At 69.6% G+C, this 55,917-nt stretch carries 59 protein-coding genes and 2 pseudogenes (2 of these 61 cut by a window edge); 48 read left to right on the forward strand and 13 right to left on the reverse strand.

Translation table 11 applies throughout. The features are described from left to right. From HNR16_RS01200 to HNR16_RS01385, 38 genes and pseudogenes are all read left to right on the forward strand, one after another. Positions 1 to 27: the final stretch of a TetR/AcrR family transcriptional regulator gene (locus HNR16_RS01200; RefSeq protein ID WP_158039194.1), read on the forward strand. It extends 570 nt beyond the left edge of the window; 27 of the gene's 597 nt are visible here — the last part of the coding sequence; the start codon falls outside the window, past its left edge; its stop codon occupies positions 25 to 27. Further along, entirely contained in the window at positions 24 to 416 is a 393-nt protein-coding gene (locus HNR16_RS01205) for a DoxX family protein (protein ID WP_158039195.1), read from the forward strand. Before HNR16_RS01200 ends, HNR16_RS01205 begins: the two co-directional genes overlap by 4 nt. Positions 417 to 659: 243 nt before the next feature. Then, positions 660 to 2,483 (forward strand): HNH endonuclease signature motif containing protein, encoded by a 1,824-nt coding sequence (locus HNR16_RS01210; protein ID WP_158039196.1) that lies wholly within the window; start codon positions 660 to 662, stop codon positions 2,481 to 2,483. A 464-nt stretch (positions 2,484 to 2,947) separates the two neighbouring features. Then, a complete protein-coding gene (gene rpoB / locus HNR16_RS01215; protein WP_158039197.1) occupies positions 2,948 to 6,439 on the forward strand; it encodes a DNA-directed RNA polymerase subunit beta in 3,492 nt (1,163 codons plus the stop codon). Between the two features lie 48 nt (positions 6,440 to 6,487). Then, complete coding sequence (gene rpoC / locus HNR16_RS01220) at positions 6,488 to 10,366, forward strand: DNA-directed RNA polymerase subunit beta' (RefSeq protein WP_158039198.1); 3,879 nt, start codon at positions 6,488 to 6,490, stop codon at positions 10,364 to 10,366. Between the two features lie 144 nt (positions 10,367 to 10,510). After that, on the forward strand, positions 10,511 to 12,532 hold the full coding sequence (locus HNR16_RS01225; protein WP_158039199.1) for a hypothetical protein: 2,022 nt from the start codon (positions 10,511 to 10,513) through the stop codon (positions 12,530 to 12,532). Continuing rightward, a complete protein-coding gene (locus HNR16_RS01230; RefSeq protein ID WP_158039200.1) occupies positions 12,529 to 13,020 on the forward strand; it encodes a hypothetical protein in 492 nt (163 codons plus the stop codon). The genes HNR16_RS01225 and HNR16_RS01230 overlap by 4 nt, the downstream gene beginning before the upstream one ends. Before the next feature lie 17 nt (positions 13,021 to 13,037). Continuing rightward, the gene (locus HNR16_RS01235) at positions 13,038 to 13,487 is read left to right on the forward strand and encodes a hypothetical protein (protein ID WP_158039201.1); all 450 of its coding nucleotides are present in this window, start codon (positions 13,038 to 13,040) and stop codon (positions 13,485 to 13,487) included. Between the two features lie 281 nt (positions 13,488 to 13,768). Next, positions 13,769 to 14,143 (forward strand): 30S ribosomal protein S12, encoded by a 375-nt coding sequence (gene rpsL / locus HNR16_RS01240; RefSeq protein ID WP_158039202.1) that lies wholly within the window; start codon positions 13,769 to 13,771, stop codon positions 14,141 to 14,143. After that, entirely contained in the window at positions 14,143 to 14,613 is a 471-nt protein-coding gene (gene rpsG / locus HNR16_RS01245; protein ID WP_158039203.1) for a 30S ribosomal protein S7, read from the forward strand. The genes rpsL and rpsG overlap by 1 nt, the downstream gene beginning before the upstream one ends. A gap of 53 nt (positions 14,614 to 14,666) precedes the next feature. Beyond that, a complete protein-coding gene (gene fusA / locus HNR16_RS01250; protein ID WP_158039204.1) occupies positions 14,667 to 16,781 on the forward strand; it encodes an elongation factor G in 2,115 nt (704 codons plus the stop codon). A gap of 91 nt (positions 16,782 to 16,872) precedes the next feature. Continuing rightward, positions 16,873 to 18,066: an elongation factor Tu gene (gene tuf / locus HNR16_RS01255; protein WP_158039205.1), complete on the forward strand. Its 1,194-nt coding sequence runs from the start codon at positions 16,873 to 16,875 to the stop codon at positions 18,064 to 18,066. Positions 18,067 to 18,329: 263 nt separating this feature from the next. Continuing rightward, the gene (locus HNR16_RS01260; RefSeq protein ID WP_179558042.1) at positions 18,330 to 20,468 is read left to right on the forward strand and encodes an acyltransferase family protein; all 2,139 of its coding nucleotides are present in this window, start codon (positions 18,330 to 18,332) and stop codon (positions 20,466 to 20,468) included. Positions 20,469 to 20,587: 119 nt separating this feature from the next. After that, positions 20,588 to 20,785 (forward strand): antitoxin, encoded by a 198-nt coding sequence (locus tag HNR16_RS01265; RefSeq protein WP_158039207.1) that lies wholly within the window; start codon positions 20,588 to 20,590, stop codon positions 20,783 to 20,785. 433 nt (positions 20,786 to 21,218) lie between these two features. Further along, the gene (rpsJ, locus tag HNR16_RS01270) at positions 21,219 to 21,527 is read left to right on the forward strand and encodes a 30S ribosomal protein S10 (protein WP_158039208.1); all 309 of its coding nucleotides are present in this window, start codon (positions 21,219 to 21,221) and stop codon (positions 21,525 to 21,527) included. A gap of 8 nt (positions 21,528 to 21,535) precedes the next feature. Next, the gene (gene rplC, locus HNR16_RS01275) at positions 21,536 to 22,189 is read left to right on the forward strand and encodes a 50S ribosomal protein L3 (protein ID WP_158039209.1); all 654 of its coding nucleotides are present in this window, start codon (positions 21,536 to 21,538) and stop codon (positions 22,187 to 22,189) included. A gap of 4 nt (positions 22,190 to 22,193) precedes the next feature. After that, a complete protein-coding gene (gene rplD, locus HNR16_RS01280; RefSeq protein WP_158039210.1) occupies positions 22,194 to 23,102 on the forward strand; it encodes a 50S ribosomal protein L4, sunset domain variant in 909 nt (302 codons plus the stop codon). Next, the gene (gene rplW / locus HNR16_RS01285) at positions 23,102 to 23,401 is read left to right on the forward strand and encodes a 50S ribosomal protein L23 (protein ID WP_158039211.1); all 300 of its coding nucleotides are present in this window, start codon (positions 23,102 to 23,104) and stop codon (positions 23,399 to 23,401) included. Before rplD ends, rplW begins: the two co-directional genes overlap by 1 nt. 25 nt (positions 23,402 to 23,426) lie before the next feature. After that, positions 23,427 to 24,266 carry a 50S ribosomal protein L2 gene (rplB, locus tag HNR16_RS01290; protein WP_158039212.1) on the forward strand — a complete coding sequence of 280 codons (840 nt, stop codon included), beginning with the start codon at positions 23,427 to 23,429 and terminating at the stop codon, positions 24,264 to 24,266. 12 nt (positions 24,267 to 24,278) lie between these two features. Continuing rightward, positions 24,279 to 24,560 carry a 30S ribosomal protein S19 gene (rpsS, locus tag HNR16_RS01295; RefSeq protein WP_158039213.1) on the forward strand — a complete coding sequence of 94 codons (282 nt, stop codon included), beginning with the start codon at positions 24,279 to 24,281 and terminating at the stop codon, positions 24,558 to 24,560. A 26-nt stretch (positions 24,561 to 24,586) separates the two neighbouring features. Next, a complete protein-coding gene (rplV, locus tag HNR16_RS01300) occupies positions 24,587 to 24,964 on the forward strand; it encodes a 50S ribosomal protein L22 (RefSeq protein ID WP_158039214.1) in 378 nt (125 codons plus the stop codon). Beyond that, positions 24,964 to 25,716 carry a 30S ribosomal protein S3 gene (gene rpsC / locus HNR16_RS01305; protein ID WP_158039215.1) on the forward strand — a complete coding sequence of 251 codons (753 nt, stop codon included), beginning with the start codon at positions 24,964 to 24,966 and terminating at the stop codon, positions 25,714 to 25,716. Before rplV ends, rpsC begins: the two co-directional genes overlap by 1 nt. 2 nt (positions 25,717 to 25,718) lie before the next feature. Then, positions 25,719 to 26,135: a 50S ribosomal protein L16 gene (gene rplP, locus HNR16_RS01310; protein ID WP_158039216.1), complete on the forward strand. Its 417-nt coding sequence runs from the start codon at positions 25,719 to 25,721 to the stop codon at positions 26,133 to 26,135. A gap of 2 nt (positions 26,136 to 26,137) precedes the next feature. Beyond that, a complete protein-coding gene (gene rpmC, locus HNR16_RS01315) occupies positions 26,138 to 26,440 on the forward strand; it encodes a 50S ribosomal protein L29 (RefSeq protein ID WP_158039217.1) in 303 nt (100 codons plus the stop codon). Then, the gene (rpsQ, locus tag HNR16_RS01320) at positions 26,440 to 26,733 is read left to right on the forward strand and encodes a 30S ribosomal protein S17 (protein ID WP_158039218.1); all 294 of its coding nucleotides are present in this window, start codon (positions 26,440 to 26,442) and stop codon (positions 26,731 to 26,733) included. Before rpmC ends, rpsQ begins: the two co-directional genes overlap by 1 nt. 3 nt (positions 26,734 to 26,736) lie before the next feature. Next, positions 26,737 to 27,105 (forward strand): 50S ribosomal protein L14, encoded by a 369-nt coding sequence (rplN, locus tag HNR16_RS01325; protein ID WP_158039219.1) that lies wholly within the window; start codon positions 26,737 to 26,739, stop codon positions 27,103 to 27,105. A gap of 2 nt (positions 27,106 to 27,107) precedes the next feature. Beyond that, positions 27,108 to 27,452: pseudogene (gene rplX / locus HNR16_RS17975) on the forward strand (50S ribosomal protein L24); the annotation flags it as partial. 209 nt (positions 27,453 to 27,661) lie between these two features. Next, on the forward strand, positions 27,662 to 28,249 hold the full coding sequence (gene rplE / locus HNR16_RS01335) for a 50S ribosomal protein L5 (protein WP_158039221.1): 588 nt from the start codon (positions 27,662 to 27,664) through the stop codon (positions 28,247 to 28,249). 87 nt (positions 28,250 to 28,336) lie between these two features. After that, positions 28,337 to 28,735 (forward strand): 30S ribosomal protein S8, encoded by a 399-nt coding sequence (gene rpsH, locus HNR16_RS01340; RefSeq protein WP_158039222.1) that lies wholly within the window; start codon positions 28,337 to 28,339, stop codon positions 28,733 to 28,735. Positions 28,736 to 28,741: 6 nt separating this feature from the next. Then, a complete protein-coding gene (gene rplF / locus HNR16_RS01345; RefSeq protein WP_158039223.1) occupies positions 28,742 to 29,278 on the forward strand; it encodes a 50S ribosomal protein L6 in 537 nt (178 codons plus the stop codon). Positions 29,279 to 29,280: 2 nt separating this feature from the next. Next, positions 29,281 to 29,652, forward strand: a complete 372-nt coding sequence (gene rplR, locus HNR16_RS01350; protein WP_158039224.1) for a 50S ribosomal protein L18 — start codon at positions 29,281 to 29,283, stop codon at positions 29,650 to 29,652. Between the two features lie 41 nt (positions 29,653 to 29,693). Continuing rightward, positions 29,694 to 30,392: a 30S ribosomal protein S5 gene (rpsE, locus tag HNR16_RS01355; protein WP_158039324.1), complete on the forward strand. Its 699-nt coding sequence runs from the start codon at positions 29,694 to 29,696 to the stop codon at positions 30,390 to 30,392. Then, positions 30,392 to 30,577 (forward strand): 50S ribosomal protein L30, encoded by a 186-nt coding sequence (gene rpmD / locus HNR16_RS01360; protein ID WP_179558348.1) that lies wholly within the window; start codon positions 30,392 to 30,394, stop codon positions 30,575 to 30,577. Before rpsE ends, rpmD begins: the two co-directional genes overlap by 1 nt. Then, entirely contained in the window at positions 30,574 to 31,047 is a 474-nt protein-coding gene (gene rplO / locus HNR16_RS01365; RefSeq protein ID WP_158039226.1) for a 50S ribosomal protein L15, read from the forward strand. The genes rpmD and rplO overlap by 4 nt, the downstream gene beginning before the upstream one ends. A 69-nt stretch (positions 31,048 to 31,116) precedes the next feature. Next, positions 31,117 to 32,481 (forward strand): preprotein translocase subunit SecY, encoded by a 1,365-nt coding sequence (secY, locus tag HNR16_RS01370; RefSeq protein ID WP_158039227.1) that lies wholly within the window; start codon positions 31,117 to 31,119, stop codon positions 32,479 to 32,481. Beyond that, entirely contained in the window at positions 32,478 to 33,086 is a 609-nt protein-coding gene (locus HNR16_RS01375) for an adenylate kinase (protein WP_158039228.1), read from the forward strand. Before secY ends, HNR16_RS01375 begins: the two co-directional genes overlap by 4 nt. A 102-nt stretch (positions 33,087 to 33,188) precedes the next feature. Then, positions 33,189 to 33,641, forward strand: a complete 453-nt coding sequence (locus HNR16_RS01380; protein WP_158039229.1) for a VOC family protein — start codon at positions 33,189 to 33,191, stop codon at positions 33,639 to 33,641. A gap of 162 nt (positions 33,642 to 33,803) precedes the next feature. Beyond that, entirely contained in the window at positions 33,804 to 34,334 is a 531-nt protein-coding gene (locus HNR16_RS01385) for a lipoprotein LpqH (protein ID WP_179558043.1), read from the forward strand. A 51-nt stretch (positions 34,335 to 34,385) separates the two neighbouring features. On the opposite strand, the gene HNR16_RS01390 is transcribed toward HNR16_RS01385, so the two are convergent. The 3 genes from HNR16_RS01390 to HNR16_RS01400 form a co-directional block, all read right to left on the reverse strand. Further along, positions 34,386 to 35,684 carry an acyltransferase family protein gene (locus HNR16_RS01390; protein ID WP_158039231.1) on the reverse strand — a complete coding sequence of 433 codons (1,299 nt, stop codon included), beginning with the start codon at positions 35,682 to 35,684 and terminating at the stop codon, positions 34,386 to 34,388. 158 nt (positions 35,685 to 35,842) lie between these two features. Next, on the reverse strand, positions 35,843 to 36,463 hold the full coding sequence (locus HNR16_RS01395) for a hypothetical protein (protein WP_158039232.1): 621 nt from the start codon (positions 36,461 to 36,463) through the stop codon (positions 35,843 to 35,845). A gap of 14 nt (positions 36,464 to 36,477) precedes the next feature. Then, the gene (locus HNR16_RS01400) at positions 36,478 to 36,756 is read right to left on the reverse strand and encodes a helix-turn-helix domain-containing protein (RefSeq protein ID WP_158039233.1); all 279 of its coding nucleotides are present in this window, start codon (positions 36,754 to 36,756) and stop codon (positions 36,478 to 36,480) included. Positions 36,757 to 36,776: 20 nt separating this feature from the next. On the opposite strand from HNR16_RS01400, the pseudogene HNR16_RS18695 reads away from it, so the two are divergent. Further along, a pseudogene (locus tag HNR16_RS18695) lies at positions 36,777 to 37,019 on the forward strand (VOC family protein); the annotation flags it as partial. 76 nt (positions 37,020 to 37,095) lie between these two features. Here HNR16_RS18695 and HNR16_RS01410 read toward each other — a convergent pair. The 3 genes from HNR16_RS01410 to HNR16_RS01420 all read right to left on the reverse strand — a co-directional run bounded on the left by HNR16_RS01410 (position 37,096) and on the right by HNR16_RS01420 (position 40,287). After that, on the reverse strand, positions 37,096 to 38,256 hold the full coding sequence (locus tag HNR16_RS01410; RefSeq protein ID WP_158039235.1) for an acyl-CoA dehydrogenase family protein: 1,161 nt from the start codon (positions 38,254 to 38,256) through the stop codon (positions 37,096 to 37,098). A 60-nt stretch (positions 38,257 to 38,316) separates the two neighbouring features. Then, positions 38,317 to 39,504 carry a CaiB/BaiF CoA transferase family protein gene (locus HNR16_RS01415; protein WP_158039236.1) on the reverse strand — a complete coding sequence of 396 codons (1,188 nt, stop codon included), beginning with the start codon at positions 39,502 to 39,504 and terminating at the stop codon, positions 38,317 to 38,319. Positions 39,505 to 39,621: 117 nt separating this feature from the next. Further along, the gene (locus HNR16_RS01420) at positions 39,622 to 40,287 is read right to left on the reverse strand and encodes a TetR/AcrR family transcriptional regulator (RefSeq protein ID WP_179558044.1); all 666 of its coding nucleotides are present in this window, start codon (positions 40,285 to 40,287) and stop codon (positions 39,622 to 39,624) included. A 302-nt stretch (positions 40,288 to 40,589) separates the two neighbouring features. Here HNR16_RS01420 and HNR16_RS01425 point away from each other — a divergent pair, with 302 nt between their 5' ends. Beyond that, positions 40,590 to 41,966: an NAD-dependent succinate-semialdehyde dehydrogenase gene (locus HNR16_RS01425; RefSeq protein WP_158039238.1), complete on the forward strand. Its 1,377-nt coding sequence runs from the start codon at positions 40,590 to 40,592 to the stop codon at positions 41,964 to 41,966. A 247-nt stretch (positions 41,967 to 42,213) separates the two neighbouring features. Here HNR16_RS01425 and HNR16_RS01430 read toward each other — a convergent pair whose 3' ends face one another. From HNR16_RS01430 to HNR16_RS01440, 3 genes are all read right to left on the reverse strand, one after another. Next, on the reverse strand, positions 42,214 to 42,651 hold the full coding sequence (locus tag HNR16_RS01430; protein ID WP_225737737.1) for a YciI family protein: 438 nt from the start codon (positions 42,649 to 42,651) through the stop codon (positions 42,214 to 42,216). A gap of 158 nt (positions 42,652 to 42,809) precedes the next feature. Further along, positions 42,810 to 43,349 carry an O-acetyl-ADP-ribose deacetylase gene (locus HNR16_RS01435; protein ID WP_158039239.1) on the reverse strand — a complete coding sequence of 180 codons (540 nt, stop codon included), beginning with the start codon at positions 43,347 to 43,349 and terminating at the stop codon, positions 42,810 to 42,812. A 5-nt stretch (positions 43,350 to 43,354) separates the two neighbouring features. Then, positions 43,355 to 43,765 (reverse strand): hypothetical protein, encoded by a 411-nt coding sequence (locus HNR16_RS01440; RefSeq protein WP_158039240.1) that lies wholly within the window; start codon positions 43,763 to 43,765, stop codon positions 43,355 to 43,357. Between the two features lie 239 nt (positions 43,766 to 44,004). On the opposite strand from HNR16_RS01440, the gene poxB reads away from it, so the two are divergent. Next, on the forward strand, positions 44,005 to 45,735 hold the full coding sequence (poxB, locus tag HNR16_RS01445) for a ubiquinone-dependent pyruvate dehydrogenase (protein WP_158039241.1): 1,731 nt from the start codon (positions 44,005 to 44,007) through the stop codon (positions 45,733 to 45,735). A gap of 124 nt (positions 45,736 to 45,859) precedes the next feature. Here poxB and HNR16_RS01450 read toward each other — a convergent pair whose 3' ends face one another. The 4 genes from HNR16_RS01450 to HNR16_RS01465 are packed head-to-tail and all read right to left on the reverse strand — an operon-like array spanning position 45,860 to position 51,786. Further along, positions 45,860 to 47,107: a M20 family metallo-hydrolase gene (locus tag HNR16_RS01450; RefSeq protein WP_158039242.1), complete on the reverse strand. Its 1,248-nt coding sequence runs from the start codon at positions 47,105 to 47,107 to the stop codon at positions 45,860 to 45,862. After that, positions 47,104 to 48,780 (reverse strand): amidohydrolase, encoded by a 1,677-nt coding sequence (locus HNR16_RS01455; RefSeq protein WP_158039243.1) that lies wholly within the window; start codon positions 48,778 to 48,780, stop codon positions 47,104 to 47,106. Before HNR16_RS01455 ends, HNR16_RS01450 begins: the two co-directional genes overlap by 4 nt. Positions 48,781 to 48,782: 2 nt before the next feature. Continuing rightward, entirely contained in the window at positions 48,783 to 50,432 is a 1,650-nt protein-coding gene (locus tag HNR16_RS01460; RefSeq protein ID WP_158039244.1) for a thiamine pyrophosphate-dependent enzyme, read from the reverse strand. Between the two features lie 31 nt (positions 50,433 to 50,463). Further along, entirely contained in the window at positions 50,464 to 51,786 is a 1,323-nt protein-coding gene (locus tag HNR16_RS01465; RefSeq protein WP_158039245.1) for an MFS transporter, read from the reverse strand. Between the two features lie 116 nt (positions 51,787 to 51,902). Here HNR16_RS01465 and HNR16_RS01470 point away from each other — a divergent pair, with 116 nt between their 5' ends. The 7 genes from HNR16_RS01470 to rpsK all read left to right on the forward strand — a co-directional run. Continuing rightward, complete coding sequence (locus tag HNR16_RS01470) at positions 51,903 to 53,102, forward strand: PucR family transcriptional regulator (protein ID WP_158039246.1); 1,200 nt, start codon at positions 51,903 to 51,905, stop codon at positions 53,100 to 53,102. Between the two features lie 131 nt (positions 53,103 to 53,233). Further along, positions 53,234 to 53,431, forward strand: a complete 198-nt coding sequence (locus tag HNR16_RS01475) for a hypothetical protein (protein ID WP_158039247.1) — start codon at positions 53,234 to 53,236, stop codon at positions 53,429 to 53,431. Positions 53,432 to 53,524: 93 nt separating this feature from the next. After that, complete coding sequence (gene map, locus HNR16_RS01480) at positions 53,525 to 54,349, forward strand: type I methionyl aminopeptidase (protein WP_158039248.1); 825 nt, start codon at positions 53,525 to 53,527, stop codon at positions 54,347 to 54,349. Positions 54,350 to 54,660: 311 nt separating this feature from the next. Then, entirely contained in the window at positions 54,661 to 54,882 is a 222-nt protein-coding gene (gene infA / locus HNR16_RS01485; protein ID WP_158039249.1) for a translation initiation factor IF-1, read from the forward strand. Positions 54,883 to 54,952: 70 nt separating this feature from the next. Further along, entirely contained in the window at positions 54,953 to 55,069 is a 117-nt protein-coding gene (gene rpmJ / locus HNR16_RS01490) for a 50S ribosomal protein L36 (protein WP_158039250.1), read from the forward strand. A gap of 156 nt (positions 55,070 to 55,225) precedes the next feature. Beyond that, the gene (gene rpsM / locus HNR16_RS01495; protein WP_158039251.1) at positions 55,226 to 55,600 is read left to right on the forward strand and encodes a 30S ribosomal protein S13; all 375 of its coding nucleotides are present in this window, start codon (positions 55,226 to 55,228) and stop codon (positions 55,598 to 55,600) included. A 47-nt stretch (positions 55,601 to 55,647) separates the two neighbouring features. Beyond that, on the forward strand, positions 55,648 to 55,917 hold the 5' portion of the coding sequence (rpsK, locus tag HNR16_RS01500; RefSeq protein WP_158039252.1) for a 30S ribosomal protein S11. The gene runs 129 nt beyond the window's last position; only the first 270 of its 399 coding nucleotides appear in the window; its start codon is at positions 55,648 to 55,650; the stop codon falls past the right edge of the window.

The following is a 55,917-nucleotide window of genomic DNA, read 5'->3' on the forward strand; positions in this document are numbered from 1 at the left end:
TGCCGAGCGATCGCGGTGGACCGATGATCGCGTTGCTCGTCGCGCCCGGGGCCGCGCCGGTGTTCGCCCCCGATCCGGTCTGGTTGCCGCTCGTGCTCGCGGCCGTCCTGTTCGCGGACGCGCTCTTCTCGCTCCGCCCGCCACGTTTCATCCGCGATTGCCTCGACGGCGTCCGGTTCCCTCGCGAATGGTGGTGGGTGCTCGTCGTCGTGAAGCTCCTCGCGACGGTCGGGCTCGTCGTGGGCACGTGGGTGCCGGGCATCGGGGCGGCCGCGAGTGTCGGTGTCGTGGCGTACTTCCTGTGTGCGGTGGTCGCGCACCTGCGTGCGCGGTTCCTGGGTTCGGCGTTCTGGCTGAACTGCCTCGGGATGCTCGCGCTCTCGATCGTGGTGCTCGTGGTCGCCTACCTCCGCTGAGTGCGGGCGGGGCGGGACATGGTGTCCGTCGTCGCCGGGCCCCGCCGACAGGGGACGTCGCGGGGGACGCGGATCGTTCTGTGCGGCCGTCGCACCGATCGGCAACGGCCGCTCGATGCGAGTGTCCGAGCTGCCCGGCGGCGATGTCCGTGGGTGGTGATGTGATGCGTCCATGAACGAACTCGATGCGTCGGAGCACCCGACACCGGCCCGCGGCGGCGACGCGGCTGCCGGTGCCGAGTCGTGCGCCGAGATCGGTTCGGCGGCGGGGGGGCAAGGGACGAACGCGGGAACGGGAACGAGAACGGGAACGGGCACGGTCGCGGACACGAACGCGAGCACGGCCGCGAGCAGGGCCGCGAGCACGGCCGCGGGCACGCGCCTGCCGCCGACGACTACTCGGCGTCGGCGACCGCCGCGCGGCGGCGCGCGGCGCTGGACGTCGAGCTGGCGCGCACCCGTCAGGAGCACGATGCGCTGTTGTTCGAGCTCGGGTTGCTCGAGGTGACGGGCCGGCACGACGAGACGTTCCGGATCGCGGTGGACGAGATCCGCGCGCAGGAGCGCCTCGTCGCGGCGGCACAGGCCAAACGGGCCGAGTTGCTCGCCTTCGTGCACGACGCGACAGCGGGCCACGCCCGCTCCCGGTATCCCGGCGACGACGACGCACTCGTGTGGGCGATGCGCGAGCGCACGAGCGAGCTCGCGGTCGCGACCGCGCAGCCCGAGGCGCGCCTCAGCTCGGAGCTCGCCGAAGCGGTCGTGTTGCACGAATCGTTCCCCGAGACGGCGAACGCGTTCCACCGCGGCAGCCTGTCGCTCGCGCACGTCCGCGCGATCACGGGCCCGGGCGCGCGCATCCCCACGCGCCGGGCACGCACCGAGTACCAGCGCACCCTGCTCGGCCCCGCTCACCACCTGACCCCCGCGCGACTCCGTGCACGTGCAGCGAGGCTCGCCGAGGAGCACCTGCCCGAGAGCATGGACGAGCGTCACGCCCACGCCGCCGGGGCCCGTGGCGTGCACGTGCGGCACGAGCACGACGGCATGAGCCGCCTGGAGGCCGACCTCCCCACGGTGCTCGCCGCCGCGATCCACAACCGCCTCACCGCGCAGGCCCGCGCGCTCACCGGCCCGGACGAATCCCGCACCCTCCACCAGCTCCGCGCCGACGTGTTCAGCGAGCTGCTCCTCACGAGCGACCTCACCGGCACCGGCTCGCCCCACGCCGCTGCCTCGGGCATCTCGGCCCGCATCGCGATCACCGTCCCGGTGCTGTCCCTGCTCGACCACACCACCACCCCGGCACTGCTCGACGGCCTCACGCCCGTCCCGCTCAAGCAGGCTCGCGCGCTCACGGCACACGCACCGTCCTGGCTGCGCGTGCTGACGGATCCCATCACCGGCACGACGCGCGAGGTCGACACCCGACACCCGACGGCGGCGCAGCGCGCGCTGCTGCACGCACGCGACCACCACTGCCGCTTCCCCGGCTGCACCCGCCCGGCACCCCGCTGCGACATCGACCACACCGTCGCCGTCGTCGACGGGGGAGCGACCCACATCGACAACATGGAACACCTCTGCAGGCCCCACCACACGCTCAAACACCACACGCGCTGGCGCGTCCGCCAGCACCCCGGCGGTCACCTCGACTGGACCAGCCCCACGGGCCACACCTACACCGACGACCCAAGGCCCACCACCACGCACATCAGGCGAACGAACGCCGGAAGCGACGAACCACCCCCGGCGTCGCCGCGCGGGCCGCGGTCCGGCGAGGCAGCCGTGGCCACGCAGACGCTCCGCACCATCGAACGGGTAGCGGATCCCGGCCGCGGCGTGGAACGAGAGCGCGAACGCATGCAACCGCGGGGATACGTTCCGGAGCTCGGATCGCCCCCGGGGCACGCATTCGGTGTGCGGCCGCGGCCGGTGCTCGATCCGGCTGATCTCGGTGACGCTCGCGGCAGCACCGGGGCAGCTCTGCGTGACGGCGCACAGGGGAGCCGGGCGCGACGGGCCGGACCTCGATTCGAGCCGAGCGACGATCCTCCGCCGTTCTGATCGTCCGCTCCGGTTGTCAGTCGGGAATCGTCCGCAGCGCGGTGAGACGACCCGATCGACGAGAGGGGGCCGCGATGGTCACATCGATCGACCACGGTTCGCTCGTGGCGGACGGCACCGTCGTGACCCACGCGGCGGGGCCGGATGCACGTGGAGCGAGGCCTGAGGTCGTCCCCCGAACGGACTCGAGCCAGCTTATACCGGAGATTTTCAGCTTCGGCAAGCATCGGGGGTGGACAGGCGCGTCACGAGCGCATACAGTGGTTCCTTGCGCTTCGTCTCCCCATGCCTTCATATTGCGGTCGGCACGGTGGTCGCTCCTCGGTGTTCCGGACTCCCCGCCTGATGCAGGCGACGGGGCTCGTCGATCCCTCCGAGTGCCCGCCGGCTGGAGCCGTGGCGGATTCCTCACCGACGACACTACTGGCACCCGGTTCTTCGCCGGGTCCGCGGAGGTAATTTCCTTGGCTGCTGCGCGCAACGCATCTCCTACGCCCAAGACCGGTCGGAACGCACACCGACTCTCGTTCGCCAAGATCAGCGACACCCTCGAGGTCCCAGACCTCCTCGCCCTCCAGACCGAGTCCTTCGACTGGCTGGTCGGCAACGATGCCTGGAAGGCACGCCTCGCCGAGGCGGAGGCCGCCGGGCGCACCGACGTCGCGACCCAGTCCGGACTCGAGGAGATCTTCGAGGAGATCTCCCCGATCGAGGACCTCGGGGAGACGATGCAGCTCAGCTTCACGCACCCGTACCTCGAGCCGGAGAAGTACTCGATCGACGAGTGCAAGGAGCGCGGCAAGACGTACTCGGCCCCCCTCTACGTCGAGGCCGAGTTCATGAACCACCAGACGCTCGAGATCAAGACGCAGACGGTCTTCATGGGCGACTTCCCGCTCATGACCGACAAGGGCACGTTTATCATCAACGGCACCGAGCGCGTCGTCGTGTCGCAGCTCGTCCGTTCGCCCGGCGTCTACTTCGAGCGCACGCCCGAGAAGACGAGCGACAAGGACGTGTACTCGGCTCGCGTCATCCCCTCGCGCGGTGCCTGGCTCGAGTTCGAGATCGACAAGCGCGACCAGGTCGCCGTCCGCATCGACCGCAAGCGCAAGCAGTCCGTCACGGTCTTCCTCAAGGCCCTCGGCCTCTCGCAGGAGGAGATCCAGGAGGAGTTCGCCGGCTACGAGTCGATCGCGCTCACCCTCGAGAAGGACGACATCCGCACCAAGGAAGACGCCCTCAAGGACATCTACCGCAAGCTGCGCCCGGGCGAGCAGGTCGCGACGGAGTCGGCCCGCGCCCTCCTCGACAACCTGTACTTCAACGCGAAGCGCTACGACCTCGCGAAGGTCGGCCGCTACAAGATCGACCGCAAGCTCGGCCTCGACACGCCCATCGGCGAGTCGACGCTGTCCGTGCAGGACATCGTCGCGACCATCAAGTACCTCGTCGCGCTGCACGCGAACCAGGAGACGCTGCCCGGCGTCCGCGACGGCAAGGAGATCGAGGTCCGCCTCGACGTCGACGACATCGACCACTTCGGCAACCGTCGTATCCGCGCCGTCGGCGAGCTCATCCAGAACCAGGTCCGCACTGGCCTGTCGCGCATGGAGCGCGTCGTGCGCGAGCGCATGACGACGCAGGACATCGAGGCGATCACCCCGCAGACCCTGATCAACGTGCGTCCCGTCGTGGCCGCGATCAAGGAGTTCTTCGGCACCTCGCAGCTGTCGCAGTTCATGGACCAGAACAACCCGCTCGCGGGTCTCACGCACAAGCGCCGCCTCTCGGCCCTCGGGCCCGGCGGTCTGTCTCGTGAGCGCGCGGGCGTCGAGGTCCGCGACGTCCACCCCTCGCACTACGGCCGCATGTGCCCGATCGAGACGCCGGAAGGCCCGAACATCGGCCTCATCGGCTCGCTCGCGACGTTCGCGCGCATCAACGCGTTCGGCTTCATCGAGACCCCCTACCGTCGCGTCGTCGACGGCAGGGTCTCGAACGAGACGATCGACTACCTCACCGCCTCCGAGGAGGACGACCACGTCGTCGCACAGGCCAACGCGCCGCTGAACGCCGACGGTTCGTTCGCCGAGGCCGACGTCCTCGTCCGCCGCAAGGGTGGCGAGGTCGAGCTCGTCCCCGCCGACGAGGTCAACTACATGGACGTCTCGCCGCGCCAGATGGTGTCGGTCGCGACGTCGCTCATCCCGTTCCTCGAGCACGACGACGCGAACCGCGCCCTCATGGGTGCGAACATGCAGCGTCAGGCGGTGCCGCTGCTGCGCAGCGAGTCGCCGCTCATCGGTACGGGTATGGAGGGCTACGCCGCGATCGACGCGGGCGACGTCATCACCGCACGCGGTGCGGGCGTCATCGAGTCGGTCTCGGCCGACCAGGTCACCGTGCAGCTCGACGAGGGCGGCACCGACTCGTACTTCCTCCGCAAGTTCGACCGCTCGAACCACGGCACGTGCTACAACCACCGCGTCGTCGTGAACGCGGGCGACCGCATCGAGGTCGGCGAGGTCATCGCCGACGGTCCGTCGACCGAAGAGGGCGAGCTCGCGCTCGGCAAGAACCTGCTCGTCGGGTTCATGCCGTGGGAGGGCCACAACTTCGAGGACGCGATCATCCTCAGCCAGAACCTCGTCAAGAACGACACGCTCTCCTCGATCCACATCGAGGAGTACGAGGTCGACGCCCGCGACACGAAGCTCGGCAAGGAGGAGATCACGCGCGACCTGCCCAACGTCTCCGTCGAGCTCCTCAAGGACCTCGACGAGCGCGGCATCATCCGCATCGGTGCCGAGGTCCAGCCCGGCGACATCCTCGTCGGCAAGGTCACGCCGAAGGGCGAGACCGAGCTGAGCGCCGAGGAGCGCCTGCTCCGTGCGATCTTCAACGAGAAGAGCCGCGAGGTGCGCGACACGTCGCTCAAGGTGCCCCACGGTGAGGCCGGCACGGTCATCGCCGTCAAGGTGTTCGACGCGGAGGAGGGCGACGACGAGCTCGGCTCGGGCGTCAACCAGCGCGTCGTCGTGTTCATCGCGCAGAAGCGCAAGATCACCGAGGGCGACAAGCTCGCGGGCCGCCACGGCAACAAGGGCGTCATCGCGAAGATCCTGCCCGAGGAGGACATGCCCTTCCTCGCCGACGGCACGCCGCTCGACATCATCCTCAACCCGCTCGGTATCCCGAAGCGCATGAACTTCGGTCAGGTGCTCGAGACGCACCTCGGCTGGGTCGCGAAGCAGGGCTGGTCCGTCGAGGGCACGCCCGAGTGGGCCGACGAGCTTGCCGAGGACGCGCGCGACGTGGCACCCGGCACGAAGCTCGCGACGCCCGTGTTCGACGGTGCGACCGAGGACGAGATCGCGGGCCTGCTCGAGTCGACGACGCTCACGCGCGACGGCGACCGCCTCATCGGCGCGAGCGGCAAGGCGCAGCTGTTCGACGGACGTTCCGGCGAGCCGTACCCGGACCCGATCTCCGTCGGGTACATGTACATCCTCAAGCTGCACCACCTCGTCGACGACAAGATCCACGCGCGCTCGACGGGTCCGTACTCGATGATCACGCAGCAGCCCCTCGGTGGAAAGGCGCAGTTCGGTGGACAGCGCTTCGGTGAGATGGAGGTGTGGGCCCTCGAGGCCTACGGCGCCGCCTACACGCTGCAGGAGCTGCTCACGATCAAGTCCGACGACATCGTCGGTCGCGTCAAGGCGTACGAGTCCATCGTCAAGGGCGAGAACATCCAGGAGCCCGGCATCCCCGAGTCCTTCAAGGTGCTCATGAAGGAGATGCAGTCGCTCTGCCTGAACGTCGAGGTCCTCTCGGCCGACGGTTCGGCCGTCAGCCTCAAGGACACCGACGACGACGCCTACCGGGCAGCGGAAGAGCTCGGCATCAACATCTCCGCCCGCTTCGAGTCCTCGTCGGTCGACGAGATCTGAATCGGTCAGCACAGGACGACGAAGCTTTCCAACGAGGAGAATTAAGAATTGCTGGACGCAACAACGTTTGATCAGCTGCAGATCGGGCTCGCGACGGCCGACGACATCCGCCGGTGGTCGTACGGCGAGGTCAAGAAGCCCGAGACCATCAACTACCGCACCCTGAAGCCCGAGAAGGACGGTCTGTTCGGCGAGCAGATCTTCGGCCCCTCGCGCGACTGGGAGTGCGCGTGCGGGAAGTACAAGCGCGTGCGCTTCAAGGGCATCGTGTGCGAGCGCTGCGGCGTCGAGGTCACGAAGTCCTCGGTGCGCCGCGAGCGCATGGGCCACATCGAGCTCGCCGCGCCCGTCACGCACATCTGGTACTTCAAGGGCGTGCCCTCGCGCCTCGGGTACCTGCTCGACATGGCGCCGAAGGACCTCGAGAAGGTCATCTACTTCGCGGCCTACATGGTCATCGACGTCGACGAGGAGGGCCGCCGCGACGACCTCCCCGGTCTCGAGCAGGAGGTCCGCCTCGAGATCAAGACCATGAACGACCAGAAGGACGCGGCGATCGCGGGACGCATGAAGCGTCTCGAGGACGAGCTCGCGGCCCTCGAGGCCGAGGGCGCCAAGTCCGACCAGAAGCGCAAGGTCAAGGACGCCGGCGAGAAGGAGATGGGACAGCTCCGCAAGGGCTTCGAGGAGGACATCGCCCGCCTCGAGCGCGTGTGGGAGTCGTTCAAGAACCTCAAGGTCGGCGAGCTCAAGCCCGAGGACACCGACTTCCACGAGCTGCTCGACCGCTACGGCGACTACTTCGAGGCGTACATGGGCGCCGAGGCGATCCAGAAGCGCCTCCAGTCCTTCGACCTCGAGGCCGAGGGTGAGCTCCTGCGCCAGCAGATCGCCGAGGGCAAGGGTCAGAAGAAGATCCGCGCCATCAAGCGGCTCAAGGTCGTGAGCTCCTTCCTGCAGACGGGCAACAGCCCGGCCGCGATGGTGCTCGACGTCGTCCCCGTGATCCCGCCGGAGCTGCGCCCCATGGTGCAGCTCGACGGTGGCCGCTTCGCGACGAGCGACCTCAACGACCTGTACCGACGCGTGATCAACCGCAACAACCGCCTCCGTCGACTCCTCGACCTCGGCGCGCCGGAGATCATCGTCAACAACGAGAAGCGCATGCTGCAGGAGGCCGTCGACGCGCTGTTCGACAACGGCCGCCGCGGTCGCCCTGTCACGGGCACCGGCAACCGTGCGCTCAAGTCGCTGAGCGACATGCTCAAGGGCAAGCAGGGCCGGTTCCGTCAGAACCTGCTCGGCAAGCGCGTCGACTACTCGGGCCGTTCGGTCATCATCGTCGGTCCGCAGCTGCGCATGCACCAGTGCGGTCTGCCGAAGCAGATGGCGCTCGAGCTGTTCAAGCCGTACGTCATCAAGCGCCTCATCGACCTCGGTCACGCCTCGAACATCAAGGCGGCGAAGCGTTCGGTGGAGCGTGCGAAGCCCGAGGTGTGGGACGTCCTCGAAGAGGTCATCCGCGAACGCCCCGTGCTGCTCAACCGCGCCCCGACGCTGCACCGTCTCGGGATCCAGGCGTTCGAGCCCCTGCTCGTCGAGGGCAAGGCGATCCAGCTGCACCCGCTCGTGTGCGCGGCGTTCAACGCCGACTTCGACGGTGACCAGATGGCCGTGCACCTGCCGCTCTCGGTCGAGGCACAGGCCGAGGCGCGCGTGCTCATGCTCGCGTCGAACAACATCCTCAAGCCGTCGGACGGTCGCCCCGTGACCCTGCCCTCGCAGGACATGGTCGCCGGGCTCTACCACCTGACGACGCGTCGTGACGACGTCGAGGGTGCGGGTCGCGCGTTCGGCTCGGTCGCCGAGGCGATCATGGCGATGGACGAGGGCACGCTGCACCTCAACGCGCCCGTCCGGATCCGCCTGCGCGACATCACGTTCGCGCCGGGCGAGGGCCCCGCGAACCTCGAGCCCGGTGAGACCGCGCTCGTGGAGACGACCCTCGGGCGCGCCCTGTTCAACGAGCTGCTGCCCCTCGACTACCCGTACGCCGAGGACACGATGACGAAGGGCCGCCTGTCGGGCGTCGTCAACTTCCTCGCCGAGCGGTACTCGAAGGACGAGGTCTCCTCGACCCTCGACCGCATCAAGGACGCCGGCTTCTACTGGGCCACGCGTTCGGGTATCTCGATCGCGCTGAGCGACATCGTCACCCCCGACTCGAAGGCGAAGATCGTCGCCGAGACGGAGGCCGAGGTCGCCGACATCCGCGCCGAGTGGCAGTCCGGTCTGCTCACCGAGCAGGAGTACCGCGCCGACGTGATCCGCAAGTGGGAGGCCGCGACCAACCGCGTCGCCGACGAGATGCAGGAGGAGTTCCCCACCACGAACTCGATCCACCGCATGGTCACCGCGGGCGCGAACGGTAACTGGCTGCAGGTCCGTCAGATCGCCGGTATGCGTGGTCTCGTCGCGAACCCGAAGGGTGAGACGATCCCGCGTCCGATCGTGCACTCGTACCGTGAGGGCCTCACCGTGGCCGAGTACTTCATCTCGACCCACGGTGCCCGCAAGGGTCTCGCCGACACGGCACTCCGCACGGCCGACTCGGGCTACCTGACGCGTCGACTCGTCGACGTCTCGCAGGACGTCATCATCCGTGAAGAGGACTGCGGCACGTCGCGCGGTCTCGACCTCGTGATCGGCCGCGTGAACGCGGACGGCGAGCTCGAGCGCGACGAGAACGTCGAGAACTCCGTCTACGCGCGGAACCTCGCGGTCGACGCGGTCGCCGCCGACGGGACGGTCGTCGCGACGGCCGGCACCGACGTGGGCGACGTCGTCATCGACGAGCTCATCGCGGCGGGTGTGAACGAGGTCAAGGTCCGCTCGGTGCTCACGTGCGAGTCCGCGGTCGGTGTGTGCGCCATGTGCTACGGCCGCTCACTCGCCTCGGGCAAGCTCGTCGACATCGGCGAGGCCGTCGGCATCATCGCGGCCCAGTCGATCGGTGAGCCCGGAACGCAGCTCACGATGCGTACCTTCCACTCGGGTGGTGTGTCCTCGGCCGGCGACATCACGCAGGGTCTTCCCCGCGTGCAGGAGCTGTTCGAGGCGCGTACCCCGAAGGGTGCGTCGCCGCTCGCCGAGGCCGACGGGGTCATCGAGATCCAGGAGACCGAGAAGTCGCGCAAGGTGATCCTCACGCCCGACAACGGCGACGAGCAGTTCATCTACCCGGTGCTCAAGCGTGCCGACCTCCTCGTCGAGGACGGCCAGCACGTGAAGATCGGGCAGGCGCTCCACGAGGGTCCGGTGGACCCGAAGGACGTGCTGCGCGTGCGCGGTGCCCGCGAGGTGCAGAAGTACCTCGTCGGTGGCGTGCAGGGCGTGTACCGCTCGCAGGGTGTGCCGATCCACGACAAGCACATCGAGGTCATCGTCCGTCAGATGCTCCGCAAGATCACGGTCATCGACCACGGTCAGACGGACATGCTGCCGGGTGAGCTCGCCGACCGCATGCACTTCGCCCAGGTGAACCGTGCCGCGGTCACCGAGGGCAAGCAGCCCGCGTCGGGCCGCCAGGAGGTCATGGGCATCACGAAGGCCTCGCTCGCGACCGAGTCGTGGCTGAGCGCCGCCTCCTTCCAGGAGACGACGCGCGTGCTCACGCAGGCGGCGATGGAGGGCAAGAAGGACCCGCTCGTCGGGCTCAAGGAGAACGTCATCATCGGTCGCCTCATCACGGCCGGTACCGGACTCCCGAAGTACCGCGAGATGGCCGTCGAGCCGACCGAGGAAGCCCGCGCCGAGCGGTACCCGTTCGGCGCCACGACGGGGAGCGAGTTCGACGAGAACGACCTCACGTTCGTCGACTTCGACGCCTTCTCGAGCGACGACTTCCAGGGCGGCACCTACCAGTAGGGAGCCGGTCCTCGTCACCGCACGAACCACGAACGCCCCGGGCCCCGGCCCGGGGCGTTCGCCGTTCACCCGGACGGCGAACGGTTTCGTCCCGCGGGCGGCCTGTCTCGACGTGTCGGCGCGAACTGCGAATACCCTGATCGCATGACGGACACCCCCACCGACCGGCGCGAGCCCTTCGACGACGGCCCCTCGGGCCGCGCCGGTGGATCGAACGAGCGGCTCGATGCCGCGGTCGCGCGCAGTCGCTCGATCGGCCGCACGGGCGGCCTCGGCGACACGCTCGAGCTCGGCGACGTGCAGGCCGAGTATGGGCGCATCGCCGCCGGCACCGACGACAGCCACGGGGTCGAGCCGGCAGCCGAGGGTGCGACGCCGTCACGGCCCATCCTGTCGCGGCGCGTCCCGTCGGGCCGCGGCACGCGCGCCACCGACGCAGCCGAGCGGGACGACGCCGCAGGCGTGAGGGACGATGAGGCGCTGCGGGACGGCGACGCAGCCGTGTGGGCCGATGACGCCGAGCGGGACGCGGGGGAGGACGCGGCGTCAGGTCAGCTCACCGACGCGTCGGCTGCCGGGACGGACGAGAACGACACGGCCGCCGTGGGTGTCGACGGGCACGCGGACGAGCGCGAGGAGCGCGAGCCGACGGCCGTCGTCGCGCGTTCCAGCATGCTGACCCCGATCGAGGTCGAAGCCGAGTCCACGAACCGGACCGCACCCGTCCCGACCGTCGACGCCCCCGTGGCGTCGTCCTCCGGAGACACCGAGGCGGACGCCGACGCCGACGCCGAGGTGGACGCCGACGTCGATGCGGACGCCGACGCCGAGGCCGACAGCGACGCCGATGGAGCGGACGGGGGAGCGGCCACGGACGTGCCCGCCCGGCGTACCGCGCGGACGATCGAGGTCGACCGCACCGAGGGGCGTGCGCGATCGGCACGGAAGCGCGCGACCCGCGGCGATCGCACGCGCGAGCAGACGCGCGCCGACGACAGCGCCGAGACCCCCGTCGTGCCCGACGTCGTCGAGGACGAGGAGTCGGGGGTGGGGACGGAGGTCGCGCTACGGGACGAGGCGCCCGAGATGCCCGAGCACGACGGTGCGGCCGAGGCGGACCGCCGGACGTTCGCACCGCTCGCGCTCTCGGAGGAGGCCATCGAGCTCCCCACGCTGCCCGCCGAGCCGCTCCCGCGCGGCAATCGCGCCTTCGGGTTCATCATGGCGCTGTTCGGGACGGGCGTGTTCGCGGCCGCCTACGTGTTCGCGTTCGCGGGCGTTCGCGCGCTCCTCACGGCACACACCGATGTGCTCGTGACCGCCGGTGACTTCATCGTCACGACCCCGTTCATCCTGCCCGTCGTCGCCTTCGGGATCCTGTTCGTCCTGTGGACGCTCGTCGCCGGTCGGGCCGGCTGGGGCTGGTACGTCCTCGGCGGGCTCGTCGCCGCTGTCGTCGCGTTCGTCGCCTACCACGTGGGCGTGGCCATGCAGCTCACGCTCAACGCGGGAGGCTTCGTGCCGGCCGACCCGTTCGCGTCCCTCGTCGACCCCACGCACCTGCCCGGCTCGCTCGTGGCCGCGATCGTCGCCCGCGAGGCCTTCACGTGGGTCGGCGCACTCGTCGGACTGCGTGGACGCCGCGTCACGGCGACCAACGCACGCGAGCGCGCCGCGTACGAGCGCACGCTCGCCGAGGTGGACCGCGAGGAACGCGCGGCGCGCGAGACGGCATCGGCGCCGGTCACCGTGACGGGGCCCGTGGCGGTCGCGACCGTGGACGATGCGGCCGTCGCCGGGGACGTCGTGCCCGACGAGCACGCGGTCGACGAGCAGGCGGTCGACGAGCACGGGGTCGACGAGCACACGCCCAGCGGCGACGAGCAGACCGAGAACGCCGATGTCGACGCGGGCGACGCAGTGACCGCCGACGTTGCGGCCGACGACGGGGCGACCGAGGACGCCGCGACGGACGGCGACGCCACGAGCGACGCCGCCACGAGCGACGACGAGTCGACAACGGACGCCGCGGCGGAGGACGATGCCGCGAGCGACGCCGACGCGAGCGACGCCGACGAGAGCGACGCCGCGAGCGACGCCGACGCGACCGCACCGATCGACCACACCACGACCGAGTCCGACGACGAGGAGCGACCCCGCGCATGACCGAGCACGAGACCTCCGGCGTCGCCGCGTATCCCTCGGCGCACTATCCCGAGCTGCCCGCCGTCTCGATCGACGCGCCCGCCGGGTGGCAGCCCATCGTCTTCCCCGGCGCCCTCGTCGGGATCCGCCATGTCGTCGATGACGGGGGCTTCAATGCCAACGTCCTCGTCACCCACGAGCGCTGGCCCGGCGAGATCCCGGCCGCGGACGCGCTCGGCCGCCTCCGCGCGCAGCTCGTCGCCGCGGGCGCGACCGAGACCTATGCCGATCTCGAACCCGCGGGCGCTCCGGGCGCCTATCTCGAGGCCGACCAGCAGGAGGCGAGCCTCGGCGACCTCCGCGTCCGGTACCGGCTCGTCGTCGTGTCGCACGACGGACTCACCGAACTCGTCACGGCCGTCGGAACGGCGACCGCGACGCAGTCGGCGAACCTCGGTTCGTCGCTCGGGGACATCGTCCGCAGCCTCACCGTGACGGCACGTTCCTGATCGTGCGGGGATCGACCGTGGCGAGCGTTCGCACGGGGGTCCTCGTCGCGATCCTCACGGGCGCGCTCGTGTTCGCGGGCTGGGGCATGACGAGCCTCGCGATCGATCGCGACGTCGTCCCCGAGGAGGGCACCGCGACCCTCGTCGGCCCGGCGATGCTCGTCGCGACGATGGTCGTCGCCGGCATCGGGGCCGCCCGTGAGTCGGCGCGTGCCCGCGCGACCCGCCACGTCTCGTGGGCGGGGTCAGCGGGCTGGGCGGTCGTCGCGTGGTTCGCGTTCTCGCTCACCGCGCTCGCGGGCGCCACGCTCGGCGGCCTGCCGGTCGAGGCGGGGACACCGGTCGGCTTCGCTCTGCGGCATGCGACGGACGCGTTCGCGCTCGTCGTCGTGCTCGCGGTGTTCGGCTGCGTCGCGGGGGCCGCCGTGCTCGCTCGCAGCGGAACCGACACGTCGGATCGAACATGACGCAGCTTGACCGATTTTCCACCAGCGGTTAGGATTTTCTGGTGCGCGCGCTCGGTCGCGCCCAATTCCGAGCGGTCTCACGCCGCCCGGAATGAGGGCCACGGCGTAGCCGCAGTGACGAAGCGAAGTCGACCCGATCCGGTCGCCACCGCTTCACCAACCAGCGATACCAGTTGTTTGTACCGCCGGTGGGTCCGAATGAGACGAGTCACGTCTCCGGTGCGAGAGCCCTCGCGCCAGTATCCAAGCGAGCAGTGCAAAACCAACAAGGAGAACTACCCGTGCCAACCATTCAGCAGTTGGTCCGCAAGGGACGTCGCCCCAAGGCGACGACGTCGAAGACGCCCGCCCTGAAGTCCAACCCGCAGCAGCGCGGCGTGTGCACCCGTGTCTACACGACGACCCCGAAGAAGCCGAACTCGGCGCTCCGCAAGGTCGCCCGCGTGAAGCTGTCGAACGGCACCGAGGTCACCGCCTACATCCCCGGTGAGGGCCACAACCTGCAGGAGCACTCGATGGTGCTCGTCCGTGGTGGTCGTGTGAAGGACCTCCCCGGTGTCCGCTACAAGATCGTCCGCGGCGCGCTCGACACGCAGGCCGTGAAGAACCGCAAGCAGGCTCGCAGCCGGTACGGCGCGAAGATGGAGAAGAAGTAATGCCCCGCAAGGGTCCCGCCCCGAAGCGTCCCGTCGTCGCCGACCCGGTCTACGGCGCGCCCGTCGTCTCGCAGCTCGTCAACAAGATCCTCGTCGACGGCAAGAAGGGCCTCGCCGAGCGCATCGTCTACGGCGCGCTCGAGAACGTCGCCAACAAGTCCGGCCAGGACGCCGTCGTCACGCTCAAGAAGGCGCTCGACAACGTCCGCCCGACGCTCGAGGTGCGTTCGCGCCGCGTCGGCGGCTCGACCTACCAGGTCCCCGTCGAGGTCAAGCCGCACCGCGCGAACACGCTCGCGCTGCGCTGGCTCACGGACTACGCCAAGGCACGTCGCGAGAAGTCGATGACCGAGCGTCTCACCAACGAGATCCTCGACGCGTCGAACGGTCTCGGTGCCGCGGTCAAGCGCCGCGAGGACACCCACAAGATGGCCGAGTCGAACCGCGCCTTCGCCCACTACCGCTGGTAGTCGGACCCCACTACTCCTCTTCTCTCCACCCCTTATCTCTCGGAGGAACATCCGTGGCACAGGACGTGCTTACCGACCTGAACAAGGTCCGCAACATCGGCATCATGGCCCACATCGATGCCGGCAAGACCACGACGACCGAGCGCATCCTGTTCTACACCGGCGTCAACCACAAGCTCGGTGAGACCCACGACGGTGCCTCCACGACGGACTGGATGGAGCAGGAGCAGGAGCGTGGCATCACGATCACCTCCGCGGCCGTCACCTGCTTCTGGAACAAGAACCAGATCAACATCATCGACACGCCCGGGCACGTCGACTTCACGGTCGAGGTGGAGCGTTCGCTCCGCGTCCTCGACGGTGCGGTCGCCGTGTTCGACGGCAAGGAGGGCGTCGAGCCCCAGTCGGAGACGGTCTGGCGTCAGGCCGACAAGTACGACGTGCCGCGCATCTGCTTCGTCAACAAGATGGACAAGCTCGGTGCGGACTTCTACTTCACGGTCGACACGATCGTGAACCGCCTCGGCGCGAAGCCGCTCGTGATCCAGCTGCCCATCGGGGCGGAGAACGACTTCATCGGCGTCATCGACCTCGTCGAGATGAACGCCAAGGTGTGGCCGGCCGACGCCAAGGGTGACACGACCCTCGGTGCCTCGTACGAGACGCAGGAGATCCCGGAGGACCTCCAGGAGCGCGCCGCGGAGTACCGCGAGAAGCTCCTCGAGGCCGTCGCCGAGACCGACGACGCGCTGCTCGAGAAGTACTTCGGTGGCGAGGAGCTCACGATCGACGAGATCAAGGGCGCCATCCGCAAGCTCACCGTGAACAGCGAGATGTACCCCGTGCTGTGCGGCTCGGCGTTCAAGAACCGTGGCGTGCAGCCCATGCTCGACGCGGTCGTGGACTACCTCCCGAGCCCGCTCGACGTGGCGGCCGTCGAGGGCACCGACCCGCGCGACGAGGAGAAGATCCTCACGCGCAAGCCCTCGGCCGACGAGCCCTTCTCGGCGCTCGCGTTCAAGATCGCCGTGCACCCCTTCTTCGGGCGACTGATCTACATCCGCGTGTACTCGGGCAAGGCCGAGTCGGGCGCGCAGATCATCAACTCGACCAAGGGCAAGAAGGAGCGCATCGGGAAGATCTTCCAGATGCACGCCAACAAGGAGATGCCGGTCGACTCGATCACCGCCGGGCACATCTACGCCGTCATCGGTCTGAAGGACACGACGACCGGTGACACGCTCTGCGACCCGAACAACCAGATCGTCCTCGAGTCGATGACCTTCCCCGAGCCGGTCATCAACGTGGCCATCGAGCCCAAGACGAAGGCCGACCAGGAGAAGCTGGGCGTCGCGATCCAGAAGCTGGCCGAGGAGGACCCGACGTTCCGCGTCGAGCTCGACCAGGAGACCGGCCAGACCGTCATCGGCGGCATGGGCGAGCTCCACCTCGACGTCCTCGTCGACCGCATGAAGCGTGAGTTCAAGGTCGAGGCGAACGTGGGCAAGCCCCAGGTCGCCTACCGCGAGACGATCCGCAAGACGCTCGACAAGTGGGACTACACCCACAAGAAGCAGACCGGTGGATCGGGTCAGTTCGCCAAGGTGCAGATCCGCCTCGAGCCGCTCGAGGTCGAGGGCGACGTCACGTACGAGTTCGTGAACGGCGTCACCGGTGGTCGCGTGCCGCGCGAGTACATCCCCTCGGTCGACGCGGGCATCAAGGACGCCATGCAGGTCGGCGTGCTCGCCGGCTTCCCCATGGTGGGCGTCAAGGCGACGCTGCTCGACGGTCAGTACCACGACGTCGACTCCTCGGAGATGGCGTTCAAGATCGCGGGTTCGATGGCCTTCAAGGAGGCCGCTCCCAAGGCCGGCCCCGTCATCCTCGAACCGCTCATGTCGGTCGAGGTGCGCACGCCCGAGGAGTACATGGGCGACGTGATCGGCGACCTGAACTCGCGTCGCGGTCAGGTGCAGTCGATGGAGGACGCCTCGGGCGTCAAGGTCATCCGTGCACTCGTCCCGCTGTCGGAGATGTTCGGCTACATCGGTGACCTGCGGTCGAAGACCTCGGGTCGCGCCGTCTACTCGATGACCTTCGAGACCTACGCCGAGGTTCCCAAGGCGGTCCAGGAAGAGATCATCCAGAAGAGCAAGGGCGAATAGCCCCGGCCCCGCTCGGGAAGCGCGTGCAGCTTCCCGGGCGGTAGCATGAACAACTGCACGAAAAAACCCCAACGTCCTGAGGAGGACCATAGTGGCTAAGGCCAAGTTCGAGCGGACCAAGCCGCACGTCAACATCGGAACGATCGGTCACGTCGACCACGGCAAGACCACGCTGACCGCAGCGATCTCGAAGGTGCTCGCCGACAAGTACCCGTCGGCCACCAACGTGCAGCGCGACTTCGCGACGATCGACTCCGCTCCTGAGGAGCGTCAGCGCGGTATCACGATCAACATCTCGCACGTCGAGTACGAGACCCCGAAGCGCCACTACGCGCACGTCGACGCCCCCGGTCACGCCGACTACATCAAGAACATGATCACGGGTGCGGCCCAGATGGACGGGGCGATCCTCGTCGTCGCCGCGACCGACGGTCCCATGGCCCAGACGCGTGAGCACGTCCTCCTCGCGAAGCAGGTCGGCGTGCCGTACCTGGTCGTGGCACTCAACAAGGCCGACATGGTCGACGACGAGGAGATCCTCGAGCTCGTCGAGCTGGAGGTGCGCGAGCTCCTCTCCGGCCAGGACTACCCCGGTGACGACGCACCCGTCGTCCGCGTCTCGGGCCTCAAGGCGCTCGAGGGCGACGAGAAGTGGGTCCAGTCGGTCCTCGACCTCATGGAGGCCGTCGACGAGAACGTCCCGGACCCGATCCGCGACAAGGACAAGCCGTTCCTCATGCCCATCGAGGACGTCTTCACGATCACCGGTCGTGGCACGGTCGTCACGGGTCGCGCCGAGCGCGGCACGCTGAAGATCAACTCGGACGTCGAGATCGTCGGCATCCGCCCGACGCAGAAGACGACCGTCACGGGTATCGAGATGTTCCACAAGCAGCTCGACGAGGCCTGGGCCGGCGAGAACTGTGGTCTGCTGCTCCGCGGCACGAAGCGCGAGGACGTCGAGCGCGGTCAGGTCGTCGTCGCTCCCGGTTCGGTCACGCCGCACACGGAGTTCGAGGGCACGGCGTACATCCTGTCGAAGGACGAGGGTGGCCGTCACAACCCCTTCTACACGAACTACCGCCCGCAGTTCTACTTCCGCACGACGGACGTCACCGGCGTCATCACGCTGCCCGAGGGCACCGAGATGGTCATGCCCGGCGACACGACGGACATGAAGGTCGACCTCATCCAGCCGATCGCCATGGAAGAGGGCCTCGGCTTCGCGATCCGTGAGGGTGGCCGCACGGTCGGCGCCGGTACGGTGACGAAGATCATCAAGTAGTCTTCGCGTCCACGACGACGGGGGTCTGGCTCTGCCAGGCCCCCGTTTTCGTGTTCCCGGACGGCGTGACCGCCCCCGTCGCGGAGCCTTCCGAGGCGACGCACCGACCCACGCGGACGCTCGGGACGGGAAGAGACGGTTCCCGTGCGCCGAGGCACACCGTAGACTGTTGCAGTTATGCGTCCCGTGGGGGGAGTGCATCGCGTCGGGCGGACCGACCGGCGCGAGACCGTCGATCGGGGGTTCCTGTGCGTGTTGGTGTCGTGAGCGTCGAGAGCTCGCGGAGTGCCCCACCGAAGCGGGCGCCCGAGCGGCCGTCGCGATACCGGGCGGACCTGCAGGGCCTGCGCGCGCTCGCCTCGCTCCTCGTCGTCACGTACCACACCTGGGTTGGCACCGTCTCCGGCGGCGTCGACATCTTCTTCGTCGTGACCGGCATGCTCATCACGACGACGCTCCTGGGCGGTCTCGAACGGACGGGACGCGTCGACGTCCGCGGGTTCGTCGGACGCCTCGCCGGGCGGCTGCTGCCGCTCGCGGGCATCGTCCTCGCGCTCGTGTCGATCGGGGTGCTCGTCGCCTGGCCCGTCTTCCGTTGGGAGGGCACGTTCCAGCAGGTGTTCGCGTCCGCGACCTACTGGGAGAACTGGCTGCTCGCGGACCTGTCGACCGACTACCTCGCGCAGGGCGCAGACAAGTCACCCGTCCAGCACTTCTGGGCCATGTCCGTGCAGGGGCAGTTCTACCTCATCTGGGCCGGGCTGTTCGTGCTCGTCGCACTGCTGGCGCGAACGTTCTCGGGTCGGAGTCCGCGTCGCATCGCCTTCGCCGTCGTCGGGGCCGTCACCCTCGCGTCCTCCTGCTGGGCGGTCTACGGCATCATCACCGACCCCGTCTTCACGTACTTCGACACGTTCGCGCGACTCTGGGAGTTCGGCCTCGGGGCACTCGTCGCGATCGTGGCCGATCGGCTCGCGCTCCCGCGTGCCGTTCGGGTCGGTCTCGGTGTCGCCGGTCTCGCGCTCATCCTCTCGGCGGGACTCCTGCCCGCCGCCTGGCACTACCCGGGGCTCGTCGCGCTCTGGCCCGCCGGTGGTGCCGTCGCCCTCCTGCTGAGCCATCGCGCCGGTGACGACCGGCCCGGCCCGGTGACGCGCCTGCTCGCGTGGCGCCCCCTCTCGACGCTCGGCAACTACTCGTACGGCCTCTACCTGTTCGGTTGGCCCGTGCTCGTCGCCTACCACACGCTCTTCCCCGGCACCGCCGAGGTCGGGCCGGTCGCGGGCACGGTCGTCATCGTCGTCTCGCTCGTCCTCGCGGTCGTCACGATCCGTGGGCTGAAGCTCTTCGAGGCGCTGTTCGCGCGCCACCGACCGCCCGCGCTGCGGACGGTCTCCCCGTTCGCGGGTCTCGTCCCGCTGATCGCCATCGCGAGCCTTCTCGCGCCCATGACGACGACGCCCGCCCCCACTGAGCAGCGCCAGGTGTCGGCCGCCGCGGACGACGTCGACCAGCCGTCGCCGATCGTCGAGTACGACAACGTCGAGCAATTGCAGACGGACATCCGCTCGGCGCTCGCATCGGAGCAGCTTCCCGACGAACTCGACCCCGGCTTCGGCGACGCATCGCGCGTACCCGAGTGGATCGACGACGAGTGCGCCACCGTCGATGCCTCGAACGTCGACCGGTGCCGGTACTCCGACGGCGACGGGGCGCAGGGCGAGATCGTGGTGATCGGCGATTCGCAGGCCGTCAGCTGGATGCCGGGGCTGCGGGCAGCGGTCGACGGTCGCGCGTCGATCCAGCTCCTCACGCGAGAGATGTGCCCGGTCTCGACCGTGCCCGTCTCGTCCGCCTGGCAGGGGATCGACGCGCAGCAGGCGTGCCTCGAGCACAACGAATGGACGATGAACGAGATCCGTGAGCGTCAACCACTGCTCGTCGTCATGAGCTTCGGGGTGTGGCGTTCGGCACGCGTGCAGGACGTCGACGACGCGGCGGCGGGCATCGACGAGCTCGTCGCGGGAACGCGGCCGTACCTCGCGGAGTTGCAGGCGCTCGGGCAGCCCACGGTCTGGCTGGATTCGCCCCCGCCGGGTGTCCCGCGGGACGAGTGCGCGCTCGCGCGAACAGCCGAACAGTACGACGAGTCGTGCATCCGCTCGGTCGACCAGGAGGGGGTCTGGCGTATCCAGGGGCTCGCGGGGGCGGCCGCCGAGTACGGGATCCCGTTCGAGAGCACCACGTCGTGGTTCTGTGACACGCAGAGCGGCTTCTGTCCCGCGTACGTCCGCGACATCGCGGTGCAGGCCGACGGCAGCCACCTCACGTGGGGCATGTCGAGGGCGCTCGCGCCCATGATCGACTCGGCGCTCGAGCTCGAACTCGTGCTCACCCCCTGACCCGGCCGTCCGTCACGCGAGGCAACGGACGACGACCGACGCACGGAACGTTCAGACTCGTCCGGAAAGATCTCCTCCGGTCGCGATCGCGATCGTTCCACACGACCGACGGAGCATCCATGGGACTTCTCGACGACGCAGGTAAATTCCTCAACAGCGACCAGGGCGAGCAGCTCAGCGACCAGGCCATCCAGGCCGGGTCCGACGCCGCCAACAAGGCGACCGGCGACAAGTACGCGGAGCAGATCGGTCAGGCCGGCCAGTTCGCCGACGACCACGTCGGCAACGAGGGCTCGCAGGGCAACCAGGGCGCCTAGCCCACACGCTCGCGACACCGCCACGGACGCCCCGGACCATCGGTCCGGGGCGTTCTCGCATGCCGGGCGTGTCGCCCGGCACGGCGCGCGACACGCCCGGGTTGCACGAACTTCGGGACCCGGTCTAAACTCGGGTGTTCAGTATTTCGGGTCGGCACGCGAGTGTCACGTGCCCGGATCACTGCCAGTTCGTGTGTGACCGCCCGAGACTCCCACGGAGTCGAGCGCGCAGGTCCCGCCGCTGGCAGCAGAGCGCAGCTCCGGTCGCACCGGGATCCCCATCCCGCGCACCGTACCCTCCGACGCTCACGCACGCGTGCGGCGGCGGGGGATTTGACAGAAGAACAGTGGTGCGAACACCAGGACCCGCGGCAACCCCTCGGGTATGCACACGAGGCCGCCGCGGCGGCGAGTGACAGAGAGAGAGCAGGCTATGGCGGGACAGAAGATCCGCATTCGACTCAAGTCGTACGACCACGAGGTCATCGACAACTCGGCACGCAAGATCGTCGACACGGTGACCCGTGCCGGCGCCTCGGTCATCGGCCCGGTGCCGCTCCCCACGGAGAAGGACGTGGTCTGCGTGATCCGTTCTCCCCACAAGTACAAGGACAGCCGTGAGCACTTCGAGATGCGCACGCACAAGCGACTGATCGACATCGTCGACCCGACGCCGAAGGCGGTCGACTCGCTCATGCGCCTCGACCTCCCGGCCGACGTCAACATCGAGATCAAGCTCTAGAGGAACACATGTCTACCGCTACCAAGGCATACAAGGGCCTGCTGGGCACCAAGCTCGGCATGACCCAGGTCTGGGACGACGCAGGCAAGCTCGTCCCGGTCACCGTCATCCAGGTGCCGACCAACGTCGTCACCCAGGTGCTGACCGAGGACGCCCAGGGCTACAGCGCGATCCAGATCGCCGCAGGCGCCATCGACCCCCGCAAGGTGAACGCACCCGCCGCCGGCCAGTTCAAGAAGGCCGACGTCACCCCGCGCCGTCACCTCACCGAGATCCGCACCCCCGACGCCGACACCTACACGGTCGGCCAGGAGCTCGACGCCACGGTCTTCGAGGCCGGCGCCAAGATCGACGTCGTCGGGACGTCGAAGGGCAAGGGCTTCGCCGGTGTCATGAAGCGCCACAACTTCAAGGGCGTCTCGGCATCGCACGGTGCACACAAGAACCACCGCAAGCCCGGTTCGATCGGTGCCTCCGCCACCCCGAGCCGCGTCTTCAAGGGCACGCGCATGGCCGGCCGTATGGGCGGCGACCGCGTGACCGTCCAGAACCTCACCGTCCACGCCGTGGACGCCGAGCGCGGGCTGCTGCTCGTCAAGGGCGCCGTTCCCGGCGCCAAGGGACGACTCGTGTTCGTCCGCAACGCAGTGAAGGGGGCCTAGCCACATGGCTGACACCACCATCGACGTCCTCGACGCCGCCGGCAAGAAGTCCGGCACCGTCGAGCTGCCCGGCGCCGTCTTCGACGCCACGACGAACGTTCCGCTCCTGCACCAGGTCGTCACGGCCCAGCTCGCCGCCGCCCGCCAGGGAACGCACAAGGCGAAGAACCGCGGCGAGGTCTCCGGTTCGGGTCGCAAGCCGTTCAAGCAGAAGGGCACCGGCCGCGCCCGTCAGGGTTCGGTCCGTATGCCGCAGCACACCGGCGGTGGCGTCGTCCACGGCCCCGTGCCGCGCGACTACGCCCAGCGCACCCCCAAGAAGATGATCGCGGCGGCGCTGCTCGGCGCCATCAGCGACCGCGCCCGCGGCGGCCACGTGCACGTCGTCTCCTCGCTCGTCGAGGGCGACGCCCCGTCGACCAAGCAGGCCGCGGCAGCGATCGCGCAGTTCAGCGACGGACGCAACGTGCTCGTCGTCATCGACCGCTCCGACGAGCTCTCGCTCAAGTCGGTGCGCAACATCCCCGCGCTCCACGTCATCTTCGCGGACCAGCTCAACGCGTACGACGTGCTCGTCGCTGCGGACATCGTCTTCACGAAGCAGGCCTTCGACGCCTTCGTCGAGAGCAAGACGGCCTCGGTCGCTCCCGCCGCCGCGGCTGGTCCTGCCGCCGCTGCGTCGGCCGCCGCGCCCGTCGAGGCAGACGCCGATCACACCGACGGCGCAGCCCCGCTCGCGGACGGTTCCGCGCCCGTGGGATTCGACATCAAGGGCAACAAGGACTCGATGCTCTTCCACCGGCCCTCGAGCCGCTGGTACGAGAGCACGGTCGCCGAGGTGTGGTTCCGCACCGCAGAGGACGCCGAGGCCGCAGGCTTCACCGAGGCCGGCGCGAACAAGGAAGGTAAGTGATGAGCGCCAACAACAAGGCACCGCACGACGTGATCATCGCTCCCGTCGTCTCGGAGAAGAGCTACAGCCTCATCGACCAGGGCAAGTACACGTTCATCGTGGACCCGTCCTCGAACAAGATCGAGATCCGCCAGGCGATCGAGAAGATCTTCGACGTCGAGGTCGCCTCGGTCAACACGCTCAACCGCAAGGGTAAGACGCGCCGCACGCGCTTCGGCACCGGCAAGCGCAAGGACACCAAGCGCGCCATCGTGACGCTGAAGTCCGGCTCGATCGACATCTTCTCGAACGCCGGCTAATCGGAACACAGAGGACGAACCACACATGGCTATTCGCAACTACAAGCCCACGACCCCCGGTCGTCGCGGCGCCTCGGTTTCCGAGTTCACCGAGATCACCCGGTCGACGCCCGAGAAGTCGCTGCTCCGCCCCCTCTCGAAGTCGGGCGGCCGCAACAACCAGGGCCGCATCACGACCCGCCACATCGGTGGCGGCCACAAGCGCCAGTACCGCGTCATCGACTTCCGTCGGAACGACAAGGACGGCGTGAACGCCAAGGTCGCGCACATCGAGTACGACCCGAACCGCACGGCCCGCATCGCGCTCCTGCACTTCGTCGACGGCACCAAGCGCTACATCCTGGCGCCGAACCGCCTCAAGCAGGGCGACATCATCGAGCAGGGCCCGAACGCCGACATCAAGCCCGGCAACAACCTGCCGCTGCGCAACATCCCCACCGGTACGGTCGTGCACGCGATCGAGCTCAAGCCCGGCGGCGGCGCCAAGCTCGCCCGCTCGGCGGGCGCCTCGGTGCGACTCGTCGCGAAGGACGGCCCCTACGCGCAGCTCCGTCTGCCGTCGGGCGAGGTCCGCAACGTCGATGTCCGCTGCCGCGCCACGATCGGCGAGGTCGGCAACGCCGAGCAGTCGAACATCAACCTCGGAAAGGCCGGTCGCAAGCGCTGGCTGGGCGTGCGCCCGACGGTCCGCGGTGTCGTCATGAACCCCGTCGACCACCCGCACGGTGGTGGTGAGGGTCGCACCTCCGGTGGACGCCACCCCGTCAGCCCGTGGGGTCAGCCCGAGGGCCGGACGCGGAAGCCGAACAAGGAGAGCGACAAGCTCATCGTCCGCCGCCGCCCGACCGGCAAGAAGAAGCGCTAGTAGGAGAAGAAGATGCCTCGCAGCCTCAAGAAGGGCCCCTTCATCGACGAGCACCTCCTGCAGAAGGTGCTCCGTCAGAACGAAGCCGGTTCGAAGAACGTCATCAAGACCTGGTCGCGTCGTTCGATGATCGTGCCCGACATGCTCGGACACACCATCGCGGTGCACGACGGTCGCAAGCACATCCCCGTCTTCGTGACGGAGACGATGGTTGGCCACAAGCTGGGCGAGTTCGCGCCCACCCGCACCTTCCGCGGACACGAGAAGGACGACAAGAAGGGTCGTCGCCGCTGACGCGGCGACGTCGAAGGAGGTAGAGAATGGTGGAGTCGATCGCACGTGTGCGACACATCCGCGTCACCCCTCAGAAGGCTCGCCGCGTCGTCGACCTGATCCGCGGCAAGCAGGCACTCGAGGCACTGGCGATCCTGAAGTTCGCCCCGCAGGGCGCATCGGAGCCCGTGTACAAGGTCGTGGCCTCGGCCATCGCCAACGCACGGGTGAAGGCCGACAAGGAGAGCGCGTTCCTCGACGAGCGCGACCTCTACGTGTCGCGCGCATTCGTCGACGAGGGAGCCACGCTCAAGCGGTTCCAGCCGCGCGCGCAGGGCCGGGCCTTCCGCATCAACAAGCGGACGAGCCACATCACGGTCGTGCTCGCCACGCCCGAGACCGACGAGACGGCGGAGGACAACTAATGGGCCAGAAGATCAACCCGTACGGCTTCCGCCTCGGCATCACCACCGACCACGTGTCGCGCTGGTACGCCGACTCGACGAAGCCCGGCCAGCGGTACGCGGACTACGTGAACGAGGACATCCGCATCCGTCAGCACCTCGCGAAGACCCTCGACCGTGCGGGCGTCGCCCGCATCGAGATCGAGCGCACCCGCGACCGCGTCCGCGTGGACATCCACACGGCGCGCCCCGGCATCGTGATCGGCCGCCGCGGCGCCGAGGCCGAGCGCATCCGCGCCGACCTCGAGAAGCTCACCGGCAAGCAGATCCAGCTCAATATCCTCGAGGTCAAGAACCCCGAGGCCGAGGCCCAGCTCGTCGCGCAGGGTATCGCCGAGCAGCTCACCGCTCGCGTGGCGTTCCGTCGCGCGATGCGCAAGGGCCTGCAGGGTGCGCAGCGCGCCGGCGCCAAGGGCGTCCGGATCCAGGTGTCGGGTCGTCTCGGCGGCGCCGAGATGAGCCGCTCGGAGTTCTACCGCGAGGGCCGCGTGCCCCTGCACACGCTCCGCGCCAACATCGACTACGGCTTCTACGAGGCCAAGACCACCTACGGCCGCATCGGTGTCAAGGTCTGGATCTACAAGGGCGACCTCACCAACAAGGAACTCGCCCGCGAGCAGGCCAACATGAAGCCGTCGCGCGGCGACCGCAACGACCGCAGCCGCCGTCCGCGTCGTGACGCGCAGCCGGCGACCGCAGGAGCAGAGGCCTAGACATGCTGATTCCCCGTCGAGTCAAGTTCCGCAAGCAGCACCGCCCCTCCCGTACCGGTCAGGCGACCGGTGGGACGACGGTCTCGTTCGGCGAGTACGGCATCCAGGCCCTCACGCCGGCGTACGTGACCAACCGCCAGATCGAGGCGGCTCGTATCGCCATGACGCGCCACATCAAGCGTGGCGGCAAGGTCTGGATCAACATCTACCCGGACCGTCCGCTGACCAAGAAGCCCGCCGAGACCCGCATGGGTTCCGGTAAGGGTTCGCCCGAGTGGTGGGTCGCGAACGTCAAGCCGGGCCGCGTCCTCTTCGAGGTCGCCGGCGTCGACGAAGCGCTCGCCCGCGAGGCGCTCACGCGCGCTATCCACAAGCTGCCCCTCAAGGCACGCATCATCTCCCGTGAGGAAGGCGAGTAATCATGGCGATCGGTACCAAGGAGCTCGCCACGGTCGAGCTCGACACGTTCGAGGACGGCCGTCTGGTCGAGGAGCTCAAGAAGGCCAAGGAAGAGCTGTTCAACCTGCGCTTCCAGGCCGCAACGGGCCAGGGCGAGGAGCGCGGCCGCATCAAGGCGGTCAAGCGCGACATCGCTCGCATCTACACGGTGATCCGCGAGCGCGAGCTCGGGATCCGGGCGACGCCCGCCCCCGTCGAGAAGCCGGCCAAGAAGTCGAAGGCCTCCATGAAGGCCGCCGAGGCTGGGAATGAGGAGACCAACTGATGGCTGACACCACCGAGAAGACGGCGGAGGACGGCGCCCTGAAGCGCAACCACCGCAAGACCCGCCGGGGCTACGTCTCGAGCGACAAGATGGACAAGACCATCACGGTCGTCGTCGAGGACAAGGTCAAGCACCCCCTCTACGGCAAGGTCCTCAGCCGCTCCAGCAAAGTCAAGGCGCACGACGCCGAGAACCAGGCCGGCATCGGCGACCTCGTCCTGATCGCCGAGACCCGCCCCACGAGCGCCACCAAGCGCTGGCGCCTCGTCGAGATCCTCGAGAAGGCGAAGTAACCAATGATCCAGCAGGAATCCCGAGTCCGCGTCGCGGACAACACGGGTGCCAAGGAGCTCCTGACGATCCGCGTGCTCGGCGGCTCCGGCCGCCGCTACGCGGGCATCGGCGACGTCATCGTCGCGACCGTCAAGGACGCGATCCCCGGCGGCAACGTGAAGAAGGGTGACGTCGTCAAGGCCGTCATCGTCCGCACCGTGAAGTCGACGCGCCGCGTCGACGGCTCGTACATCCGTTTCGACGAGAACGCCGCCGTCATCCTCAAGACCGACGGCGACCCGCGCGGCACGCGCATCTTCGGACCGGTCGGGCGCGAGCTCCGCGACAAGAAGTTCATGAAAATCGTTTCGCTCGCTCCGGAGGTGATCTGACCATGGCCAAGATCCGCAAGGGCGACCTCGTCCAGGTGATCTCGGGTCCCCGCGAAGACCGTGGTGGAGACCGCGGCAAGCAGGGCAAGGTCCTCGAGGTGCTCATGGACCAGGACCGCGTCATCGTCGAGGGCATCAACTACGTCACGAAGCACACGCGCGTCGGTCAGACGCAGCGCGGCTCGAAGACGGGTGGCATCGAGACCGTCGAGGCCCCGATCCACATCTCGAACGTGGCCCTCGTCGACCCCGACACGAAGCAGCCCGCCCGGGTCGGCTTCAAGGAGGTCGAGGTCGAGAAGGACGGCGTGACGAAGACGGTGCGCGAGCGCTACTTCAAGCCGTCGCGCCGCACCGCCAAGCCGGCCAAGGCGACGAAGTCGACCAAGGACGACGCGAAGGCCGAGAAGCCCGCGAAGGCCTCGAAGGACGACGCGAAGGCCGAGAAGCCCGCGAAGGCCGACAAGGCCGAGGCGAAGGCTCCCAAGGCCGCCAAGACCGAGAAGGTCGACACGAAGGCCGCTGACGCGGCCGAGACGAAGGACGACGAGTAAGCATGACCGAAAGCGCTACGGAGGCTGGCAAAATCCAGCCCCGGCTCAAGCTCAAGTACCGCGAGGACATCAAGCCGAAGCTCCAGGAGGAGCTCGGGCTGTCCAACGTCAACGAGGTCCCCGGCCTCGTGAAGATCGTGGTCAACATGGGTGTGGGTGAAGCGGCCCGCGACGGCAAGATCATCGAGGGCGCGATCGCCGACCTCACGGCCATCACCGGCCAGAAGCCGTACGTCTCGAAGGCCCGCAAGTCGATCGCGCAGTTCAAGCTCCGCGAGGGACAGCCCATCGGCGCCCACGTGACGCTCCGCGGCGACCGCATGTGGGAGTTCCTCGACCGCCTGCTCTCGCTCGCCCTGCCCCGTATCCGCGACTTCCGTGGCCTCAAGGACACGCAGTTCGACGGCAACGGCAACTACACGTTCGGTCTCACGGAGCAGGTCATGTTCCACGAGATCGACCCGGACAAGATCGACCGCACGCGCGGTATGGACATCACGGTCGTCACGACGGCCAAGAATGATGACCAGGGTCGGGCCCTGCTGCTCAAGCTCGGCTTCCCCTTCCACGCCGGCATCTCGGCCGAATAGTCCAACTCGTGCCGGAACCCCGGCACGTTCACACCACAGGTCACGTCCCCGTGTACGGGGAGTGAAACCAGGCGAAAGGCAATCATCATGACGATGACCGATCCCGTCGCAGACATGCTCACGCGTCTGCGCAACGCGAACTCGGCGCACCACGACTCCGTGTCGATGCCGTCTTCCAAGCTCAAGTCGCACATCGCCGACATCCTCAAGCGTGAGGGCTACATCGCCGACTGGACCGTCGAGGACGCCCGCGTCGGCCAGACGCTGACCCTCACGCTCAAGTTCGGCCCGAACCGCGAACGCTCCATCGTGGGCATCAAGCGCGTCTCCAAGCCCGGTCTGCGCGTCTACGCGCGCTCGACCGAGCTGCCCAGCGTGCTCGGCGGCCTCGGCGTCGCGATCCTGTCCACCTCCTCGGGTCTGCTCACGAACCGCGAGGCCGAGAAGAAGGGCGTGGGTGGGGAAGTCCTCGCCTACGTGTGGTGATCACTGATGTCCCGTATCGGTCGACTTCCCATTCAGATCCCCGCCGGCGTCGACGTCAAGATCGACGGACGGCAGGTCACCGTCAAGGGCCCGAAGGGTGAGCTCCGCCTCACCGTCGCGAGCCCCATCGAGGCCACCGTCGAGGACGGCCAGGTCGTCGTGTCCCGTCCGGACGACGAGCGCGAGTCGCGCTCGCTGCACGGCCTGACGCGCACCCTCATCAACAACGACATCATCGGCGTCACCGAGGGCTACTCCAAGGGCCTCGAGGTCGTCGGCACCGGTTACCGCGTGCAGGCGAAGGGCCAGAACCTCGAGTTCGCGCTCGGCTACTCGCACTCGATCACCGTCGAGCCGCCGGAGGGCATCACCTTCCAGGTCGAGGGCGCGAACAAGGTGACGGTCCAGGGCATCAGCAAGCAGCTGGTCGGCGAGACCGCCGCGAACATCCGCAAGCTGCGCAAGCCCGAGCCCTACAAGGGCAAGGGCGTGCGCTACGCCGGCGAGCAGATTCGCCGCAAGGCCGGAAAGGCTGGTAAGTAGTCATGGGGCTCGGAACCCGAGGCAAGAGCAAGTCGGCCGCACGCGGCCGCCGCCACGACCGTCTTCGCAAGAGGATCGTCGGCACCGAGGCGCGTCCCCGCCTCGTCGTCACGCGTTCGGCGCGTCACGTCTTCGTCCAGGTCGTCGACGACGCGAAGGGTCACACCCTCGCGAGCGCCTCGACCATGGAGGCCGACGTCCGCGCCCTCGACGGCGACAAGACCGCCAAGTCGCGCAAGGTCGGCGAGCTCGTCGCCGCGCGTGCCAAGGACGCCGGCGTCGAGACCGTCGTGTTCGACCGCGGCGGCAACAAGTACGCCGGTCGCATCGCGGCCATCGCCGATGGAGCACGAGAGGCAGGGCTGAACCTGTGACCGAGAACGTGAACCCGAGCGCCGAGAGCGCTCCCGAGAACATGAGCGACCGGCCCGTCGAGACGGCTGCGTCGAGCGAGTCGAACACGCGCGAGGGCGCGGGCGCCGGTGGTCGTGGTGACCGCCGCGGCGGCCGTGGCGACCGCGACGGTGGCCGCGGCGGCCGTGGCGGCCGCGACCAGGGTCGCGACCGCGACAACCAGTTCCTCGAGCGCGTCGTCACCATCAACCGCGTGTCGAAGGTCGTCAAGGGCGGCCGTCGCTTCGCCTTCACGGCCCTCGTGGTCGTCGGTGACGGCAACGGGCTCGTCGGTGTCGGCTACGGCAAGGCGCGCGAGGTGCCCCTCGCGATCTCGAAGGGCGTCGAGGAGGCGAAGAAGAACTTCTTCCGCGTCCCCCGTGTCCTGAAGACGATCCCGCACCCCGTGCAGGGTGAGGCCGCGGCCGGCGTCGTCCTGCTGCGCCCCGCCGCCGCGGGTACCGGTGTCATCGCCGGTGGTCCCGTCCGCGCGGTCCTCGAGTGCGCAGGCATCCACGACGTGCTCTCGAAGTCGCTCGGATCGTCGAACACGATCAACATCGTCCACGCGACGGTCGAGGCGCTCAAGCAGCTCGAGGAGCCGCGCGCCGTCGCGGCCCGCCGTGGTCTCGACGTCGACCAGGTCGTCCCGGCGCGCATCCTGCGCGCCGAGGAGCAGGCCCGCGCCGAGGCACAGGACACCACGAAGGTTGGTGCATGATGGCGAACATCAGGGTGACGCAGACCAAGTCGGTCATCAGCGAGAAGCAGAACCAGCGCGACACGCTGCGCTCGCTCGGTCTCAAGCGGATCGGCGACAGCGTGGTGCGGGAGGACAACGCGGTGAACCGCGGCTACGTCCGCGCCGTCGCGCACCTCGTGTCGGTTGAGGAGATCAGCGAATGACGAAGAAGGAAGAGGAGACGCAGGCCGCGTCGGAGCCGCAGCTCCGTGTGCACCACCTGCGTCCCGCGCCCGGATCCAAGAAGGCGCGCACGCGCGTCGGTCGCGGTGAGGGCTCGAAGGGCAAGACCGCCGGCCGCGGCACCAAGGGCTCGAAGGCCCGCACGCAGGTGAAGGCCGGCTTCGAGGGCGGCCAGATGCCGCTCCACATGCGCACCCCGAAGCTGCGCGGGTTCAAGAACCCGTTCCGCACGGAGTACCAGGTGGTCAACGTGTCGAAGCTCGCGGAGCTCTACCCCGAGGGTGGCGACGTCACGATCGCCGATCTCGTGGAGAAGGGCGCCGTGCGCAAGAACCAGCCCGTCAAGGTTCTCGGGAACGGGGACATTGCGGTTAGGCTGAACGTTGCGGTCGACAAGGTCTCGAACTCTGCCCAGCAGAAGATCGAGGCAGCCGGCGGCTCCGTCAAGTAAGCACCCTGAGCGGGGGTCGGCGGAGGTCGGCCCCCGCTCAGTGCATCACTAGGAAAGCAGGACCTCAGCGTGTTCAGTGCCATCGCACGGGTGTTCAAGACCCCCGACCTGCGTCGGAAGATCCTGTTCACCCTCGGCATGGTGGCCGTCTACCGGCTCGGAACCATGATCCCCGGCCCGTTCGTCGACTACGTCGCCGTCCGCCAGTGTCTCGATTCGGGCACGGGCGCGACCGCCGGTCTCTACGACATGGTGAACCTGTTCTCCGGCGGTGCGCTCCTGCAGCTGTCGATCTTCGCGCTCGGCATCATGCCGTACATCACCGCGTCGATCATCACGCAGCTCCTGCGCGTCGTGATCCCCCACTTCGAGGCCCTCCACAAGGAGGGGCAGTCGGGGCAGGCGAAGCTCACGCAGTACACGCGGTACATCACGATCGGCCTCGCGGTGCTCCAGGCCACGACGCTCATCACGGTCGCCCGGTCGGGCGCCCTCTTCGGCTCCGGTGGCACGGAGTGCAGCAACGTCATCAGCCTGCTCGACGAGAGCGCGGCACCCGAGAACGCGGTCGTCAACATCCTCCGCATCATCCTCATCATCGCGGCGCTCACGGCCGGTACCGCGGTCATCATGTGGATCGGCGAGCTCATCACCGAGCGCGGCATCGGCAACGGCATGTCGCTGCTCATCTTCACGTCGATCGCCGCGACGTTCCCGTCGGCACTCGGCTCGATCGCCCAGGGCTCGGGCGGTCTCGGCACACTTGTCGTCGTCATCGCGATCGGTGTCCTCATCATGATGGCCGTCGTGTTCGTCGAGCAGTCGCAGCGGCGCATCCCCGTGCAGTACGCGAAGCGCATGGTCGGGCGACGCACCTACGGCGGCAACACGACCTACATCCCGATCAAGGTCAACCAGGCGGGCGTCATCCCCGTCATCTTCGCCTCGTCGCTGCTCTACCTGCCGGCACTCGTCGCACAGTTCAACCAGACGCCGGACCCCGTCACGGGCGAGCTCGCCCCGTGGGTCACGTGGATCATGAACAACTTCACGACGGGCAACCACCCCCTCTACATGGCGGTGTTCTTCGTCCTCATCATCGGGTTCGCGTACTTCTACGTCGCGATCGCGTTCAACCCCGAGGAAGTCGCCGAGAACATGCGCAAGCACGGCGGGTTCATCCCCGGTATCCGTGCCGGACGCCCCACGGCCGAGTACCTCAACTTCGTCCTCACGCGCATCACGTTCCCGGGGTCCCTGTACCTTGGCGTGCTCGCGCTCATCCCGCTCATCGCCCTCTCGGTCGTCAACGCGAACCAGAACTTCCCGTTCGGCGGTGCGTCGATCCTCATCATCGTCGGTGTGGGTCTCGAGACGGTGAAGCAGATCGACGCGCAACTCCAACAACGCAACTACGAGGGGCTTCTCCGATGACCACACGATCCACCGAAGACGCCGTCCGACTCCTCATCGTCGGACCACCCGGCGCGGGCAAGGGCACGCAGGCCACGCGCGTGTCCGAGGCCTACGGTGTCCCCGCCGTCTCGACGGGCGACATCTTCCGCGCCAACATCAAGAACGAGACCGAGCTCGGCCTCAAGGTGAAGGCGATCATCGAGTCGGGTGACCTCGTGCCGGACACCCTGACGAACGAACTCGTGGCCGATCGGCTCGGCCACGGCGACGCCAAGTCGGGTTTCCTGCTCGACGGCTACCCGCGCACGGTCGAGCAGGTGGAATACCTGACCGCACTCCTCAAGGCGCAGGGCACCGCGATCGACGCGGTCATCCAGCTCGAGGTCGACACGGACGAGGTCGTCGCGCGGCTCCGGCAGCGTGCGATCGAGCAGGGGCGCTCGGACGACACGGAGGACGCCATCCGGCACCGCCAGGACGTCTACGCGCGCGAGACCGCACCGGTGCTCGAGATCTACGAGGCGCGCGGCCTCGTCGTGAAGGTGGACGGTCTCGGTTCGGTCGACGAGGTCACCTCGCGCATCGAGGCGGGCCTCGCCGAGAAGGGCATCCCCACACGCTGAGCCGACTGCATCGCAGCGGACCGAACGGCGGCCCCGGGAGCACCTCCCGGGGCCGCCGTTCCCGTTCGGCGAGTCCGGGGGCGCGTGCGCGAGGATGAGGCCATGACCGTGCACTGGAAACTCGTCGTCGACTGTGCCGACGCGACCACCCTCGCCGCATTCTGGGCCGCGGCCCTCGAGTACGTCGTCGAGGACCCGACACCGCTCATCGACGAGCTGCTCGCCGCTGGGTACGTGTCGTCCGAGACGGTCGTCGACCACGGCGACCGGAAGACCTTCCGGGGATTCGGCGCCGTCCGCCACCCCGACGACCCCTTCGAAGCCGGGAGCGGAACCGGACTCGGGCGCCGGATCCTCTTCCAGGAGGTGCCGGAGCGGAAGGTCGTCAAGAACCGGCTGCACATCGACCTGCACGCCGAACCCGGCGGCCGTGACGCGCTCGTCGAGCGCGTCGAGTCGCTCGGTGCGAGCCGTGGGGACGAGGTCGACCAGGGGCCCGCGGGGCACTGGTGGGTCATGCGGGACCCCGAGGGGAACGAGTTCTGCGTCAGTTGAGCGGGCCGTCGCCGCCGTCCCGGCTACCGCATCGCTCGTACATCCTGCGGATCGTCCGGATGGGCCGTCCGGATGACATGTCTGACGCACCGTTCAGGAAACGTGCAGGTTTCCAATAGGATCACGTCGAATGACCGTCTCGAACGCACTTTGGAGCCTCCCGTGCAGCGCAACCCACTGACTCTCACCGTCTCACTCGCCGCCTTCGCCCTCGTCGCCCTCACCGGCTGCTCGTCCGGTGGCGACGACCAGGCTGCCGAAACCACCGCGCCCGCCACGCAGGTCGTCACGGACCAGACGCAGGAGGAGGCACCCCAGGACGAGGCGCCGACCCTGGACGGCGAAGGTATCGCCTACGGCACCGAGACCGTCACGGGCCTCGACTTCAACACCTCGTGCGTCGGCAGCGGCGAGACCGTGACCGTGGCCGGCCTGGCGACGGCCGAGGACGGGACGCAGTACACGATCTCCGTCACGGAGGGCATCTTCGGCTTCACGGCGCTCTCGAGCGACCACACGACCACTGCGATCGCGCTCGCCGCGGGTACCTCGACGCCGGGCACCCACATCGACGTGACCGAGAACGGTTCCGAGTACACGATCACGGGCACGGGGACGCTCACGTCGACCGACGACCCGACCGGCTCGAACGTGCCGTTCACGGCTCGGGTGACCTGCGACACCACCGTCTGAGTCTCCCCACGAACCGCCCCGTCGCACGCTGTGCGGCGGGGCGGTTCGCATTCAGACGGACGGGGGCACCCGCACCCCGACATCGGCTGCGGTGCGCGGCCGGACGAGCCGCAGCGCCGCGACCGTCCCGACGAGCCCGGCGACGGCGAGTCCCGTGTTCATGCCGAGCATCGCGATGAGGAACGGTGCCGTCGTGAACAGCACGCACGCGAGTGCCACGCGCGCGGCCCCGGGCGCGACGGACCCGGCGGGGACACTCGGGGGCGCCTCCTCGAAGCGCGCGAGGGCGAGGGACAGCAGCCAGAGCAGGGCGAGCACGAGCGCCGTGAACAGGATGCGCTCCCACCACCAGCGGGTGCTCCCCGGCTCGCTCAGGGTGGCCGGCACGAGGAGCTGCAGGCCGAGCAGCAGCATGATCGCGGGCGAGTGCCAGCAGTAGATCGTCATGGCGCGCGAGCCGACGACGTACACGACGGCACGGGCCGCACACGTGCGCATGAGCGCGGAGAGCGGACGGTACGCGAGCCGCAGCGCCGCGGCCTGGGCGACGGCGAGGCACACGAGCGGCAGCGTGGGCGGGTACTGGTTCGCGAGCATGTTCCACGAGTACGCCCCCGTCGACACGAGCCCCCACAGTGCGAGGTAGGCGAGCACGATGATGCCCACGAGCTCGACGGGACGGCGCCTGGCGAAGAAGCCGTCGCGCATCCAGAATCCGAGCTGATGGCAGGCGGCCCACACGAAAAGCACGTTCGGCAGGCCGAGGAGTACCTCGCCGCTCGCAGTGCGCATCGCGTCGACGGCCGCGGCGGCTGCCACGAGCGTGATGAGGGTCACGACGGGGCGGCGCTCGTGCAGCCGCAGGAGCAGTGGCACACAGGCCTGCACGATGAGGAAGCTGGACAGGAACCACAGCGGCGAGCCGACGGCGACGGCGACGGCCGACACGAGGGTCCGGTCGACCGAGGTCGCACCGATCACGAGCAGCGTCGCCCCGAAGAACGCGAAGACGGGCAGCGCCGGACGCGCGAGGCGCAGGAGCCGTCCGCGGACGTAGTCGGCATCGCTCGCGCCACGCTTCCGCGCGGAGCGATAGGCGGTCGCCGACGCGAATCCGCCGACGACGAAGAAGAGCGGCATGATCTCGAAGATCCACGTGACCGCGGCGAACCAGGGCTGCAACTCGACCGTGTGCTCCACCTCGATGCCGGCATCGGTCACCCGGACCCCCGCGAACAGCACGTGGATCACGACGACGAGGACGACGCACGCGACGCGCGCGAGGTCGAGGGTCAGGTCGCGTTCGGCGAGCTTCGCAGCGACGTCCGGGCGTTCCGTGGTGATGTCCATGCGGTGAAGCTACGACGCCTGCCGCCGTCGCAGGGCCCTCGGGCCCCGAAATGCACCGGAGGTTGCACCCGGGGGATGACCACGGCTCGGCCGGTCGGCGGAGCCGCCGCGCGGACTCGTCCTGCTGCGGGATCGAGCCTCTCCGGCCGGGCGGATCCTCAGCCGGTGAGCGCCGCGACGACGGCACGCGCGTCCGCGAAGTAGGGCTCGTAGTGCGCGGCGTCGTCGTTGATCTGCGCCTCGTGCCCGACGAGCGTGGGTTCCATGTGCTCCCAGCCATCGATCCGGACCATCGCGTCGAGGAACGCGCCCGCGGCGTAGGCGGGGTCGAGCACCTCCTCGCGCGTACCCCAGCCGAGACACCACTGCTGCTGGAAGACGCCGAGCGAACAGTTGAGCGAGCCGTCCGGGTTGCGCGCGTCGTCGCCTCGGTCGATGTTGCGCAACGAACTCTCGCCCATCGCGACCATGACGGCGATCTCCTGTCCGCGGGTGGGGATGTGTCGCTCCTGCGCGACCGGCACGATGATCGCGGCGATCTCGATCTGTTCGCCCTCCCAGTTGCCGACCGATGCGGGCAGGTCGTCGAGGTCGACCGGGTTGCCGATGCGTGCCCGCTCGGCAGCCGCGGTCCCGACGGCGGCGATCGCGGTGACGAGAACGAGCGCGACGGCGGCGAGGAGGAGCCGCACGACCCGCTGCCGGTGCGTCAGGCGTGACCAGCGCGCGGCGACCCACCCGGTCGTGCGGGCGACGGGGGAGGGAGGTGGAGCGGTCACGCCGACGATGGTAATCACCGCCGATGGGCGACTCCTGCGGCGGGCGGCGCGTGGCCGCCCTCGGCGCGCAGTGACTCGATACAGCGCGTCAGGAGTTCGTGGAGCTCCTCGGCCTCGGCCGGCTCGAGCCCGTGGACCATCGCGGCCTCCACCTCGGCGACGCGCCGTTGGGCGCGTTCGAGGAGCCGCTCGCCCTCTGCCGTGAGCCTCGTGGGGAGCGCCCGACCCGAGGGGGCCGTCGCCGCTCGCTCGATGAGCGCGCGTTCGCGGAGCCCGCGCAGCAGGGTGTGCATCGTCTTCGCGACGCGACTCGACGCGACCCGTGCCGTTCGCGGTCCGGGAGCCGCTTCCGGGCGTCGACCTCGATGCGATCGAGCCCCGCCCCGGTGCGGGCATCGCCCTCTGGATGCACGGCGACGACGTACAGGCGCTGCACGACGAACTCGTCACCGCCGGCGTCACCGTGCTCGCACCACCGCAACAGGGCCCGTTCGGCGTGACGTTCACGTTCGCCGATCCCGACGGCTACGCGATCACTGTCCACGACCGGGCGTGAGCGGCGGCCCGATCGGAACGCGCGTGGCCCCGCCCCGGGAACGGGGCGGGGCCACGCGCGTGCGGAACGGGACCGGTCAGCGGAACGCGCTCACGCCCGTCAGCTTCTCGCCCAGGATGAGCGTGTGCACCTCGTCGGTGCCCTCGTACGTGCGCACGGACTCGAGGTTGTTCGCGTGCCGCAGGGGCGAGTACTCGAGCAGGATGCCGTTGCCGCCGAGCATCGCGCGCGCGTCACGGCAGATCGCGATCGCCTCGCGGCAGTTGTTGAGCTTGCCGACCGAGATCATGTGGTGCTGCAGCGTGCCCGCATCCTTCATGCGGCCGATGTGGAGCGCGAGGAGCTGACCCTTCTGGATCTCGAGTGCCATGTTCACGAGCTTCTCCTGTGTCAACTGGAACGCACTGAGCGGCTTCCCGAACTGCTGACGCTGCGCCGTGTACGCCGCGGCGACCTCGAACGAGTCCCGCGCCGCGCCCATCGCGCCCCAGATGATCCCGTAGCGCGCCTCGTTGAGGCACTGGAACGGCGCCTTGAGGCCGGCGGCGCCGGGCAGGCGGTCCGCCTCCGTGAGCCGCACGTTCTCGAACGTGAGCTCCGTCTGGATCGAGGCGCGCATCGAGAGTTTCGGTTCCAGCAGCTTCGCGGAGAAGCCCTCTGCGTCCGTCGGCACGATGAAGCCGCGCACGCCCTCGTCGGTCATCGCCCACACGATCGCGATCTGCGCGATCGTGCCGAGACCGATCCACCGCTTCGAACCGTTCAACACCCAACCGTCGCCGTCGCGCTCCGCGCGGGTGAGCATGCCCGACGGGTCGCTGCCCGCCGTCGGCTCGGTCAGGCCGAAGCACCCGACCACACGGCCCGCCGCCATCTCGGGCAGCAGGCGCTGCTTCTGCTCCTCCGAGCCGTGCTTGTGGATCGCACTCATGGCGAGCGAGCCCTGTACCGAGACGAATGTGCGCAGGCCCGAGTCGCCCGCCTCGAGCTCCTGCATCGCGATGCCGTACTCCGTCGCGCTGCGGCCCGCGCAGCCGTACCCGTCGAGGTGCATGCCGAGCAGTCCGAGCTCCGCCATCTCGGGGATGATCTCGGTCGGGAACACCGCGTACTCGTACCACTTGGCGATGTTCGGACGGAACCGGCGGTCGACGAACTCGCGCACGCGGTCACGGAGCGCGAGCTCCTCGTCGGTGAATTGGGCATCGATGTTCAGGAGGTCGGAGAGGTCTGCCACGGTCGGGCCTTTCGAGAGGAAGCGGAATCGGGTGGAGTGTTCGGCGGGTCGATCGAGCGATCAGACCGGCGGATACTCCTCCGGCGCCTCCGCGTCGACGCTCGAGGCGAGCCACGAGCGCACCTCGGCGTCGTGCTCACCGAGCAGCGGGGGAGCCTGCGTCCGCGGCTCGAAGGACGGCGTGTACGAGACGGGATGGCGGACCCCGTGGCCGCGGGGTGCGCCGTCGGGACCGTGGAGTTCGAGCACGGGGTCGAGGCCGAGCCGCTCGGCGTAGTCGAGTCCGTCGGCGATCGAACCGACGACGCCCACGGGGCAGCCGCTCGCGCGGATCCGCTCCGCCCACTCGGCGGCGTCGCCGTCGGCGAGACGCGATTCGAGCGCCTCGCGCACCTCCTCGCGGTGCGCGACGCGCTGCGGGTTCGTCGCGAAGCGGGGATCGTCGGCGAGTTCCGGCGCACCGAGGAGCGTGACGAGCGAGCGGAACTGCCCGTCGTTGCCGATTGCGACCGCGATCTCGGCGTCGCGGCACGCGAGGGTCTGGTACGGCACGATCGACGGGTGGTCGTTGCCGAGCCGGCGCGGTTCCGCGCCCGCGCCGACGACCGCCTGGATCTGGTTCGCGAGCGCGCCCTGCAGGCTCGAGAGCAGATTGACCTCGACGTGTGCACCCTCACCCGTGCGGTCACGCCGCGTGAGCGCCGCGAGCGTGCCGATCGTGCCGTCCTTCGCCGTCAGGACGTCGACGAGCGCGACCCCGGCCTTCATCGGCCGCCCGTCGTCCTCGCCGGTGATGTGCATGAGCCCGCCGATCGCCTGCACGATGAAGTCGTAGCCGGGGAGGGCCGCGCCGCCCGCGCTCCCGAACCCCGTGACCGAGACGAACACGACGTCCGGATTGACGGCCCGCACCGCTTCGTAGCCGAGACCGAGGCGGTCCAGCCCGCCCGTGATGAAGTTCTCGACGACGACGTCGGCGCGCGTCGCGAGCTCGAGCGCGAGGCGGTTGTCCTCGGCGTCGCGCAGATCGAGCGTCACCGACTCCTTGTTCCGATTCACCGACTCGAAGTACGTCGCCTGGCCGGACGTCGCGTACGGCGGCCCCCAGCTGCGGGTGTCGTCGCCCGTCCCGGGGCGTTCGACCTTGATGACGCGGGCGCCCAGATCGGCGAGGGTCATCGTGATGAGCGGCCCCGCGAGCACACGCGAGAAGTCGGCCACGAGGAGTCCCTCGAGGGGTCGTGCCACGTCCGGCTCCTCTCCGCACGGGCCCCGACGCCCTCGCTCGCCATGGCGTTCGCGTCCGCCCGCACCTGGAGGCTAGCAATCCGCCTCCCGCGGCGGCAAGCGCGCCCGGGTCGTGCGTCAGGGCTGGTGCCTGGGCGTCGCCCGCAGGCGTGGCGTGGGCGTCTGCGCGTCGGGGGTCTCGCCGGGCCACGGTTCCGGATCGGGCAGGCCGTACCGCTCGTGCAGCCGGCGCCTGGCGGCGGCGACCGGGAACGTCTCCGGGTACACGCAGATCTTGAAGACGATGCCCTCGAGCGTGCTCCGGAACAGGATCTCCTCGGCGACCGGGTCGCTCGCGCCGCGGGCCGCGAAGATGCTCCGCAGGCGGTCCTCCGCTGCGCGCAGCCGAGATTCGTGTTGCTGCTCGAACTCGGCGAACACGTCGTGCGGGCCGGGTTGCAGCATCGAGGCCAGGACGAGCGCCTGTGGCGCGGGGGCGGACTCCGCGGCCTCGAGCGTCACGTCGATGATCGTCGCGAGCGCGACGTCCGGGTCGCCCGGCGCCCCGTCGATGACGTCGAGCGATGCATCGAGGCGCGGACCGATCACCTCGGCGAGCACGTCCGCCTTGGCGTCGAAGTAGTAGCGCGCGAGGCCGTGGCTGAGGCCCGCCTCCGCGGTGATCGCGCTGAGCGAGGTCGCGTCGTAGCCGCGTTCGGAGAACAGATCGTCCGCGGCCTCCACGAGTTTCGCGCGTGAGCGCTCTCGCATCTCGGCGTTGGTTTCGGGATTCCGCGGTGACATGATCGAAGACGCTAGGCGCGCCCCTCCGGCCGTTTCTGGGACGCAGGTCGACGGTCTCTGCGAGCCCGCGGCTCGGGCTCCCGACCGACCCGGCGTCTCGCCCGTCGTTGCGGGCGAGACGGGGGATCGGTGGAGTCGATGGGGAGCCGTGGGCAGGGGGGCCCGTGGACGTTTCGGCGTGCATCTGCTAGCGCACTCTGTCATCGCGTCGAACCGCCCCCACCGGTTCAGCTCGAGGCGGCGGCAGGGCGCGAGCGATTCGCTCCCACCGGGGACCATGCCGCCGCCGATAGCCTCGCGCCATGAGTTCCTTCCAGATCGTGAATCCGGCAACCGGCATCGTCGAGCGAACGTACGAGACGGCGTCCGATGCGGCGGTCGGCGACGCCCTCGCGCGTGCGCACGCCGCGTTCCCGTCGTGGCGCGAGACGCCCGTCGCGCAGCGCGCGGCGGTGCTCGCCCGGGTGGCGGAGATCTATGCCGAACGCGCGGACGAGCTCGCCGCGATCATCACGCGCGAGATGGGCAAGCCGGTGAAGCAGGGGCTCGGTGAGGTCGGCATCTCGGGCGCGATCTATGCGTACTACGCCGAGCAGGGCCCCGGCTTCCTCGCCGACGAGGAGTTGACGGTCGCGACCGGGGGCAGTGCGGTCGTCCGGCGGGCACCGATCGGCGTCGTGCTCGGCATCATGCCCTGGAACTACCCGTACTACCAGGTCGCGCGCTTCGCGGCGCCGAACCTGTTGCTCGGCAACACGATCCTCCTCAAGCATGCGCCGAGCTGCCCCGAATCGGCGTCGGTCATGGAGGAGATCTTCCACGAGGCGGGCCTCCCGCGTGACGCGTACATCAACGTCTTCGCGTCCGAGGAGCAGGTGGCGCGGCTCATCGCCGACGCCCGGCTCCAGGGGGTCTCCCTCACGGGCTCGGAGCGCGCCGGTGCCGCGGTGGCGGAGATCGCCGGGCGCCACCTCAAGCGGTTCGTGCTCGAACTCGGCGGGAACGACCCGTTCATCGTGCTCGACACGGACGACCTCGACGGCCTCGTCCGCACGGCCGCGTCGGCGCGCATGTCGAACGCCGGGCAGGCGTGCAACTCCCCGAAGCGCATGATCGTCGTCGACGGGTTGTACGACGACTTCGTCGCCGGGCTCGAGACGCGGCTCGCCGCGATGGAGCCGGGGGATCCGTCGGATGCGGCGACACGCTTCGGGCCGCTGTCGTCCGAGGCGGCGCTCGATCGCGTCCTCGAGCTCGTCGACGACGCGCGCGCGAAGGGTGCCGACATCCGCGTCGGCGGTGCGCGACTCGATCGGGACGGCGCCTGGATGTCGCCGACGCTCGTGACGGGCGTGACGCCCGACATGCGGCTCTACCGCGAGGAGGCGTTCGGCCCCGTCGCGACGGTGTATCGCGTGCGCGACGTCGATGCCGCGGTCGAGCTCGCGAACGACACCCCGTACGGGCTCGGCTCCTCGGTCTACACGACCGACTGGGCGCTCGCGAACGAGGTCGCCGATCGGCTCGACGCGGGCATGGTCTACATCAACGCGCCCGGCGGGACGGAGCCGGACGTGCCGTTCGGCGGCGTGAAGATGTCGGGCATCGGTCGCGAGCTCGGCCGCTACGGGGTCGACGAGTTCGCGAACAAGAAGCTCGTGCGCGCCCCGAAGCGCTGACCCCGCCGCGCTGCGCTGACCCCGCCGCGCTGCGCTGACCCCGCCGCGCTGCGCTGACCCGCGCTGACCCGCGCTGCGCTGCGCTGCGCCGCGCCCGCGCTGCTCACGAAAAGCCGGGTTGTTGCTACCGGGCCCGCGGCCCGGTAGCAACAACCCGGCTTTTTCTCGGCTCTTTTGTTCGCGGTTTGTTCGCGGGCGCGCGCGGGCGCGGTCGAGTGAGTGGGTGTGGGGGCGTCGGAGGCTGTGCTCAGGACTCGGCTCGGCGCGCGTCCTGCTCCTCACGCCAGCCCACCTCCTTCTCGATGAACTCGTTGTCGGCGAAGTCCGCGAAGTCGGTCTCGTCGGTCAGGCGGCGGATCTCGAGCTTCGAGCCCGGCCCGAGCGGCGCCTTCGCCGCCCACGCCACCGCCTCGTCGATCGTCGGCACGTCGAGCATCCAGTAGCCGCTGAAGAGCGACTCCGTCCCGGCATACGGCCCCTCGGTCACGGTCGGCTCACCCTCGCCGAACGCCACGACGCGACCCTGCGCGGCGTCCGACAGGCCGCCGCCGTCGACCATGACCCCCGCCGCCATGAGTGCCTCGTTGTAGGCACCCATCGCGTTGATGATCTCTTCGAAGGGCACCTGCTTCGAGGCCTCGGTCGCCTCGTCGGTCGCCCGCATGATCAGCATGAACTTGCTCAACGCGCTCTCCTCGCTCGGGGCGCGTCGCGCCCGCTCGTGGACGGGTCGAACGACGGCGTCCGGTGACACGATCGCACAGCGTCCGGCGAACCGACCGGCAGTGCGCCCGCCGTGAGCTCGTGTCGCTCGAGCGATCAGCGGAGCGGCGGATCTGCGGATCAGCGGACGAGTCGCCCGCGCGATCGTGCGGGCGTGAGTGCGAGGCGGAAGAGCTGGGTCGCCCGATCGTCGGTCAGGACGAACGTGACGCGCTCGACGCCCGCCGCCTCGGCCGATCGCACCGCCTCGGTCGCGAGCTCGGCGACCGTCACCATCTGCCAGCCGAACGCCCCCGCCCCGATCGCCGGGAACGCGACGCTGCGCGCCCCGAGCTCGGCCGCGAGCCGCAGACTCGACGTGAAGCAGGCCGCGAGCAGCTCGCGCTCCGTCTCGCCGACATTGCGGTTCGGGCCCACCGTGTGGATGACCCACGTCGCGGGGAGCGCACCGGCTGCCGTCGCCGCCGCCTCGCCCACGGGAAGTCCCTGCGGGTACGTCGTCCGACGCAGTTCGCGGCACGCCTCGAGCAGCGCGGGCCCGGCCGCCGCGTGGATCGCCCCGTCGACGCCGCCACCGCCGAGCAGCAGCCGGTTCGCCGCGTTGACGATCGCGTCGACGCGTACGCGTGTGATGTCCCCGGTGATCGCTTCGATGTCCACGTCGCTCATCCTCTCGCCGCTCGCTGGGCGTTCTCGCCGGAGAGCGAATCGATCGCGTCCTGCGTGTCGCCCGTCCAGGGGCGGAGTTCGTCCGGGGCCGGGAACGGCAGCTCGTACACGGCCGCGGAGGCCGTCACGTCACCGAAGTCGTCGTACTTCACGAACACGTGTTCGCCGTCGAGCTGCGTGATGCGGACGGCGACCGCGGCCCCGCCGTCGCGGTGCCAGGCGTAGCGATCCGCGAGGAAGCCGATGCCCCGTTCCTCGAGCGCCGCCTCGGCGTCGAGCCAGTCCGTCGTCGCGGGGAGCGGCCGCCCCAGCGCATCGATCGGCACGCACGCGTCGCCGACGATCTCGATCCACCCGAGCCGCTCACCGTCCTCGCGGCGGTGTTCGATCCACGTGTCCGGAATCATGGCGACCTCCGTTCGTCGTTCCTGCTCGCCGTCCTCGCCGCGCCGGGATCCCGCCTCGGACGCCGCGCGGACACGGGGCCCCGTCGAGGAGACGGGAGTAGTGTAGTCGCGTGACCGAGGAGCCGACTGCGCCAGTTCCGCGGCCCTCGTCCTCGGTGCGCGACCCGGGACCACACGCTTCGGTGCCCCACGGTGCGCCGAGCAGGATCGACCATGACGGACACGGAGGCTGAAACGGCATGTCGAACATCGCTGAATACATCGTCGAGACGATCAAACGGGCAGGGGTGAAGCGCGTCTGGGGACTGCCCGGCGACTCCCTCAACGCGTTCACCGATGTGCTGCGCCAGGAGCGCGACATCGAGTGGATGCACGTCCGCCACGAGGAGGGCGCCGCGTTCGCCGCGGGCGCCGAGGCGGAGATCACGGGCGACATCGCCGTGGTCGCGGGCTCGTGCGGGCCCGGCAACCTGCACTTCATCAACGGCCTCTACGACGCCCAGCGCAACCGCGTGCCGGTGCTCGCGATCGCCGCGCACATCCCGTCGAGCGAGATCGGCAGCGCCTACTTCCAGGAGACGAAGCCGCAGGACCTGTTCCGCGAGTGCAGCGTGTACTGCGAATTCGTGGGCGATCCGTCGCAGATGCCGTGGGTGCTCGAGACGGCGATGCGCACGGCGGTCGAGCGTCGCGGTGTCGCCGTCATCGTCGTCCCCGGCGACGTCTTCTTCGCCGACGAGCCCGAGCGCCGCCCGACCGCGCCGATCCGCGCCACGTCCTCGACCGTGACGCCCGTCGCGGCGGAGCTGCAGGCGGCGGCCGACGTGCTCAACGACGCGAAGAACGTCACGATCCTCGCCGGCGCCGGTGTCGCGGGTGCCCACGCCGAGGTGCTCGCGCTCGCCGAGCGGCTTCAGGCACCGATCGTGCACGCGCTGCGCGGCAAGGAGCACATCGAGTACGACAACCCGTACGACGTCGGCATGACGGGGCTGCTCGGCTTCACGTCCGGCTACCGGGCAATGGAGAAGTGCGATGCGCTCCTCATGCTCGGCACCGACTTCCCGTACCGACAGTTCTACCCGTCGAAGGCCAAGATCGTGCAGGTGGATCTGCGCGGCGAGCAGCTCGGGCGGCGCACCCCGATCGACGTGGGGCTCGTCGGCGACGTGACCTCGACCGCGACCGCGCTCCTCCCGCTCCTGAAGGACGGCCGCTCCGACGCGCACCTCGCCGATTCGGTGAAGCACTACAAGACGGCCCGAAAGGACCTCGACGAGCTCGCGGACGACGACGGCAAGGCGCCCATCCACCCGCAGTACGTCGCACGTCTCGTCGACGAGATCGCTGCCGACGACGCCGTGTTCACGGCCGACGTGGGCACGCCCGTCGTGTGGGCCGCGCGCTACCTGCACATGAACGGCCGCCGCCGACTCCTCGGGTCGTTCGTGCACGGCTCGATGGCGAACGCGCTGCCGCAGGCGCTCGGCGCGCAGGGCGTCGACCGGAAGCGCCAGGTCATCGCGCTCGCGGGCGACGGCGGACTCGCGATGCTCATGGGCGAGCTGCTCACGATCAAGCAGAACGATCTGCCCGTGAAGATCGTCGTGTTCAACAACTCGTCGCTCAACTTCGTCGAGCTCGAGATGAAGGCGGCGGGCATCGTCGACTTCGGGACGGGACTCGACAACCCGAACTTCTCGAAGGTCGCCGAGGCCGTCGGGCTGCGCGGCTACCGCGTCGAGAAGGGTGCCGATCTGCGTGAGGCGCTCACGAAGGCGTTCGACGAGCCGGGCCCCGCGCTCGTCGAGGTCGTCGTGGCGCGCGAGGAGCTCTCGATGCCGCCGACCATCACGGCCGCACAGATGAAGGGCTTCGCGCTCTTCGCCCTGCGCACAGTCCTCTCGGGCCGCGGGACGGAACTCGTCGACCTCGCCGACACGAACGTCTGGCGCCGACTGTTCCGCTAGCCGGCGTCGCGTCCGAGCGACGGCGGCGGACACATCGACGGAGGCGGGACCCGGATCCGATCCGGGTCCCGCCTCCGTCGTCTTCCGGGGGGAAGTGATTCGCGGGTGCGTGGGCACCCGGCGGTCAGGCGGGCGTGATGCCCTCGATCGCGACGCGTTCGAGGACACCCGTGAGCATCGCGACGCCCGCGAGCAGGTCGTCGTCGGACGTGTACTCGCGCTCGTTGTGACTGATGCCCTCGACGCTCGGGACGAAGAGCATGATCGTCGGGACGACGTCCTTGAGGTTCGTCGAGTCGTGTCCCGCGAGCGTGCGCACCTCGCCGTAGGGCAGCTCGAGCGATTCGGCGACCTCGGCAGCGAGCCGGATGCCCGCCTCGTCGTACGCCTTCGCGGGCCAGTCGTGTCCCGGCACGAACTCGATCGAGACGTTCGCGCGCGCCTCGATGTCGGCGATGCGTCGCCGCAGCTCGGCGTCCGCCCGGGCGAGCACCGCGGCGTCCGGGCAGCGCACGTCGACGAGCAGGTCGACGCGGCGGGCGACGACGACGGGCGAGTTCGGTGTCACCGTGAACTCGCCGCACGAGGTGATCACCATCGCGTCGTCGGTGGAGAACTCGTCGGCGATCTCCCGTGCGGCCGCGACGACGAGCGCCGCACCGAGGAGCGCGTCCCGCCGGTCGGCGATGACCGTCGCTCCCGTGTGGGCCTGCTCGCCGTGCACGACGAGCTGATGCTTGTCGGCGCCCCACGTCGACTGCACGAGCCCGATCGTGAGCCCGTCGTCCTCGAGCGAACGGCCCTGCTCGATGTGGATCTCGACGTAGCCGACGAGCTCGGGCCGCTCGAACGTGCCGATCGTGCCGATCGCCGCGAGCGCGTCCCCGACGCTCGTGCCCGCCGGATCGGTCGTCGCGAGCGCGTCGTCGAGCGCGAGCTTGCCCGTGAAGACCGACGAGCCCATCATCGACGGCTTGAAGCGGCAGCCCTCCTCGTTGAACCAGTTCACGACCGCGAGATTCACGGTCGGCGCGAACGATCCGGCGTCGGCGCGCTCGCGGAGGCGCGTGATCGCGTGGGCCGCCGCGAGGACGCCGAACGCGCCGTCGAAGCGTCCGCCGAGCGGCTGCGAGTCGAGGTGTGAGCCGACGAACACGTACGGCGCGCCCGGTACGAACTCCATGAGGCAGATCTGGTTGCCGATCTCGTCGTAGTGCACCTCGAAGCCGTGCGCCTCGACGAGGCCGCGGAACCAGTTGCGGGTGCGGCCGTCCGTGTCGGTCGCCGCCTGCCGGTCGACGCCGCCGCCCGGGGTCGAGCCGATCGAGCTCATCGAGCGGAAGTCGTCGAGGAAGTCCTGGTCGTCGGTCATGGTCGTGCTGCTCCGTCCGCGCGACCGCCGTCGCGCACGTCGTGGGTGTAGGTGCCGCCGACCATCGTCGCGAGCACGGTGAGCTCGTCGATGCGCGGGGCCGTGAGCGGGGACCCGTCGAGCACGACGAGGTCGGCGAGCTTGCCGGGCGTGAGCGTGCCCCGTTCGGCGAGCGTTCCCGTCGCGGTGGCCGAACCGACCGTGTAGGTTCGCAGCGCGTCGAGGGGGCTCAGGCACTCGGCGTCGGCGCCGAACACCTCGCCCTCGTCGGTGCGCCGATCGACGAGCGCCTGCAGCGCGCGCAGGACGACGGGATCCGCCACGGGCACGTCGCTCGAACCCGCGACGACGACGCCCGCGTCGAGGAACGAGCGTGCGCGGTACAGCCACGCCGTCCGCTCGGGACCGACCCGCTCCATGAACTGTCGCCCGAGCGGCCCCGTGAACGACGCCTGCGGCGTCACGGCGATCCCGGCGGCCGCGAGCAGCGGCAGGTGCTCGGGCCGGGCCATGCCGCAGTGCTCGATGCGGTTCGGCAGGGCGTTGCGCCCATAGCGCGCCGTGCAGTCGGTGATGAGCTCGATCGCGAGGTCGACCGCGGCGTCGCCGATCGCGTGCACCGCGACCGACCAGCCCGCGCGATACGCGGCGTCCACGCGCTCGCGGAAGTCGTCGGCGCTCGAGAGCAGGTAACCGTGATTGTGCGGTGTGCCGCAGAAGTCCTCGGTCGCGGCGGCCGTGGCGCCGAGCAGCGAGCCGTCGAGGAACACCTTGACGGGCCCGATCGAGAGCCGGTCGTCACCGAAACCGGGCCCGATGCCGAGGTCGAGTCCGAGGCCGCCGCCGCGTCCGTGCGCGTCGTCGGCGTGACCCTCGACGGGATGGAGTACGTCGAGGACCGGCATGAGCTGGCCGCGCGCGTGCAGGCGTCCCTCGCGGACGGCACGCTGGTACGCGGCGATCTCGATGGGGGAGTGGCCGATCCAACCACCGCCGACGCCGGCCTCCGTGAAGCCCGTGATGCCGTAGGACGCGTAGCGTGCCGTCGCGGTGTCGAGGGCGTCGACGATGCGTTCGATCGAGTAGGGGAGCAGCAGGTGCTGGATGACGCCCTGCGCCTCCTCGTCGAGCACGCCCGTCGGGTATCCGGCCGCGTCGCGCTTGATCTCGCCGCCCTCGGGGTCGGTGTACGTGGCGTCGAGTGCGCCCGCGAGGCGCAGGGCGGCCGAGTTCGTGATCGCCTGGTGCCCCGAGGTGTTGCGCAGGTACATCGGCCGGTCGGGCGCGATCTCGTCGAGCACGCGGATGTCCGGGTGCTCGCCCCCGTGGTGCTTCTGGTTGAAGCCCGTACCGTGGATCCAATGGCCCGGCCGCTCGGCGAGGCGCGTGGCCTCGTCGCGCAGCAGCGCATAGAGCTCGTCGAGCCCGCGGGCGCGCGACAGGTCGACGGCGTCGAGCCCGAGGCCCCACCACGTCGTGTGCGTGTGCGCGTCGATGAAGCCGGGCACGAGGACGGCGTCGCCGAGCTCCTCCACGACGCCCGCGTCGAGCCCGTCGAGCTCCTCGTCGAAGCCGACGATGCGCCCGTCGAGGATGCCGATGCGTGTCGCCGTCGGCCGGTCGGGGTCGAGGGTGATGATCTCGGCGGCGCCGAGGATGCGGTCGATGCGCACGGTCACTCCTGTTCGTCGGGGTCGGCGTCGCCTCGGTCGGGGGCGTGCAGCCCCTCGGGGCCCGACACGTTCGGGTCGGTGACGAGGTGCAGGAGGCGCGGGCCCGGAGCGGCGAGTGCCCGTTCGAGCGCGGCGGGCACGTCGTCCGCCGACTCGAGCCGTTCACCGTGTCCGCCGAAGGACCGCATCCACGCACCGAAGTCGGGGTTCGTCATCGAGGTGCCCGAGGGGCGACCCGGGTAGTGGGCGCGCTGGTGCTGCACGATCGTCCCGTAGTGGCCGTTGTCGACGACGATGACGAGCGGCGCGACGCCGGCGGCGACGGCCGTCGCGAGCTCCTGCCCGTTCATGAGGAAGTCGCCGTCCCCGCACACCGCGACCGCGAGCCGGTCGGGGAACACGAGCGCCGCGGCGACCGCGGCGGGGACCCCGAGTCCCATCGCGCCGTTGCGGGGCGCGACGAGCGAGTTCGGGTGGGTGTGCGGCAGGTACCGGTGGCCCCACAGGGTCGCGTTGCCGGCACCGTACGTGAGGACCGCGTCGGCGGGGAGCCCGTCGCGCAGGTGCGCGAACGCGATGCCGAGGTCGACGCCCGTGCCACCGTCGGGGCGCGGCGTCGCCCAGTCGCTCGCGTCCGCGCGGAGCGCGTGCCGCCAGGCGGGGCCCCGCGTGCCGCGCACGGTGTCCGCTGCCGGGAGTGCGGCGACGAACGCCGCGGGCGTCGCGCGCACGTGCGCGTCGAGCCGCCCCGCGTGCCCGAGCGCTTCGGCGTCGTCGAGGACGAGGACGGTGGGCACGTCGAGACCCGCCGTGTAGCCCTCGCTGTCGACGTCGTCGCGCACGCACCCCACGTACACGTGCAGGTCCGCATCGGCGAGGCGCGCCGCGACGCGCGGATCGCGACCGTAGCCGAGCCACCCGCCGTACGCCGGTGCGTCGTTCGGGACCGCGTCGTCGCCGCGCCACTGCCCGACGATCGCGACGTCGACGGCCTCGGCCCAGGCCGCGAGGCGCGCACCAGTGTCACCGGACCAGCCGTCACCGCCCGCGACGAGCAACGGTCGCTCGGCCGCCGCGAGGCGATGCGCGAAGGATGCCGGCAGCGTGAGCGACTCCGCGAGCTCGACCGCGGGCGCCGTCGCCGGGGCCGTCGAGTCCTCCCGGAGGACGTCCTCCGGCAGGCCGACGACGACGGGGCCCGGGCGTCCCGAACCCGCGATCCGGAACGCCTCGCGAACCGTCTCCGCCGCCCGGCGAGGATCGTCGAGCGTGAACACGCGCTTCGCGGTCGTCCCGAACCACCCCTCGAGGGAGAACTCCTGGAACGCGAAGCGGTCGCGGTCGGCGACGGGGACGAGGCCGACGAACAGCACGAGCGGCGTCGCGTCCTGATGGGCCGTGTGCACCGCGATCATGGCGTTCGCGGCGCCGGGGCCGCGCGTGACCATCGCCACGCCGGGGATCCCCGTCAGCCGTCCCTCGGCGAGCGCCATGAAGCCGGCGCCGCCCTCCTGACGGCACACGACCGCGCGCACGGGTGAGTCGACGAGCCCGTCGAGGACGTCGAGGAAGCTCTCGCCCGGCACGAGGTAGGCACGCTCGACGCCACAGGCGGCGAGCTGTTCGACGATGCGGTGTCCTGCACTGGTCATCTCGATCGGATCCCTTCCGGCACGTGGCCCGTCAGTGCTTGAAGCCCGGGAGCGGGACGCTGAGTCGCGGGATGAAGATGCCCGCGACGGCCGTGAGCAGCGAGGTCACGACGAGGATGAGGGCCGCGGGCCACCAGGCGTCGTTCGCGGCCGCCGTCACACCGGTCGCGAGGAGCGGCACGAACCCCGAGAGCATGCCCGCGAAGTTCTGCGCGAACCCGACCCCCGTGAAGCGCGTCTTGGCGGGGAACAGGCTCGTGAGCGCCGTGCCGGAGGCGGCGTAGGGGAACGAGAGCGCGGCGACCGCGACCGTCATGCCGATCACGACGAGCACGTTCACGCCGCTCGACACGAGCAGGAACGCGGGCCACGCGACGATCGCGGACGCGACGCCGCCCCAGAGGATCACCTTGCTCGCGCCGAAGCGCTCGGCGAGACGACCGCCGATGATGAGCACGGGGATCTCGACGATCGCCGCGACGATGCCGCCGAGCAGCAGCACGCCGGCGTCGTAGCCGAGCACCGACTTCCCGTAGAACACGATGAAGGTCGTGACGAGGTAGAACCCGCCGACCCCGAGGAACGCGGCCGCCATGCCGACGATGATCTGCAACCAGTTCTCGCGCAGCACCGTGATGACGGGCGCCTTCACGAGCTCGCCCGACTCCTCGAGCTCGGCGAACACGGGCGACTCCTCGAGCCGGCGCCGGATGTAGACCGCGACGAACAGCAGCGGGAACGCGATGAGGAACGGGATGCGCCAGCCCCACGCGTCGAAGTTCTCCTGCGAGAGCCACAGCGTCATGAGGAAGAAACCGCCCGACGACAGGATCGTGCCGATCGGCGAGCCGATCTGCGGGAGGGCCGCATAGCGTGCCCGGTTCTCGAGCGGGGCGTTCTCGACGACGATCGTCATCGCCCCCGACCACTCGCCGCCGACGAACAGTCCCTGCACGACGCGCAGGAGCACGAGCAGGATCGGCGCGGCGATGCCGATCGCGGCATAGTTCGGCAGCAGGCCGATGAGGCCCGTGACGACACCGATCCCGATGATCGTGATCATGAGCGTCTTCCGGCGACCGATGCGATCGCCCATCGTGCCGAAGATCATGCCGCCGATCGGGCGGGCGACGAGACCGACCCCGAACGTCGCGAACGAGGCCATGGCGGCGGCCGTCCGGTCGTTGGTGTCGAAGTACTGGATGTTGAACACGAGCGCGGCGGCGGCGGAGAAGAGGAAGAAGTCGTACCACTCCATTGCGGTACCGACGAGGGCGCCGATGGCGACCTTGTCCGCGTCTTTCTTCGTGAGCGTCTTGACCGCGCCCGCCTCGATGTTTCCCTGGTGCGACATGGCGTCCTCCACTGGAGTTCTCGGGTGTCGGGCTTTCGGATGGCGGCCAGTCTCGCAATCCGCGGCGCCGCGGCGACGTTCGGATCGACGCGGGACACGTGCGCAAGAATGTGCACATGCACATCCTGGACGGCGAACACGTCGGGGACGGCCCCGAACGGTCCGGAGTCGGGCGTCCCGGCGCCGAACGCTGGGGCGAACTGCTCGACGCGATCGACGTCGAGGAGCTCGCGCGCGACTTCGAGCACCGGGTCCGTCGCCTCGACTGGTACCGCGACGAGGTGCTCACGGTGAGCGAACTGCGGGGGAGCGCGACCGCGAGCTTCCGGAGCGTGCTGCGCTCCATGGACCCGCGCGTCGACCGGGCGGGCGCGAAGGAGGAGCTGCTCGAGATCGCGGCCCACGTGGGCGTGTCCCGCGCTCGCCTCGGCACGCCGGTCGAGATGCTTCTGCACGCGATCCGGATCGACTTCACGGTGCTGTGGAACCACGTCGTGTCGATCGCCACGCGGGACGACGCCGTCCTGCTCGTCGCGCGCACCGAACAGATCTGGGGTGCCGTCGAGGAGTACGCGGCGCGCACACACCACGCCTACATCGCCGAGCGCGCACGCATGACGCAGGAGGCGGATGCCGTCCGCCGCGCCCGGATCGCGACGCTCTTCGGTGCCGCGGGGCGTTCGCCCGAGGCGCTCGCGGAGGTCGCGGCCGCGCTCGGTGTTAGGTGCGACGACGACTTCCAGGTGGCGGTCGCGGACGACGAGCACGTCGACGAACTGCGGGCCGCGATCGTCCAGGGTGAGCTGCGCGGTGCGACCGTGTTCACGCACGCGATGGGCGAGGCGACGGTCGCGTTCTGGCGGCGCGACGGGCGGGAGGGGGCCGCGGCGTCGGAGATCGTCCGGCGCGTGCGCGGGGTCGCGTGCGCGTTCGCCGAGCACGTCGCCGGGCTCGCGGACGTGGCGCCGGCCGCGCGCACGTGCCGGGAACTGCTCGACGTCGTCGTCGCGGGCGAGGGCGCGATATCGATGGCCGACGCGTGGGCGCGACTCGCGCGGGTCCGTCTGTCCGCGTCCGGGCAGCGACTCGACGCCGACGTCGCCCAGGCCCTCGCGGTGTGCACGGACGCCGAGCGGGACCGGCTCGTGGAAGCCGTCTGCGGTTACCTCCGGTCGGGGAGCGTGCACGCGGCGGCCGCCGCGGCATTCTGTCATCGCAATACGCTCATGAACCGCCTCCGTCGGTTCCGTGAGCTCACCGGGATCGACGTGAGCGTCCCCCAGCAGGCCGCTCGTCTCGTCGTCGCCTGGTCGTGAGCGTCGGCGCGCGTTCGTGTCCGATTGCGCAGGACGTATGCGCCGTCGACGGTGGGCCGTGCGACGCGGGGTTTGGGGAGACCCTCCAAATTCGAGTGGTGTGCGTGGACCGGGGGCGGCATGATGGGGGTATGACCTGCATCTGCCCCCGACTGGCCATCACCATCTGGTGCGCCTCGGTCGCCGTGGTCGGCATCGTGCTCGTCATGGCGCTCGGCGCTCCCGCACTCGTCGAGATCGGTCGGCACGTGCCGGACATCGGGGCACGTGTCGCGATGTGGGTGCAGAGCTTCGTCGAGCAGATCGTCCGCATCTTCCTGCCGTCCTGACCGACCGCGCCGAGCGACTGTCCTGACCGATCGCCCTGGCCGACTGCCCCGGGCGGGGCCGGGGTGGGCCTCGCGCGGCGGTAGCATCGCCGGATGCGTCGATCGATCTACAAGACCCCCACCGAACTCGTCGCGATGCTGCCCGCGGGCGCGCTGACGTGCGCCGCGCTCGACGCCGTCGAGGAAGCCATCGCGCCGGGCGTGACGACGCTCGAGCTCGACGCCGTCGCGCGACGCACGATCGAGGACGCGGGGGGCGAGTCGAACTTCGCGCTCGTTCCCGGCTACCGCCACACCGTGTGCGCGTCGGTCGACGATGCGGTCGTGCACGGCATTCCGTCGGCGACACCCCTGCGTGCGGGGCAGCTCGTCTCGATCGACGCCGGCGCGCAGCTCGACGGCTGGAACGGGGACTCGGCGCGCACCTTCGTCGTGCCCGGCGATGCCGACCCCGCCGCGATCGCCGCCGGGCGTCGTGTGAGCGACGCGTGCCGCGCCGCGATGTGGGCGGGCGTCGCGTCACTCGCGCGGCGCCGCCACCTCGGCGAGGTCGGCGCGGACATCGAGGCCGAGGTCGAGGAACAGGGCGACTTCGGCATCCTCGAGGACTACACGGGGCACGGCATCGGCCGGAACATGCACGAGGACCCGACGCTCTACAACTTCGCCGTGCGCGGACGCGGCCCGGTCATCAAGCCGGGGCTTGCGGTGTGTGTCGAGCCGATGCTCACGGCGGGATCGCCCGACGTCACGGAGGACGACGACGGCTGGACGGTGCGCACGCGCGACGGTTCGCTCGGGGCGCACTGGGAGCACACGGTGCTCGTGCACGCCGACGGCATCTGGGTGTCGACGGCGGCCGACGGCGGGGCGGCGGGTCTCGCACCGCACGGCATCACGCCGGTCCGCCCGCGCTGACCCCGCCCCGGCCCGAAAAAGCCGGGTTGTTGCTACCGGGCCCGGGGCCCGGTAGCAACAACCCGGCTTTTTGCGTGGGGGCGCGCAGCGCGGGGCAGAGGTAGAGGCAGAGGCAAGGGCAGCGGCAGAGGCGGAGCTTGGAGTGAGGTGGGTGAGAGCGGGGCGGGCGCGCGTGGGGCGTCTTGCCAAAGCGCGGGAGCTCGCCTAGACTTGACCGTCGGTGTGTCATCGCCGCGCCTTCCGTGCGCGCGAACGACACCTTCTCATCCGCACGACCAGCGTGTGGTTCCGCAGCGAGTGACAGTGAGTCTATGGCCAAGAAAGACGGCGTTATCGAGATCGAGGGTTCGGTCGTCGAAGCATTGCCCAACGCGATGTTCCGAGTCGAACTCACCAACGGGCACAAGGTCCTTGCCACCATTTCCGGCAAGATGCGGCAGCACTACATCCGCATCCTCCCCCAGGACCGCGTGATCGTCGAGCTCAGCCCGTACGACTTGACGCGTGGACGCATCGTCTACCGCTACAAGTAACCACCGCTGTAAGGAACGACCGCGCCTGGAAGGGCGCGGTACGAGGCCAGCGAACAGTAAAGGACGACCCATGAAGGTCAAGCCCAGCGTCAAGAAGATCTGTGACCACTGCAAGGTGATCCGTCGCCACGGTCGCGTCATGGTCATCTGCAAGTCCAACCCTCGCCACAAGCAGCGCCAGGGCTAGGACGCCGCGGGCGCCCCTCGGGGCGCACCCGGTGACAACTCAATACAGCAACCGCAGCGACGAGAACCACGGTCCGCGAGGACCACGGCGACACCCCCGGGATGAGGCCGGGGCCCAGCCGCTGCTCCACACCTCACAACCCACAGGAGAAATCCCATGGCACGTCTCGCAGGCGTCGACCTCCCGCGCGAAAAGCGCGTCGAGATCGCACTCACCTACATCTACGGCGTCGGCCGCACGAGCGCCCTCAAGGCACTCGCCGACACCGACATCTCGGGCGACATCCGAGTCAAGGACCTCAGCGACGACCAGCTCGTCGCGCTCCGCGATTACATCGAGGAGAACTTCAAGGTCGAGGGTGACCTCCGCCGTGAGGTCGCAGCCGACATCCGCCGCAAGGTCGAGATCGGCAGCTACGAGGGTCTTCGCCACCGCCGCGGCCTGCCCGTGCACGGTCAGCGCACCAAGACGAACGCGCGCACCCGCAAGGGCCCGAAGCGCACCGTCGCCGGCAAGAAGAAGGCGCGCTAGTCGTCCGGCAACGGATCGTCGCGCAGAAGATTTCGTAGGAGAGAACATTGGCTACCCCAAAGACCGCGGCACGCAAGCCGCGCCGCAAGGACAAGAAGAACATCGCCGTGGGCCAGGCCCACATCAAGTCGACGTTCAACAACACGATCGTGTCGATCACCGACCCGCAGGGTGCGGTCATCAGCTGGGCCTCCTCCGGCGGCGTGGGCTTCAAGGGCTCGCGCAAGTCGACGCCGTTCGCCGCGCAGCTCGCGGCCGAGTCGGCCGCCCGCCAGGCGCAGGAGCACGGCATGAAGAAGGTCGACGTGTTCGTCAAG

The organism is Pseudoclavibacter chungangensis, from assembly GCF_013410545.1.
GTDB lineage: Bacteria > Actinomycetota > Actinomycetes > Actinomycetales > Microbacteriaceae > Pseudoclavibacter > Pseudoclavibacter chungangensis.

Bases quoted from the DNA above. Each gene is read 5' to 3' on its own strand.
- HNR16_RS01205 (WP_158039195.1), top strand. From the start codon at position 24: ATGATCGCGTTGCTCGTCGCGCCCGGGGCCGCGCCGGTGTTCGCCCCC.
- HNR16_RS01225 (WP_158039199.1), top strand. From the start codon at position 10,511: ATGACGGACACCCCCACCGACCGGCGCGAGCCCTTCGACGACGGCCCC.
- HNR16_RS01230 (WP_158039200.1), top strand. From the start codon at position 12,529: ATGACCGAGCACGAGACCTCCGGCGTCGCCGCGTATCCCTCGGCGCAC.
- rpsG (WP_158039203.1), top strand. From the start codon at position 14,143: ATGCCCCGCAAGGGTCCCGCCCCGAAGCGTCCCGTCGTCGCCGACCCG.
- HNR16_RS01265 (WP_158039207.1), top strand. From the start codon at position 20,588: ATGGGACTTCTCGACGACGCAGGTAAATTCCTCAACAGCGACCAGGGC.
- rpsJ (WP_158039208.1), top strand. From the start codon at position 21,219: ATGGCGGGACAGAAGATCCGCATTCGACTCAAGTCGTACGACCACGAG.
- rplC (WP_158039209.1), top strand. From the start codon at position 21,536: ATGTCTACCGCTACCAAGGCATACAAGGGCCTGCTGGGCACCAAGCTC.
- rplD (WP_158039210.1), top strand. From the start codon at position 22,194: ATGGCTGACACCACCATCGACGTCCTCGACGCCGCCGGCAAGAAGTCC.
- rplW (WP_158039211.1), top strand. From the start codon at position 23,102: ATGAGCGCCAACAACAAGGCACCGCACGACGTGATCATCGCTCCCGTC.
- rplB (WP_158039212.1), top strand. From the start codon at position 23,427: ATGGCTATTCGCAACTACAAGCCCACGACCCCCGGTCGTCGCGGCGCC.
- rpsS (WP_158039213.1), top strand. From the start codon at position 24,279: ATGCCTCGCAGCCTCAAGAAGGGCCCCTTCATCGACGAGCACCTCCTG.
- rplV (WP_158039214.1), top strand. From the start codon at position 24,587: ATGGTGGAGTCGATCGCACGTGTGCGACACATCCGCGTCACCCCTCAG.
- rpsC (WP_158039215.1), top strand. From the start codon at position 24,964: ATGGGCCAGAAGATCAACCCGTACGGCTTCCGCCTCGGCATCACCACC.
- rplP (WP_158039216.1), top strand. From the start codon at position 25,719: ATGCTGATTCCCCGTCGAGTCAAGTTCCGCAAGCAGCACCGCCCCTCC.
- rpmC (WP_158039217.1), top strand. From the start codon at position 26,138: ATGGCGATCGGTACCAAGGAGCTCGCCACGGTCGAGCTCGACACGTTC.
- rpsQ (WP_158039218.1), top strand. From the start codon at position 26,440: ATGGCTGACACCACCGAGAAGACGGCGGAGGACGGCGCCCTGAAGCGC.
- rplN (WP_158039219.1), top strand. From the start codon at position 26,737: ATGATCCAGCAGGAATCCCGAGTCCGCGTCGCGGACAACACGGGTGCC.
- rplE (WP_158039221.1), top strand. From the start codon at position 27,662: ATGACCGAAAGCGCTACGGAGGCTGGCAAAATCCAGCCCCGGCTCAAG.
- rpsH (WP_158039222.1), top strand. From the start codon at position 28,337: ATGACGATGACCGATCCCGTCGCAGACATGCTCACGCGTCTGCGCAAC.
- rplF (WP_158039223.1), top strand. From the start codon at position 28,742: ATGTCCCGTATCGGTCGACTTCCCATTCAGATCCCCGCCGGCGTCGAC.
- rplR (WP_158039224.1), top strand. From the start codon at position 29,281: ATGGGGCTCGGAACCCGAGGCAAGAGCAAGTCGGCCGCACGCGGCCGC.
- rpsE (WP_158039324.1), top strand. From the start codon at position 29,694: ATGAGCGACCGGCCCGTCGAGACGGCTGCGTCGAGCGAGTCGAACACG.
- rpmD (WP_179558348.1), top strand. From the start codon at position 30,392: ATGGCGAACATCAGGGTGACGCAGACCAAGTCGGTCATCAGCGAGAAG.
- rplO (WP_158039226.1), top strand. From the start codon at position 30,574: ATGACGAAGAAGGAAGAGGAGACGCAGGCCGCGTCGGAGCCGCAGCTC.
- HNR16_RS01375 (WP_158039228.1), top strand. From the start codon at position 32,478: ATGACCACACGATCCACCGAAGACGCCGTCCGACTCCTCATCGTCGGA.
- HNR16_RS01380 (WP_158039229.1), top strand. From the start codon at position 33,189: ATGACCGTGCACTGGAAACTCGTCGTCGACTGTGCCGACGCGACCACC.
- HNR16_RS01390 (WP_158039231.1), bottom strand. From the start codon at position 35,684: ATGGACATCACCACGGAACGCCCGGACGTCGCTGCGAAGCTCGCCGAA.
- HNR16_RS01400 (WP_158039233.1), bottom strand. From the start codon at position 36,756: ATGCACACCCTGCTGCGCGGGCTCCGCGAACGCGCGCTCATCGAGCGA.
- HNR16_RS01420 (WP_179558044.1), bottom strand. From the start codon at position 40,287: ATGTCACCGCGGAATCCCGAAACCAACGCCGAGATGCGAGAGCGCTCA.
- HNR16_RS01425 (WP_158039238.1), top strand. From the start codon at position 40,590: ATGAGTTCCTTCCAGATCGTGAATCCGGCAACCGGCATCGTCGAGCGA.
- HNR16_RS01440 (WP_158039240.1), bottom strand. From the start codon at position 43,765: ATGATTCCGGACACGTGGATCGAACACCGCCGCGAGGACGGTGAGCGG.
- poxB (WP_158039241.1), top strand. From the start codon at position 44,005: ATGTCGAACATCGCTGAATACATCGTCGAGACGATCAAACGGGCAGGG.
- HNR16_RS01450 (WP_158039242.1), bottom strand. From the start codon at position 47,107: ATGACCGACGACCAGGACTTCCTCGACGACTTCCGCTCGATGAGCTCG.
- HNR16_RS01460 (WP_158039244.1), bottom strand. From the start codon at position 50,432: ATGACCAGTGCAGGACACCGCATCGTCGAACAGCTCGCCGCCTGTGGC.
- HNR16_RS01465 (WP_158039245.1), bottom strand. From the start codon at position 51,786: ATGTCGCACCAGGGAAACATCGAGGCGGGCGCGGTCAAGACGCTCACG.
- HNR16_RS01470 (WP_158039246.1), top strand. From the start codon at position 51,903: ATGCACATCCTGGACGGCGAACACGTCGGGGACGGCCCCGAACGGTCC.
- HNR16_RS01475 (WP_158039247.1), top strand. From the start codon at position 53,234: ATGACCTGCATCTGCCCCCGACTGGCCATCACCATCTGGTGCGCCTCG.
- map (WP_158039248.1), top strand. From the start codon at position 53,525: ATGCGTCGATCGATCTACAAGACCCCCACCGAACTCGTCGCGATGCTG.
- infA (WP_158039249.1), top strand. From the start codon at position 54,661: ATGGCCAAGAAAGACGGCGTTATCGAGATCGAGGGTTCGGTCGTCGAA.
- rpmJ (WP_158039250.1), top strand. From the start codon at position 54,953: ATGAAGGTCAAGCCCAGCGTCAAGAAGATCTGTGACCACTGCAAGGTG.
- rpsM (WP_158039251.1), top strand. From the start codon at position 55,226: ATGGCACGTCTCGCAGGCGTCGACCTCCCGCGCGAAAAGCGCGTCGAG.